Annotated in this window: 64 protein-coding genes and 1 pseudogene (1 of these 65 running past the window's edge); 54 read left to right on the top strand and 11 right to left on the bottom strand. The window is 41.8% G+C overall.

Features of this window, described 5'->3' with window-relative positions:
* Positions 1-783, bottom strand: partial view of a carbohydrate ABC transporter permease gene (locus A5883_RS11055; protein WP_016610005.1) — the 5' portion only. The gene continues 90 nt to the left of window position 1, outside the view; only the first 783 of its 873 coding nucleotides appear in the window; it begins with the start codon at positions 781-783; its stop codon lies off the left edge, out of view.
* Between the two features lie 92 nt (positions 784-875).
* Positions 876-2135, bottom strand: a complete 1260-nt coding sequence (locus A5883_RS11050; protein ID WP_086338564.1) for an ABC transporter substrate-binding protein — start codon at positions 2133-2135, stop codon at positions 876-878.
* A 406-nt stretch (positions 2136-2541) separates the two neighbouring features.
* Between A5883_RS11050 and A5883_RS11045 the strand changes: the two genes are divergently transcribed.
* The 3 genes from A5883_RS11045 to A5883_RS11035 all read left to right on the top strand — a co-directional run bounded on the left by A5883_RS11045 (position 2542) and on the right by A5883_RS11035 (position 4489).
* Entirely contained in the window at positions 2542-2790 is a 249-nt protein-coding gene (locus A5883_RS11045) for a GlsB/YeaQ/YmgE family stress response membrane protein (protein WP_005225422.1), read from the top strand.
* 185 nt (positions 2791-2975) lie between these two features.
* Positions 2976-3377 (top strand): Ohr family peroxiredoxin, encoded by a 402-nt coding sequence (locus A5883_RS11040; RefSeq protein WP_005225423.1) that lies wholly within the window; start codon positions 2976-2978, stop codon positions 3375-3377.
* A gap of 77 nt (positions 3378-3454) precedes the next feature.
* A complete protein-coding gene (locus A5883_RS11035; RefSeq protein WP_086338563.1) occupies positions 3455-4489 on the top strand; it encodes a hypothetical protein in 1035 nt (344 codons plus the stop codon).
* Between the two features lie 60 nt (positions 4490-4549).
* On the opposite strand, the gene A5883_RS11030 is transcribed toward A5883_RS11035, so the two are convergent.
* On the bottom strand, positions 4550-4894 hold the full coding sequence (locus tag A5883_RS11030; protein ID WP_005225425.1) for a peptidase: 345 nt from the start codon (positions 4892-4894) through the stop codon (positions 4550-4552).
* A gap of 292 nt (positions 4895-5186) precedes the next feature.
* On the opposite strand from A5883_RS11030, the gene pepA reads away from it, so the two are divergent.
* The 4 genes from pepA (at position 5187) to ytpR (ending at position 8390) form a co-directional block, all read left to right on the top strand.
* Positions 5187-6263: a glutamyl aminopeptidase gene (gene pepA / locus A5883_RS11020; RefSeq protein ID WP_086338736.1), complete on the top strand. Its 1077-nt coding sequence runs from the start codon at positions 5187-5189 to the stop codon at positions 6261-6263.
* Positions 6264-6396: 133 nt separating this feature from the next.
* A complete protein-coding gene (locus A5883_RS11015) occupies positions 6397-6717 on the top strand; it encodes a thioredoxin family protein (RefSeq protein WP_034857755.1) in 321 nt (106 codons plus the stop codon).
* Between the two features lie 12 nt (positions 6718-6729).
* Positions 6730-7191 carry a universal stress protein gene (locus A5883_RS11010; protein WP_005225429.1) on the top strand — a complete coding sequence of 154 codons (462 nt, stop codon included), beginning with the start codon at positions 6730-6732 and terminating at the stop codon, positions 7189-7191.
* A 584-nt stretch (positions 7192-7775) separates the two neighbouring features.
* On the top strand, positions 7776-8390 hold the full coding sequence (gene ytpR, locus A5883_RS11000) for a YtpR family tRNA-binding protein (protein ID WP_086338562.1): 615 nt from the start codon (positions 7776-7778) through the stop codon (positions 8388-8390).
* Between the two features lie 68 nt (positions 8391-8458).
* Here the strand turns inward: ytpR and A5883_RS10995 are convergent, their stop codons facing one another.
* Positions 8459-9763, bottom strand: a complete 1305-nt coding sequence (locus A5883_RS10995) for a S1C family serine protease (RefSeq protein ID WP_010747716.1) — start codon at positions 9761-9763, stop codon at positions 8459-8461.
* A gap of 373 nt (positions 9764-10136) precedes the next feature.
* Here A5883_RS10995 and rlmH point away from each other — a divergent pair, with 373 nt between their 5' ends.
* The 8 genes from rlmH (at position 10137) to A5883_RS10955 (ending at position 15163) form a co-directional block, all read left to right on the top strand.
* Positions 10137-10616 (top strand): 23S rRNA (pseudouridine(1915)-N(3))-methyltransferase RlmH, encoded by a 480-nt coding sequence (rlmH, locus tag A5883_RS10985; RefSeq protein WP_008379108.1) that lies wholly within the window; start codon positions 10137-10139, stop codon positions 10614-10616.
* A 43-nt stretch (positions 10617-10659) separates the two neighbouring features.
* On the top strand, positions 10660-11520 hold the full coding sequence (locus tag A5883_RS10980) for an LEM-3-like GIY-YIG domain-containing protein (protein WP_086338560.1): 861 nt from the start codon (positions 10660-10662) through the stop codon (positions 11518-11520).
* A gap of 187 nt (positions 11521-11707) precedes the next feature.
* Complete coding sequence (gene truA, locus A5883_RS10975; protein ID WP_086338559.1) at positions 11708-12445, top strand: tRNA pseudouridine(38-40) synthase TruA; 738 nt, start codon at positions 11708-11710, stop codon at positions 12443-12445.
* A gap of 42 nt (positions 12446-12487) precedes the next feature.
* Positions 12488-13246, top strand: a complete 759-nt coding sequence (map, locus tag A5883_RS10970; protein WP_086338558.1) for a type I methionyl aminopeptidase — start codon at positions 12488-12490, stop codon at positions 13244-13246.
* A 592-nt stretch (positions 13247-13838) separates the two neighbouring features.
* Positions 13839-13937 (top strand): type I toxin-antitoxin system Fst family toxin, encoded by a 99-nt coding sequence (locus tag A5883_RS18995; RefSeq protein ID WP_115233064.1) that lies wholly within the window; start codon positions 13839-13841, stop codon positions 13935-13937.
* Between the two features lie 173 nt (positions 13938-14110).
* Positions 14111-14269, top strand: coding sequence for a PTS glucose transporter subunit IIA (locus A5883_RS19815; RefSeq protein WP_441316250.1), 159 nt, complete (start codon positions 14111-14113; stop codon positions 14267-14269).
* A 286-nt stretch (positions 14270-14555) separates the two neighbouring features.
* The gene (locus A5883_RS10960) at positions 14556-14819 is read left to right on the top strand and encodes an AbrB/MazE/SpoVT family DNA-binding domain-containing protein (protein ID WP_086316420.1); all 264 of its coding nucleotides are present in this window, start codon (positions 14556-14558) and stop codon (positions 14817-14819) included.
* Positions 14813-15163 carry a type II toxin-antitoxin system PemK/MazF family toxin gene (locus A5883_RS10955; RefSeq protein WP_016610020.1) on the top strand — a complete coding sequence of 117 codons (351 nt, stop codon included), beginning with the start codon at positions 14813-14815 and terminating at the stop codon, positions 15161-15163. The genes A5883_RS10960 and A5883_RS10955 overlap by 7 nt, the downstream gene beginning before the upstream one ends.
* 315 nt (positions 15164-15478) lie before the next feature.
* Here the strand turns inward: A5883_RS10955 and A5883_RS10950 are convergent, their stop codons facing one another.
* On the bottom strand, positions 15479-15886 hold the full coding sequence (locus A5883_RS10950; RefSeq protein WP_376706897.1) for an Lrp/AsnC family transcriptional regulator: 408 nt from the start codon (positions 15884-15886) through the stop codon (positions 15479-15481).
* A gap of 120 nt (positions 15887-16006) precedes the next feature.
* Between A5883_RS10950 and A5883_RS10945 the strand changes: the two genes are divergently transcribed.
* From A5883_RS10945 to A5883_RS10850, 18 genes are all read left to right on the top strand, one after another.
* On the top strand, positions 16007-16552 hold the full coding sequence (locus A5883_RS10945) for a cysteine hydrolase family protein (protein WP_035006689.1): 546 nt from the start codon (positions 16007-16009) through the stop codon (positions 16550-16552).
* 325 nt (positions 16553-16877) lie between these two features.
* Positions 16878-17801: a peptide-methionine (S)-S-oxide reductase MsrA gene (gene msrA, locus A5883_RS10935; RefSeq protein WP_086338557.1), complete on the top strand. Its 924-nt coding sequence runs from the start codon at positions 16878-16880 to the stop codon at positions 17799-17801.
* A gap of 349 nt (positions 17802-18150) precedes the next feature.
* On the top strand, positions 18151-19512 hold the full coding sequence (locus A5883_RS10930; RefSeq protein WP_005225442.1) for a hypothetical protein: 1362 nt from the start codon (positions 18151-18153) through the stop codon (positions 19510-19512).
* 16 nt (positions 19513-19528) lie between these two features.
* Positions 19529-20752 carry an amidohydrolase family protein gene (locus tag A5883_RS10925; RefSeq protein ID WP_086338556.1) on the top strand — a complete coding sequence of 408 codons (1224 nt, stop codon included), beginning with the start codon at positions 19529-19531 and terminating at the stop codon, positions 20750-20752.
* A gap of 583 nt (positions 20753-21335) precedes the next feature.
* A complete protein-coding gene (locus A5883_RS10920; RefSeq protein ID WP_086338555.1) occupies positions 21336-24320 on the top strand; it encodes a WxL domain-containing protein in 2985 nt (994 codons plus the stop codon).
* A 168-nt stretch (positions 24321-24488) separates the two neighbouring features.
* Complete coding sequence (locus A5883_RS10915) at positions 24489-27563, top strand: WxL domain-containing protein (RefSeq protein WP_086338554.1); 3075 nt, start codon at positions 24489-24491, stop codon at positions 27561-27563.
* A 9-nt stretch (positions 27564-27572) separates the two neighbouring features.
* Complete coding sequence (locus A5883_RS19195; RefSeq protein WP_156235561.1) at positions 27573-27749, top strand: hypothetical protein; 177 nt, start codon at positions 27573-27575, stop codon at positions 27747-27749.
* 279 nt (positions 27750-28028) lie between these two features.
* The gene (locus A5883_RS10910; RefSeq protein ID WP_008379091.1) at positions 28029-28436 is read left to right on the top strand and encodes a helix-turn-helix domain-containing protein; all 408 of its coding nucleotides are present in this window, start codon (positions 28029-28031) and stop codon (positions 28434-28436) included.
* 322 nt (positions 28437-28758) lie between these two features.
* Positions 28759-29337 carry an LOG family protein gene (locus A5883_RS10905; protein ID WP_086338553.1) on the top strand — a complete coding sequence of 193 codons (579 nt, stop codon included), beginning with the start codon at positions 28759-28761 and terminating at the stop codon, positions 29335-29337.
* Positions 29334-29774, top strand: a complete 441-nt coding sequence (locus A5883_RS10900; protein WP_086338552.1) for a nucleoside 2-deoxyribosyltransferase — start codon at positions 29334-29336, stop codon at positions 29772-29774. Before A5883_RS10905 ends, A5883_RS10900 begins: the two co-directional genes overlap by 4 nt.
* 15 nt (positions 29775-29789) lie before the next feature.
* Complete coding sequence (locus tag A5883_RS10895; RefSeq protein WP_005225447.1) at positions 29790-30512, top strand: deoxynucleoside kinase; 723 nt, start codon at positions 29790-29792, stop codon at positions 30510-30512.
* Between the two features lie 66 nt (positions 30513-30578).
* Positions 30579-31430: a helix-turn-helix domain-containing protein gene (locus A5883_RS10890; RefSeq protein ID WP_176323980.1), complete on the top strand. Its 852-nt coding sequence runs from the start codon at positions 30579-30581 to the stop codon at positions 31428-31430.
* A gap of 202 nt (positions 31431-31632) precedes the next feature.
* Positions 31633-32571 carry an FAD:protein FMN transferase gene (locus A5883_RS10885; protein ID WP_086338550.1) on the top strand — a complete coding sequence of 313 codons (939 nt, stop codon included), beginning with the start codon at positions 31633-31635 and terminating at the stop codon, positions 32569-32571.
* 24 nt (positions 32572-32595) lie between these two features.
* A complete protein-coding gene (locus A5883_RS10880; protein WP_086338549.1) occupies positions 32596-33201 on the top strand; it encodes an NADPH-dependent FMN reductase in 606 nt (201 codons plus the stop codon).
* Positions 33202-33227: 26 nt separating this feature from the next.
* A complete protein-coding gene (locus A5883_RS10875) occupies positions 33228-34448 on the top strand; it encodes an NAD(P)H-dependent oxidoreductase (RefSeq protein WP_176323979.1) in 1221 nt (406 codons plus the stop codon).
* 261 nt (positions 34449-34709) lie between these two features.
* A complete protein-coding gene (locus tag A5883_RS10865) occupies positions 34710-35759 on the top strand; it encodes an FUSC family protein (protein ID WP_086338546.1) in 1050 nt (349 codons plus the stop codon).
* Positions 35760-35964: 205 nt separating this feature from the next.
* On the top strand, positions 35965-36336 hold the full coding sequence (locus tag A5883_RS10860; protein ID WP_086338545.1) for a hypothetical protein: 372 nt from the start codon (positions 35965-35967) through the stop codon (positions 36334-36336).
* A 747-nt stretch (positions 36337-37083) separates the two neighbouring features.
* Positions 37084-37563: a YopX family protein gene (locus tag A5883_RS10850; RefSeq protein WP_254907840.1), complete on the top strand. Its 480-nt coding sequence runs from the start codon at positions 37084-37086 to the stop codon at positions 37561-37563.
* A gap of 193 nt (positions 37564-37756) precedes the next feature.
* Here the strand turns inward: A5883_RS10850 and A5883_RS10845 are convergent, their stop codons facing one another.
* Complete coding sequence (locus A5883_RS10845) at positions 37757-37888, bottom strand: hypothetical protein (RefSeq protein ID WP_254907839.1); 132 nt, start codon at positions 37886-37888, stop codon at positions 37757-37759.
* Positions 37889-38163: 275 nt separating this feature from the next.
* Positions 38164-38328, bottom strand: coding sequence for a hypothetical protein (locus tag A5883_RS19190; protein WP_176323978.1), 165 nt, complete (start codon positions 38326-38328; stop codon positions 38164-38166).
* 470 nt (positions 38329-38798) lie between these two features.
* Between A5883_RS19190 and A5883_RS10835 the strand changes: the two genes are divergently transcribed.
* From A5883_RS10835 to A5883_RS10750, 20 genes and pseudogenes are all read left to right on the top strand, one after another.
* Positions 38799-39356, top strand: a complete 558-nt coding sequence (locus A5883_RS10835) for a hypothetical protein (protein ID WP_141108402.1) — start codon at positions 38799-38801, stop codon at positions 39354-39356.
* A gap of 170 nt (positions 39357-39526) precedes the next feature.
* The gene (locus A5883_RS19185) at positions 39527-39676 is read left to right on the top strand and encodes a hypothetical protein (protein ID WP_176323977.1); all 150 of its coding nucleotides are present in this window, start codon (positions 39527-39529) and stop codon (positions 39674-39676) included.
* A gap of 3 nt (positions 39677-39679) precedes the next feature.
* Positions 39680-39901, top strand: coding sequence for a hypothetical protein (locus A5883_RS10830; RefSeq protein ID WP_086338541.1), 222 nt, complete (start codon positions 39680-39682; stop codon positions 39899-39901).
* Positions 39894-40259: a hypothetical protein gene (locus tag A5883_RS10825; RefSeq protein WP_086338540.1), complete on the top strand. Its 366-nt coding sequence runs from the start codon at positions 39894-39896 to the stop codon at positions 40257-40259. Before A5883_RS10830 ends, A5883_RS10825 begins: the two co-directional genes overlap by 8 nt.
* 45 nt (positions 40260-40304) lie before the next feature.
* On the top strand, positions 40305-40547 hold the full coding sequence (locus tag A5883_RS10820; RefSeq protein ID WP_086338539.1) for a hypothetical protein: 243 nt from the start codon (positions 40305-40307) through the stop codon (positions 40545-40547).
* Positions 40548-40568: 21 nt separating this feature from the next.
* On the top strand, positions 40569-41012 hold the full coding sequence (locus tag A5883_RS10815) for a hypothetical protein (protein ID WP_141108401.1): 444 nt from the start codon (positions 40569-40571) through the stop codon (positions 41010-41012).
* Positions 41013-41105: 93 nt separating this feature from the next.
* Positions 41106-42248: a LysM peptidoglycan-binding domain-containing protein gene (locus A5883_RS19810; RefSeq protein WP_086338537.1), complete on the top strand. Its 1143-nt coding sequence runs from the start codon at positions 41106-41108 to the stop codon at positions 42246-42248.
* 183 nt (positions 42249-42431) lie between these two features.
* Positions 42432-47675, top strand: coding sequence for a VaFE repeat-containing surface-anchored protein (locus tag A5883_RS19170; RefSeq protein WP_176323976.1), 5244 nt, complete (start codon positions 42432-42434; stop codon positions 47673-47675).
* Between the two features lie 63 nt (positions 47676-47738).
* Positions 47739-48221 (top strand): hypothetical protein, encoded by a 483-nt coding sequence (locus A5883_RS10800; protein ID WP_086338536.1) that lies wholly within the window; start codon positions 47739-47741, stop codon positions 48219-48221.
* A 140-nt stretch (positions 48222-48361) separates the two neighbouring features.
* Entirely contained in the window at positions 48362-49276 is a 915-nt protein-coding gene (locus A5883_RS10795; protein WP_086338535.1) for an LPXTG cell wall anchor domain-containing protein, read from the top strand.
* A gap of 2 nt (positions 49277-49278) precedes the next feature.
* Complete coding sequence (locus A5883_RS10790; protein WP_086338534.1) at positions 49279-49626, top strand: DUF961 family protein; 348 nt, start codon at positions 49279-49281, stop codon at positions 49624-49626.
* Positions 49626-50057, top strand: coding sequence for a DUF961 family protein (locus A5883_RS10785; protein WP_086338533.1), 432 nt, complete (start codon positions 49626-49628; stop codon positions 50055-50057). The genes A5883_RS10790 and A5883_RS10785 overlap by 1 nt, the downstream gene beginning before the upstream one ends.
* A gap of 90 nt (positions 50058-50147) precedes the next feature.
* Positions 50148-50243, top strand: a pseudogene (locus A5883_RS19695) (helix-turn-helix domain-containing protein); the annotation flags it as partial.
* A gap of 63 nt (positions 50244-50306) precedes the next feature.
* Entirely contained in the window at positions 50307-50477 is a 171-nt protein-coding gene (locus A5883_RS19460) for a hypothetical protein (RefSeq protein WP_254907838.1), read from the top strand.
* Between the two features lie 13 nt (positions 50478-50490).
* A complete protein-coding gene (locus tag A5883_RS10775) occupies positions 50491-51810 on the top strand; it encodes an FtsK/SpoIIIE domain-containing protein (protein WP_086338532.1) in 1320 nt (439 codons plus the stop codon).
* On the top strand, positions 51807-52223 hold the full coding sequence (locus tag A5883_RS10770) for a hypothetical protein (RefSeq protein ID WP_086338531.1): 417 nt from the start codon (positions 51807-51809) through the stop codon (positions 52221-52223). The genes A5883_RS10775 and A5883_RS10770 overlap by 4 nt, the downstream gene beginning before the upstream one ends.
* 301 nt (positions 52224-52524) lie before the next feature.
* The gene (locus A5883_RS10765; RefSeq protein ID WP_086338530.1) at positions 52525-53715 is read left to right on the top strand and encodes a replication initiation factor domain-containing protein; all 1191 of its coding nucleotides are present in this window, start codon (positions 52525-52527) and stop codon (positions 53713-53715) included.
* 44 nt (positions 53716-53759) lie between these two features.
* Complete coding sequence (locus tag A5883_RS10760; RefSeq protein WP_086338529.1) at positions 53760-54107, top strand: HepT-like ribonuclease domain-containing protein; 348 nt, start codon at positions 53760-53762, stop codon at positions 54105-54107.
* Entirely contained in the window at positions 54100-54615 is a 516-nt protein-coding gene (locus tag A5883_RS10755) for a hypothetical protein (protein ID WP_086338528.1), read from the top strand. The genes A5883_RS10760 and A5883_RS10755 overlap by 8 nt, the downstream gene beginning before the upstream one ends.
* A gap of 127 nt (positions 54616-54742) precedes the next feature.
* The gene (locus A5883_RS10750; RefSeq protein ID WP_086338527.1) at positions 54743-54946 is read left to right on the top strand and encodes a hypothetical protein; all 204 of its coding nucleotides are present in this window, start codon (positions 54743-54745) and stop codon (positions 54944-54946) included.
* Positions 54947-55151: 205 nt separating this feature from the next.
* Here the strand turns inward: A5883_RS10750 and A5883_RS10745 are convergent, their stop codons facing one another.
* Genes A5883_RS10745 through A5883_RS19165 form a run of 4 tightly spaced genes read right to left on the bottom strand, consistent with a single transcriptional unit; the run spans position 55152 to position 56850 of the window.
* Positions 55152-55700 (bottom strand): hypothetical protein, encoded by a 549-nt coding sequence (locus A5883_RS10745; RefSeq protein ID WP_086338526.1) that lies wholly within the window; start codon positions 55698-55700, stop codon positions 55152-55154.
* A gap of 55 nt (positions 55701-55755) precedes the next feature.
* A complete protein-coding gene (locus tag A5883_RS10740; RefSeq protein ID WP_254907837.1) occupies positions 55756-56046 on the bottom strand; it encodes a hypothetical protein in 291 nt (96 codons plus the stop codon).
* Positions 56047-56094: 48 nt separating this feature from the next.
* Positions 56095-56445 carry a hypothetical protein gene (locus tag A5883_RS10735; protein ID WP_086338525.1) on the bottom strand — a complete coding sequence of 117 codons (351 nt, stop codon included), beginning with the start codon at positions 56443-56445 and terminating at the stop codon, positions 56095-56097.
* A gap of 57 nt (positions 56446-56502) precedes the next feature.
* The gene (locus A5883_RS19165; RefSeq protein ID WP_176323936.1) at positions 56503-56850 is read right to left on the bottom strand and encodes a hypothetical protein; all 348 of its coding nucleotides are present in this window, start codon (positions 56848-56850) and stop codon (positions 56503-56505) included.
* Positions 56851-57460: 610 nt separating this feature from the next.
* Between A5883_RS19165 and A5883_RS19160 the strand changes: the two genes are divergently transcribed.
* Positions 57461-57671: hypothetical protein (locus tag A5883_RS19160; RefSeq protein WP_176323975.1), on the top strand; the 211-nt coding region annotated here is incomplete at its 3' end.

Here is a 57671-nt window from a genome sequence, read left to right as displayed (position 1 = left end):
ATAGCCGACCCGCATTTTGTCAAACCCAGTCGTATAGATATATTGCACGATCAACATGTTGTCGGTTCCTGGACCACCATTGGTCAGCGATTGCACGAGGGCGAACTCTTTCATAGCGCCGATCGAAGCCAATAAGATGACCATAAAGGAAGTCGGCCGCAGCATAGGCAAGGTGATGTAGCGCAATTTGTGCCCAAAGCTGGCGCCGTCGATCTCGGCAGCTTCATACAACGAGCGGGGGATATTTTTCAAAGCTGCAGTAAATTGCAGCATGTTAAAGGCAGTCCCACCCCAGATGGCAGCCAAAATAATGACAGAAAAGGCAGCATTCGAGTCGGTAAACCATGGGACAGTTGGTTGTCCTGCTTGCTCTAGAATAAAGTTGATAAAGCCAAAGTTTTCACCAAACAGCCATTTCCAGATAACCCCAGCGATGATCCCAGAGATGGTCCATGGTAAGAAAAAAATGATCTTTGCGAAAAATTTGCCTTTCGCCAGCTGACTATTCAACATCAAAGCGACGGCGAGAGAAACGACATAGATACTTGGGACTAGAATGATCACATAACGAAATGTACGAAATAGTGCTTTATAGAAGCTGGCGTCTTGAAACAATTCTTGATAATTCGCCAAGCCGATAAAATTGGCTGTCGCAAAGCCTTTATAGTCGGTTAACGAGTAATAAAGTCCTAAGAGTGCTGGAATCAAAAAGAAGATAATGAACAAAATGATGCTTGCGCCAGTGAATAGCAACGGCCATTTGTTTTTTTGTAAAGTACTCACAGAAAATTCCTCCTCCGACGATCGTATCAGCAACAAAGAACCCGCAGTCTGCAAAAAGCCAGACTATGGGTTCTTTGTGGTTGAACGTCTGTTTATTTCTTCAAAAACCCATCATTGTAATCCTTGATCGTCTTGTCGATTGCCTCATCTAATGTAATTTCATCATTTAATACTTGCACGATGGCATCACGGTAAGCCCCTGTCAATCCAGTGTAGCCTTTCATACTCATCGTCACTTGATCGGTGGTTTGCTTGCTGCTGATTGGTTGAGCAGCGGCTGCGATCTCTTGGTTGTAGATTTCATAAGCATCCTGGCCTTGTTCATAGTCGACCGTCAAATCTTCCACCGCAGGTAAGTAACCAGCATAGGTACAAAGCTGTTTGTAATTTTCTTCTTCGTACAACCATTTGATGAATTTTTCGCCTTCTTCACTGTTTTTACTATTGTTGAAGCCAGTGATGAAGTTGCCGCCCATATTGACCGCGCGGGTCTCTTCATAAGGAGAATAGGTGGATTGCCAGTTAAAGTTGCTGATGTTGGTAGAAAAATCAACGATCTGCCAGCTGCCAGAAAAGTAAGCTGGAACACGGCCGCTCTTGAACATAGCAGAAGCATCTTCTCCAGAGGTCCAAACCGATTTTGGCATCACTTCGTCATTGTTCAAATCAACAAATTTTTGCAAAGCCGTTTTCGTAGCATCATCGGTCGTGTAAGAATCACCGCTGTCATCTAAAAAGAAATCTTGTCCCCCGTATTGATAGGTGAAAGCCCGTAAACGGTGATCCGACGCGTCCATGATCATACCGTATTTGGCATCGGTTTTTTCAACGACTTCATTGATCGCGGTTAAAAATTCATCCCAAGTCCAAATGTCCTCTTCCGAAGTGGGGTAGGTCACACCAGCTTCGTCAAACAAATCCGTATTGATAAACAACCCAGTGGCAGTGACATCAGAAGGAAGTGCTTTGACGACATCTGCTTCATCTTTGATCGTCATCGATTCCAATGTTTTTGCCTCACTGGCGATGTCTGATAGATCCATCAGATAGTCATTCCAGTCAGGTTGAACGGTAGAAACCCGCACGACCTCTGGCGCATCATCCGCTTGAACAGCTTTGGTGATCTTTGTCAGCAAGTCCGCATAAGGCACATCGGTGACTTCGACAGTCACACCAGTTTCTTCCTTGTATTTTTCCGCCATTTTCGAATAAGCGCCGCCTTCACTGGTATCTCCAGAAACGAACATACGGATCTGCTTGTTCTCGCTGGCACTGTCACCACTGCCGCAGCCAGCGACCCCTAACATCACTGCCGCCAAAGACAAAATTGAATACCCTATTTTTTTGTTCATTTTGTTCCTCTCCTTTATTGAATGATTTTTGTTCAAAAAAACGTTTCCAATCGAAAACGATCGAAACGTCCCCCAATGAAAAATAGCTGAAGTACTGAAATGATAGCAGTCCTAGGACTGATCGAGGAGTGAAAAGTGCCAATTATCTGACAAAATAAGAGTGGTTCTCCCTCAGTTTAGCGGATAAGATGCAAAATACAAAATAAAACGATTTCAAAAAATGCACCAATACTAAAAAAAACGAATTAAAGCTCTTACAACGATAATTAGGAAGTACTGATAAACGTTAATATAACAAGGTTTGAATTTTTTTTTTGCAAATTGAGTGCAAATCTTTTGTCTAAAACGGGGATTAAGCGTAACATAATATGTGTAATAACTACTTAAAAGAAAGAAGGAGAAAAATATGCATTGGTTATGGGTATTAATCGTAGGAGCTATTATCGGTTTGATCGCCGGAGCTATCACAAATAAAGGTGGATCAATGGGTTGGATCGCCAACATCGTTGCAGGTTTAGTAGGTTCAGCTATTGGACAAGCGATCTTAGGTTCTTGGGGTCCATCACTTGCTGGAATGGCAATCGTCCCATCAATTATTGGTGCGGTTATTGTAGTTGCTGTTGTTTCATTCTTCTTAGGACGTTCAAACGGCTAGTCCATTCAGCAATTGTTTTCATTCATTTATTTCGGGTAGCAATTACCTCGAATAGACAGGCAAATCCAGAGTTTCTGGGTTTGCCTTTTTTTGTTTTTTAAAAGGATGCATAAGCAATCCCTTTGTCAGATTAGAAAATTGTCGTTACACTTGAAGTAGGTCAAAAAAAGAAAGGAAGAGGTTCAATGAAAAAGCAATATGAAACAGCGATGATCAATCGAGGCGGACGTGTCGGAGAGGTCGAAGCACCAAACGGTAGTTTTCACCTGAAAATCGACAAGCCAGGTCTTCATAGTGAAGGGACCAATCCAGAGCAATTATTTGCCGCAGGCTATGCTTCATGCTTCAACGGTGCCGTACAGCATATGCTGAAAGAGCATAACATCGAATCCGAATCCGAAGTTAAAGCAAGAGTGTCTTTGTATCAGCATGAGGACGGCAGTTACCAAATCGGCGTGATTTTAGAAGTATCGTTACCGGGCGTTGAAAAAGCCGAGGCAGAGAAAATCGCAGAAGAAGCCCACGATTTTTGTCCGTATTCTCGGGCCACTCGCGGCAACATTGATGTCGAAGTACAAGTAGTCTAAGCATTATTACGAATAGACAAACAATAAGCGGCTGGTAAATCAGCCGACAAGAGGGAATTCATCAAGGAGGCCAATCAATGAGACAAACAGAGAGCTTGCTGCTTTTGGGCGTGTTTGCGGTTGGCCTTTTTGTGGTGTACTGGCTGAAAAAGCACCGACAGGCGCGCCACAACCAAGCACTGGCAGCTCAACTGAAGCGTTATCCCAGCGTGCGGCAGGCGTGGCTGGCAGCCGGGGCAAAAAGGGAAGCAGTCCTTTTGGTTCCCGGTTTAAAAGAAGCCACTGCCGCAGTGGCAACGACGGCAACGGCGAAAGCAGAAACGAGGCTGCACAAGCATGCGGATCAATGTCAGGCAATGACCCCACAAGGGTTGGCCGTTTCAGAGGACTATTTGTTCCTCTCAGCGTATTGTTCGCAGCAGGAACATCACTCACAGCTTTATATAATAGAAAGAACGAGCGGGCGGCATCTGAAAACGGTGGTTCTGCCAAAACGCCCTCATGTCGGTGGCCTAGTCTTTGATCGAGCAACGCAAATGCTGTGGCTAACCATTACAGGGAAAGGAATGGGGCGCGTGGCGTGTGTTTCTCTACAAGCACTGCTGGAAGATGATTCCTTGGCAACCAATCAGCCTATCGCTTATCAGCAAGTCATCGAATTGGCAGGCATCACTCACAGCTCCTATTTGGCAGCCGATAGCGGTGAACTTGTTTCAGGGACCTTTGCCTTGAAACAAGGGGGCGTGGTGGCGAATTATCCGCTGCCTGTTCTTTCAGACAGCGGTCGCAAAGCGTCTCCTCGCATCAAGCCGCGTAAGAGAAGGGTCACCACCACGAAAGTCCAAAGTATCGCCTTTACCACTGAATACATGTTGCTGGCACGTTCTTTTGGACCAGGGTCGGCGGAGTTATGGGTCTTTTCAAAGGATGCAACGGTGCTGACCCGCAAACATGCGTTGCGGCGCATCAAGTTTCCCCATTACCTTGAACAGATCGTGGTAGAAAAAGGACAGCTGTACTGCTTGTTTGAAAGTGGGGCATGGGCGTATCGGCAAAAAGGCGGCAGCATCGATGAAGTCGTGGTATTGGATCTTGCGACCTTGCTCCAGTAAAAGCACTGCTTAAAAAGAAAAAAGACCAGCCTCTTAAGAAGCTGGTCGTAAGTGCAGTGATTAGTCCACGATTGCTCGTTGGATATCTAAGACGGTGCCTGTATGAGCATCTGCCAAAAATTCATAGGTGACAAGCTGCCCGTCTTCGGTGCGGGTGATGCCGCCAGTATATCCTTGGGAAGTGATCGCAAATTTGCGCAAAGGTTGTTTTTCGAAATTGATCCAAGAACCTTCGATCGGTCCTTCTTTGATAAACGCCGCTTTTATATTGTCTAAGACATCATCGGCATTCATGGCTTGCCTTTTCTTCAACCAGATCGTTGAAAAAATCCCTCCTGCAAAGCCAAGACCTAAACCGATGGTCAGTCCATTTTTAAAATAATGCAATGGATGCTCATTCTCCATCTAATGTCCCTCCTAAAGTAAGTTTTCCCGAATGTTTTGATCTCGGTGAAAGCACAGGTTCTCTTAACAATAGTTTACCATAGTTTAGAAATATTCTATAAGAAAAATAACCAACAATAGAAATTTGCGCTATAATAAAGAATATCAGTAGGAATAAGGAGGAAGAGAGCACATCCGTTGTTTCACCCAAAAATTGCTGGAAAACACAGCAACAGCAAGCGTTGCTTTTTCAAAAAAAGCAGCTTTGTTTCTTTAGGGCAACAAACAACCGATACGTGTTTCTCGAATGATCATGGAAGAAAAAACATTTCAACGCATCAAAGAACTAACGGAGTTACAAGGAACCAGTGGGTTTGAACACGACGTGCGGGCGTATATGCGTGAAGCGATGACCCCCTTGGTGGATGAGATCCATCAAGACGGCTTAGGCGGCATCTTCGGTTTGCGTCACCACCAAGAAGCAGATGCACCACGAGTGATGGTAGCTGCTCACATGGATGAAGTTGGTTTCTTATTGACGACGATCACCGATCGCGGCTTATTCAAAGTCACTCCTTTGGGCGGATGGAACCCTTATGTGGTTTCTGCTCAACGCTTTACATTGAAAACAGCGAAAGGCGATTATCCATGTGTTTCTTCTTCAGTACCGCCACATTTGTTGCGAGGAAGCAGCGGCCAAAAAAATGTCGAAGTCACAGATATTTTGTTTGATGCTGGGTTTGAATCAAAAGAAGAAGCAGAAAGCTTTGGTGTACGTCCTGGCGATACGATCGTCCCACAAGTGGAAACCATCAAAACAGCCAATGGGAAAAACATCATCTCGAAAGCTTGGGACAACCGTTACGGCTGTGCAGTCGTATTAGAAGCACTTGAAGCCTTGAAAGAGGAAACGTTAGGCCATACGCTGATTGCTGGTGCCAATGTTCAAGAAGAAGTCGGCTTACGAGGTTCTCGTCCGTCTGTGACGAAATTCAAACCCGACTTGTTCTTTGCGGTCGATTGCTCGCCAGCAGATGACACAGTCACCAAAAATGGTACCTTTGGTCATCTAGGGGCAGGGACTTTGATGCGAATCTATGATCCAGGCATGATCATGTTGCCACGGATGAAAGAATTCTTGTTGGATACAGCAGAAAGCAACAACATTCCGTACCAATACTTTGTTTCCAAAGGCGGTACCGATGCTGGTGCGGCACACATGGCAAATGAAGGGATCCCAAGTTCAGTCATCGGTGTTCCTGGACGGTACATCCATACCCACCAAACCCTATTCAGTATCGCTGATTTTGAAGCGGCACGGGAAATGGTGATTCAAGTCTTGAAAGGATTGGATCGTTCCACTGTAGATACGATCTTGGCAGGACAATAAGCGAGAACGAACGAAAGCAAAGAGACAGCCATCCGTTGTCTCTTTTTTTCTGCAGGGCTTTGCAAGATCAGCATGTCAGTTGGTAGTCCCTGAAAGAAAGGTGTATACTGAAAGAAAAGAAAGTGGTGAGCATTTGATTATTCCAAAAGATTTAGCAGAGTTAGCAACATATGTGGAGAAAGGCAAAAATGTCTTCTTTTTCACCGCCGATTGGTGTGGCGATTGCCGCTACATCAAACCGCAATTGCCTGAGATCGAAGCGGACTTTCCAGAGCTTCAATTTATCGAAGTCGACCGTGATGAATATATGGATGTAGCGGTTGAATGGAACATTTTTGGTATTCCTAGCCTCGTCGTTATCGAAGACGGCAAGGAGCTGGGACGGTTAGTCAACAAGGATCGCAAAACCAAAGAAGAGATCGAAGCCTTTTTAACCAGCGTACAATCAGCATAGGAGGGGAAAAAGATGGAAGCACAAAGATATCAAAACATTTTAGTAGGGATCGACGGTTCAGATCAAGCGATGTCTGCCTTCAAAAAAGCAGTGGAAGTCGCTCGTCGAAATCAAGGGAAGGTCTATGCCGCAACGATCATCGATCAGCAAGTGCCGACCATGATGGGCTATGCACCTTTGGATAGTTCGATCTTGGAACAAGAAAAAGATACGGCGAAAAATCTGATCGACGACTGCAAAGCTTACGCAAAATCAGTGGATTTTGATCTAGTAGAAGGCATCGTCGCTTACGGCTCCATCAAAGATGCCCTTGCCACTCAATTACCAGACCAATACGACATCGATTTGATCATGGTGGGGCAATCTGGGCTGAACGCCGTGGAACGCTTCATGATGGGGAGTGTCGCCAGCTTCGTTATCCGTGAAGCCCGGTGCGACGTGCTGATCGTATCGCCTGAAGAAACCAAAGCGTAAGGTGTAAGGTCTTTTTTGAAAAAATAAGCTTGTCGTTGCCGAGTTCTTTTCCTTAAAGAAGATGGCAGCAAAAGAAGACAAGGGTTAAAAGAAAGTTCCTGAGAACCAGCGATGTTTCACTCGTTAGCAAAGCATTGTCTTTCGCTGATGAGCTGCAGCTGGTTCTTAGGTTTTTTTGTGCTCGTTTTGAGGGAAGACATCTGTCGCTGTTGTCTTGTTTCGTAGGTAATAGTGCCAAACAGAAGTTTTTAGAACCAGCGTTTATCGGCTCGTTAGCAAAGCAGCGTCTTAGCTAATAAGCCGCAGCTGGTTCTTAGTTTTTTCCTGTATCCGTTTTTTGGGAAACTTATTGTTGTTGCCTTCTTTCGTAGAAAGTAGTTCTACCAGCAAGTTCTTGAGAAGCCGCGGGTTCTGCTCCTTCGTCAATTTTCAAACTAAGCCAGCCAGCAGAAGTTGGTTCTCAGGCGTTTTTTGTCTTTGAAAATAAGTAGAATTTCAGGGAAAACAAAGAAATTCCATGACGGATGCCGAAAAATTTGTTAAGATTATGGGCGGAATGTGTAAGTACCTAAGGAGGAAAAAACGTGATTTTTGCTTATAACAAAGAATATGTCAGTGATACACTGCTTGCCATCACAGCAGATGATAAAGGATTAGAACAAACCGTCGAACGCAACGGTAATGTTGCCCAAATCAAAAATGAAGAAGGCACGATCGTCGGCTGGAACTTTTTTGCGATCTCAGAAGTGATGACGATCGAAGGCCGTGGCCAAGTGACGTTGACGAAAGAACAAATCCAACAATTGAACACCATGATCAAAGAAGCAGGATTCAGCGAAGAACTGCCAGCAGATACAGAACCAAAAATCGTCGTTGGCTATGTGAAGTCTTGTGTGGAACATCCAGACAGCGACCATTTGTCTATCACGGAAACAGAAGTTGGAGAGGGGGAAGTCTTGCAAATCGTCTGTGGTGCTGCCAATATCCGTAAAGGCTTGAAAGTCGTTGTCGCAAAACCTGGGGCAATGATGCCAGATGGCTTGATGATTTGGCCAGGGACGCTTCGTGGCGTAGAAAGCTTCGGAATGATCTGCTCTGCTAAAGAACTACATTTAGAAGGTGCACCAATGAAAAAAGGCATCCTTGAGCTGCCTCAAGATGCCGTTGTAGGTGAAGCTTTTCCAGTCGGTAAAGCCTAAAAAAATGAACTGCCGCTTCCTGTTTTTGCGGCAGTTCATTTTTTGATTGTTTCGATTGGTTTTGATGATTAGTTGCTGCTGTCTGTTGATTGTTCGTTGATCGACGTATCAACGGAAAGTTTTACTTCTGCTGTTTTTTCTTCATCGCCACGATAGAAGGTTACAGTGATCGTGTCACCGACTTTGTGTTTGTACAACGCAGATTGCAGATCCGTTGTTGTGCTGACTTCTGTGTCATCGATCTTCGTGATAACGTCATATTGTTGCAATCCTGCTTGTTCTGCTGGTGTTGCATTGTTGACTGAGTAGATCACAACGCCAGAAGTTACGGATGAAGGAACTTTCAAGATTTGTTCTTGTTGTTGTGATGTGATGGAACCTAAATCGATCGTTTGGATACCTAGTGCAGGGCGAACCACTTTGCCATCTGCTTCTAGTTGATTGATGATTTCAACGACATCGTTACTTGGGATCGCAAAGCCCATCCCTTCGACACTAACACCTGAAGCAGAGCCAGAGGTGCTGGCGATTTTACTTGAGTTGATCCCAATCACTTGGCCATCAACGTTGATCAGTGGACCACCTGAGTTCCCTGGGTTGATCGCAGCATCCGTTTGGATCGCATTGATACTGATCGTACCACCAGATTCGTTTTGGCTTGTTACTTGACGATTCAAGGAAGAAACGATCCCTTGTGTCACAGAGTTTGCGTAGTCAGAGCCTAGAGGAGAGCCGATCGCGATGGCTGGTTCGCCGACTTTCAAGGCACTTGAATCACCAAATGTTGCGGCAGTCGTCACATGCTCTGAAGAGATTTTCAATACAGCTAAGTCTGTGTAAGCGTCAGTACCGACCAATTCAGCTTTGACTTTCGTACCGTCTGCTAAGACAACTTCCAAACCGTCTTGACCTTCTACGACGTGGTTGTTGGTTACGACATAGGCATCGTCGCCATCGATTTTGTAGATAACACCACTCCCTTCAGAAGAAGCTTCTAAAGCACTGTCGTCATCGCTTTGGCTATCGCCTTCACTTTGTCCGCCTTGCTGACCAAAGAGGCTGTTCCAATCGTTGCTTTGACTTTGTTGTAGATTAATGATGGAAACGACAGAATCTTGTACTTTTTCAACTGCCTCAGTGACATCGCTAGTCACATCAAGTTTTACATTGGATACTTGGGTTTGTCCGTTAGAATCTTGGACCCCGCTGTTGGTCGTGGTTTCTGGTGTTGAAGTCAAAGAGGAACCCATTGCCAGATACAGACCGCCGAAGGTCAATAAACCGCCGACCATACCGCCTAAAATCCCAATACCTAATCGTTTTAATAAACCAGGAGAAGTTTTCTTGCCTGGTGTGACATATTTTCTTGCCATTACTATTTCCCCCTTAATGAATAATTCGTTATAATCAGTATATTCCTTCTATCTGAGATTAGTCTACTAAGAGATTTTGAAAAAAATATGAAGAAGTTGCGTAAGAATCTGTTTCAAACGATGAAATTTTCTTCGCAAAACCCGTTCATTTTTGAATAAAAATAGCAGGCAAAACTGGGGAGAAGCGAAGGTCTGTTTATCCACAGTGTGTGGACAAACTTGAAAGCTTTGGTTGGGTGGGTGAAGAAACCCTTCAAGTGTCGCAGTTTCATAGATGAGATAGAAGAATTTCAAAGAAAGTCAAAGTGTGTAAAAGGTTGTGGATAGCATTGTCCACATGTTCATAAAATAAGGGGATAACGAGGAGGAATCTATGAAAATCAAAATCGTCACAGTAGGAAAACTAAAAGAAAAGTACCTCGTTCAAGGAATCAACGAGTATGCCAAACGATTGGGGGCATACGCAAAGCTTGAGTTTGTCGAAGTACCAGATGAAAAAGCACCAGAAACCTTGAGTGAAGCCCAAATGCTGCAGATCAAAGAAAAAGAAGGGCAGCGCATTTTAGCCAAAATCAAAGACACCGAATATGTCTTTGCCTTAGCGATCGAAGGCACTAACCCCACCAGCGAAGCCTTCGCCAAACAAATCGATCAACTCGGCATCCAAGGAAAAAGCCAACTGACCTTCGTCATCGGCGGCTCCCTAGGATTGAGTCAAGAAGTCATGACCCGCAGTGATGCCAAAATCTCCTTTGGCAAAATGACCTACCCGCACCAACTCATGAAACTGATCTTATTGGAGCAAATCTATCGTGCGTATCGAATCAATACGGGGGCGCCGTATCATAAGTAAAACGAATTAGTAAGGATAATCTATCAATAAAAGGAAAGAAAAAATGAAGGAAATTAATCAGTTTTCAGCTTCTACGCTCGCAACATTACAAAAAGATGAGAAGCATCTATATTATGTATATTGTTTAGTTGATCCTAGAAACAACCAGCCTTTTTATATTGGGAAAGGAAAAGGGAATCGTATTTTTGCCCATCGGCAAGCTGCTTTAAATAGGATGAAACAAGCAAATTTAGTTGGAGAAAATGAAACAGCAATTACTTTAAAAATTAAAACGATTCAAGAAATTATTGAATCAAATTTACAAGTATTAAGTTATATCCTAAGTTATGGGTTATCTGAAAATGAGGCATATGCAAGCGAAAATGTTATGATCAATTATGCACAGCTGGTACAGGGGCTTTCACTGACAAATTTGGTGAAAGGACATGGTTCTAAAGTAATGCTCGTTGAGGAAATCGAAGAGCGTTTTGGCTTCCAACCAATGTCTATCAGTGAAATAGCAACGGATGACTTGATATTAGCAGTAAAAGTAAGAGATGCTTTTTCTTTGAGTAAAGATGAATCTAAAGAATACCCTATCGATGAAGAATATCGGGATATTTCAAATCTAAAGTCGCGAACTTTAGGGAACTGGGTTATTGGGCGCAATAAAATTCAACACATCCGTTATATCATCGCTATTAACACAGGAGCAGAAAATGCTATTGTGGCAGCTTATAAAGTATCTGAGCAGTTTTCAGAATCAAAGAAACTAGAAAACGGCCTAACGCGATATGCGTTCCGTGCACTATCAACCAGAGAAGAAACACTGAAGGAACTCAATTTAGTAAAGCGTTCATTGCCAGAAGTTAAATTTGGAAGCGGCAGTGCGATCGCTTATATAAACACAAAACAAGCGAGATAACGTCATATTGTTCTTTTAAGAACTTTTAGGTTGACGAAACGTTTATAAATAATAGAAATAGTATGAAAAATAGAAAAATTTTTGTGTACTGTTTCTTGTATCAATGCACTTGTATATTTTTTTAAAGTCACTTTAAACAACAATCACAACTATCCACCGATAGTATCGGTAAAAAGGAGCAACAACCATGCGAAATATCAAATTAACGATTGAATATGACGGCAAGCGCTACTTAGGGTGGCAACGACTAGGAGATTCTGAAAAAACGATCCAAGAAAAAGTTGAAGGGGTCATCAAATTATTGACGGGAGAAGAAATTGAGATCGTCGGTTCTGGTAGAACCGATGCGGGCACGCATGCTCGAGGACAAGTGGCGAATTTCAAGACGACCCATCAAATGAGTTTGCCAGAGATGCAGCAGTTCTTTAACCGCTATTTGCCGCAAGACATCGTCGTCAACAAGATTGAAGAGGTGCCTGAGCGCTTCCATGCACGCTATCACGCCAAAGGCAAGCAATACAGCTATTATGTTTGGAACAACGCGATCCCATCGGTCTTTGTTCGCAATACTAGTTTTCATTGCCCTCAGCCCCTTGATTTGGAAAAAATGCAGCAAGCGGCTGAGAAGTTGATCGGCACCCATGATTTTATCGGCTTTTCTGCATTGAAAAAATCAAAAAAATCAACGGTGCGCACGATCGATGAAATCACCATCACACCAGAAGGCGACCTATTGCGGTTTACCTTCAAAGGCAACGGCTTTTTGCATAAAATGGTCCGAATCTTGACAGGCACACTGATTGCCATTGGCGATGGCACACTGCCACCAGAAGTGATCGATCAAGTGTTAGCCGATAAAGTACGACAAGCAGCTGGTGAAACAGTGCCTTCTCATGGCTTATTTCTAGATGAGGTGTATTATTAAAAGAAACAGGGTAATGGCTATTTAAGGAAAGGAGATCATCTATTGATCACATTAAAATCCCCACGAGAGATTGAACAAATGAAAACTTCTGGTCGTATCTTGGCAAGTATTCACGAACAGCTACGAGAGAAAATCGTTCCCGGTATCACCACGAACCAAATCAACGCCTTTGTCCATCAACAGATAGAAGCTGCAGGGGCAACAGCCGCGCAAATCGGGTTTGAAGGCTATGAATTTGCGACGTGTATCAGTGTCAATGAAGAGATTTGTCATGGTTTCCCTTCAGAATATATTTTAAAATCAGGCGATGTCGTCAAAGTCGATTTTTGTGTCGATTACAAAGGGGCAATCTCTGACAGCTGTTGGACGTATGCGGTAGGAGAGATTTCACCAGAACATCAAGCACTGATGGAAGTCACGAAAGAAGCCTTGATGAGAGGCATCGAGCAAGCACAGGTCGGCAACCGAGTTGGCGATATTGGTTATGCGATCCAAAGCTTCGCTGAAGAAAAAGGGTATGGTGTCGTGCGGGACTTTATTGCTCACGGCATTGGCCCAACCATTCATGAAGAACCATTCTTTCCTCATTTCGGGTTACCTGGCAAAGGAATTCGGTTGAAAGAAGGTATGACGATCACCATCGAACCGATGATCACGACAGGCACTTGGCGCATGAAGATGGACCCGAACGGCTGGACAGCACGCACCATTGACGGCAGCTACTGTGCCCAATATGAACACTCGATCGCTATCACCAAAGAAGGTCCTGTCATCATGACATTGCAAAAGGAAGAAGCGTGAACATCACTTAATGTCTTTGAAAAATAACTGTGTGTAATTTCCCTAACATGTATACTTTCTACATCTCTTAAAAGGGCGTACCTACTGATGGTACGCCCTTTCGAACTGTGCTTTTTTCATAAAGACTCACAAAAGAACTCAGAAATCAGTTTATTCATATCGGTATTTTTGATGGAGTCATTCAAATAGCATATCGTGTGCTCAGTTGTTTTGGAGTGATTTAATCAAACTAAAGAACGATCTTTTTTCTACCTAAAATGAAAATAGGATTGAAGAGTCAATTCTGATTTATCAGCCCGATAAAATAAAGAGCGAAACTAATTAAACCAATGAATTTCAAATCATTCATACAATGGACTAGAAGCTTAAAAGTGTTTGAGATTTTTTCCCTTCATTCTTTCTATAGAAGACTATTTTATAGTGTGAGGACAGAGTTGACGTTAGATATTTAAGACCAGCTACTAGATAAAAAATAGGTAATTTATTCAATTAATAGATTACACTTTTATTTTTGAAAACTGTCTAAATGATGCTGAAGATTTGATATAATAAAAAAGGCAACTTGCCCCCTGGGGGGGTGTTTGTAGTGTATATGAGTTTTCTATCGTTGGTTGTCGCACCAATTATTGTTGGTATAGTCATCGAACTATTTTCTCACTGGTTGGATGAGAAAGACAAAGACGACAACTAAGCAAGTTGCTATCCAACTCACATGCTAGCAGTCGCAACTAGCATAAAAAAAGGCGCTCCCTTTCGTCGCGGTTAGGGAGCGCCTTTGTGCTGTAGTGCTATAAATTTTCTATCGTTTCGCAAGGTTATTATACCACAGAAAAAAATAAAAAACTACCCGTGATATCCACTTGAATAGATAAAGTAAACGACCCAGTATTTTCTGATAAAGCCATGGGTGACGGTTTTGCAGGTATTCCTATTGAAGAAATTATTGGCTTCCTGATTAGTGGGAAAGTTAACTATTTTTTCGAACTAGCTATGCTATCGAATATAGAACACATGAGGGAATAAGTAAGGGAGGGACAGCAATCCCTGTTGTTTACTACTTACTTGCATCCAAATATTGTTAATACCTAAAGAGCGTATCAACGTGGTTATAATCAAATCGTTTATGTCAGTCATTGTCCTGCAATTTGACATTTCGGCATACTACAAATTTTTATTAGCACAGCAGAGTCCACTTTTGAGAACGATTCTTTTTAATGGAATTTAGGTGAATTGACCAAAAAGGATAATTATGTATATACTCCGTCGCGATATATGTTATACTATGTATATACAGAAAGAGGTGTCGCGCATGGAAATGTTACCTATAAAAAAATGGGGCAATAGTAACGGACTTAGATTGCCAAAGTACATTATGGAGTATCTTGGCATTCATACAGATGACAAAGTGAAGATAATACAAGAAGAAGTAAACGGGCATAAACGGCTAATCATCGAAGCGGCAAATTTAGAAAACGAGTTAACGATTGAAGAGTTATTTGAAAATTACACTGCTGAGAAAAATCATGTGGAAATTCAACATTTAGGTGAAGCAGTAGGGAATGAAAAATGGTAAGAAAACCTAGACAAGGGGATATTTTGTTATTGGATACAGCTCCTCGTGCTGGACATGAACAAACGGGAAAAAGGCCCTATATTGTTTTAAGTCATGACATGATTGCAGATTATAGTAACGTTGCCACCGTTGCTCCGATTTCTAGTACAAGTAGAAACTATCCGTTATATGTAAGTATTGATCCAGACTATGGAATGAAGACAACAGGAAAAGTATTGTTGGATCAATTAACGACAATTGATTATGAAGCCAGAGCATGTGTTTTTTTGGAAAAAGCGCATGAGCACTTGGTTGATGAGTTATTGATGAAAGTTAGAACAGTATTTCAAAAAGTAAGTAAATAAAAACAGCATGCTCATCTTATCGATGTTGACCATGCTGTTTTCTTTTATTCTATAAACGCTTTGTCTCGTAACATTATACGCCGTACAATCTTTGAGATACTAGCTCTATTCCCGTGATCCTGAACGATACTTTTATAAACAAGGCAACGGGGGGCGCTTTTGTGTCTGCACTAGCAATCTTAATATTTTATGCTTGGCGATATTTGAATTCGGCACGCTGCTGCTGGGCATCATTGCGAAAATTTCGACGATCAAGACTTTGATGAATATATCAAGGAATCTAATGAATGTAGGACTAGCCCACAGACGCTAACATCAATCATCCCCGTGATTGAGTTTGTCAGCCACAAAGGTTTCTACACTATACCTGCCCCACTTTGAGAGACTCTCTATAAATAAAGGGAAGGTTACATCTGTAAAATGACTGACCAAGAGATAACAAGCTTGACCTGAAACTTTATGAAAGACTTCAATTTCTTTGTATTGATTCACGAAGGCTTCAAAAGCTGTATAGCGATTTGAATCCATAAAAAACCGGATGTATTGCGTACTTGGGTAGTTTACTACAATACTAAATCGCTGAATGATTCCCTCATCTTGCAACTTCAAGATCCGATTGCCCACGGCTTGTCCCGTCAGGTGGACCATTTCGCCGATTTCTTTGTTCGATAATTTGCTGTTTTGTTTCAGGATAGCTAGGATTTGTTCATCGATGATGTCCATAAGGGTTCCTCCTTTCATAATGAAAGTAAATTGACTTTATCTTTTTCAAGAGACGCTTTGTTGTAGGGTCATATGTATTTATACTGGATTATAACAAATAAGAAAAGAAATGGTGATTCTATGAAAAAAGCTTTAGTAATTATTGATGTCCAAAATGACTATTTTAAAGAAGGAAGAATGGCCCTTCATTCCCCTGAACAGGCGCTTGCAAACATAAATAAACTAGAAGCGTCTTTTATCGAAAAGCAACTCCCGATCATCTATATCCAACACATCAACGATCAAGAAGCAGCTGATTTTTTTGAACGAGGGACCAAAGGTGTACTGCTGCATGAACAGTTAAAAACAACGCATTCTTCTATTATTATTGAAAAGCACTTTCCTAACTCCTTCATTGAAACAAATTTAAAAGAAACGTTAGACTCTTTAGGTGTCCAACAAGTTATCATCACTGGGATGATGACGCATATGTGCATCGACTCAACCACAAGAGCTAGCAAAGAACTCGGTTATCAGCCCATACTGATTTCTGATGCTACGGCAACGAAAGCATTAACATTTGAAGCACACGAAATTCCTGCCGAAGCTGTTCAACGAGCGTTTTTATCGGCGTTGGAAACCTTCTCTACGGTGATGAAAACCGATGACTATTTAAACGGATTGTAGAAAAATTGCGTATTTACTAACAAAGGCAAACGTTCATTTGCATTGAGTGGTTCTTGATCACTCTTTGAAATTGGCAATCCTATCTCATTCCGCTTCAATGTTTCTAAAAAAATGGATGCCCAGTTGCGTACACACCAATTATACTGAGCTGATCCCTCAGAGGATGCATGCGAACCAATTACGCACCAACCCATACAAAAGCCAAAAACGTTCGAGGATTTCTCCCGAACGTTTTTTGGGCATCAAATTGGGCGAATCGGCGAAACTATGGTACAGTGCAACCAAACAAGGAGCGAGAGCCGCTCCTTCATGAGACAAAGGGGCAATGATGATGAAGCAAACAACGATGGCGTGGCTGTCAGAAATCTATAATTTGATCTTGCATCCTGGCACGAGACAGTGGGAACGAGAACAACTGGTGCAAGCAAAAAATACACTGGAAACTCAGATGGCGACCAAACAAAAAGCAGGCAAACACGAAAAGGAATCGTCAAATAGCCTTGAAGACCAACAGACCAGACGGGTTTTGGAAAAACTAGAAGCGTCGTTGCGTCCGTTGGCACTGAGAAACAATCTGACCCCGAATGTCGCAGAGTTTTATCAAACAATCAGCCAGTCAGCACCGACAAAGGCAATGAATGAAGAAACAAGCAAAGTCCAACCAGCAGAAGTTTCCGTGGAGCCGAACGAAACAGGTGGAAAAGCACAAGAAGTGGCTATTTTTGCTGGCGGCTGTTTTTGGTGTATGGTAGAGCCTTTTGAAGACCAGCCGGGCATTCTTTCCGTCTTGTCGGGGTATACCGGGGGAACAGTCCCGAATCCGACGTATGATCAAGTACTAAGCGGAACAACAGGGCATGTCGAAGCGGTAGAGATCATTTTTGATCCCGAAATCATCACCTATCAGGACTTGTTGCAGTTGTATTGGCAAGTGACAGACCCGACAGATGCTTTCGGACAATTTCAAGATCGCGGCAATTTTTATCGCCCAATCATTTTCTATACGACTGCTGAACAGGAAGTGTTTGCGCAAGGAGCAAAAAAGGAACTAGCCCAATCTGGTTATTATCAGCAACCCATCGTGACCGAGATCCGCAAGGCCACGCAGTTTTGGCCAGCGGAAAACTACCATCAAGCATTTTACAAGAAGCAGCCAAAGCGCTACCAGCGGATCAAGCGAGCGCGCAAACAACTGATGCTTTTTTATCGGCTGAAACGCTGGACAAACCGAGGAAAAAAACGATCATAAACAGAAGATCACTAAAAAAAGCGGGGCTCCGAGAAAAGGGCAAATGGATCAAATGAAGGCTCTTTTCTCCACAAGCCGCGCTTTTTTCTGCGCTTTTAGCCAATTGGATAAAAAACGTAGATTTATTTTAGAATAATGTCCAAAGAAAGCGTTAACAACAAGAATTATAATAGAGAAAGAAAAAGTGGCGAAAAAGGTCGAAAAAGCAGGTGTCTTTTGCTTGATTCCTTTCTTCGAGGAAAGAAGGTGGGAAACACCAGAGAAAAATCAGCGGAAAAATCAATCGGCAACACCCCATAGCAACACAACATTTATTATATGAAGGTTCATATAAGTTAGGAGAAATGTGATGAAAAAAAAGGGAACGTTCGTCTCACTGTTTATGGCTCTCATTCTTTTTATCTTTTCAGAAAGAACAGTGTTTGCGGCAGAAGCGATCAATGAGATCGTTGCACCAACAGGAGTCAAAGCATTTCTAGTACTGATTCCATTAGTGTTAGTGCTGGTTTTGCTCTTTAAAAAAGTAGATATGATCATTGCTGGCTTGATTGCTGGGATCTTGGCGATGATTATTGGCGGGATCAGTTTAGCTGAAGCCAATTCGCAACTGTTGGAAGCTATTCCGACGATGTTGAGTATTACGGTGCCAATCATCAATTCCGCTGTAGCGATGGCGGTCTTCAAAGCGGGTAGTTATACGGCGGCCTTAACCTTAGCCAAAAGAGGGACCAAAGGAAAAGTGGAATATGTGGCTGGTTTTATTGTCATCTTATTGGCAGCAGCGACTTATATGTCTGGGATCGGCGGCGGGAGTGCGATGGTGATCGCACCATTAGCATTTGCGGCAGTTGGGGTGGTCCCCGAATTGATCGCAGCGATGTCGTTAGCGGCAGCGGTCTCCTTTACGACGTCTCCTGCCTCTTTGGAATCTAGTATCGTGTCTGAACTAGGCGGCTTTAGTGTCGCTTCTTACGTCGATCAAATGCGCCCATTTTGGTTGTTATTCGTTGGTTTGGCGATTTTATTGGCATTCTTTGGGACCAAGCGTCGTCATCTGGGCTTTAAAGAATCAGCCAACCAAGAGTATGAAAATAAAAGCAATGGCGAGTTGTTCAAAACGACACTGCCTGCGATCTTCTTGCTTTTTGCGGTCATCTTTGGCCCGTTGATCAATGACCTGATCGGCTTTGTCCTCTTTACACCGCTAGTTTATATGGTGGTCACGTTAGCGTTGATTTTTGTTTGTACCGACTTTTCGATGAATCAATCGGTGGAAGCGATGGTGGACGGATCGACGTATATTTTGACCCGCTTGTTCCAAGTGGGGATCTTTTTAGCCTTCATCAACGTAATTGCTGAAACGGGGACGTTTGCTGTAATTGCCGGTGCGGCACAAAATGCCCCCGCAGCGATCGTCGTTCCCGTGGCGATCTTGACGGGTGTCTTGATTGGGATTCCCGCAGGTGCCTATGTCGGCTCCGTTTTAACACTCGTGCTACCAGTTGCCGTTTCATTAGGCTTCCCAGTCTTAGCTCTTGGCTTTGTAACGATGGGGGTTGGCCTCGGCAGTCAAATGAGTTTTGTCAACATTACGATGCAAGCTTTGTCTTCTGGTTTCCAAATTCCGATTCTGGATGTAGTCAAAGGAAACGTGAAGTGGTTGAGTTTAGCAGCCGTATTATTATTAGTCATCGGTTTAGTGTTTGGCTGATGGATAGGAGGAAAACATGGATTTATTGATCAAGCAAGCACGTCTTGAAGACGATGCAGAATTAGTAGACATTGCAATTTCAGAAGGAAAAATTACCGCAGTTGCTCCCAACATTGAAGAATCAGCAGCAACAACGATTGAGGCGAAAGGCAAAGTGGTGATCCCTGGATTGATCGAAAGCCATATCCACTTAGACAAAGCCTTGATCGCCGATCGTGAGCCCAATAATTCAGGTACATTGCAAGAAGCGATCCAAGTTACGGCAAAGCTGAAACCGACCTTTACCGAAGAAGACATTTATGATCGGGCGAAACGCGCATTAGAAATGCTGATCGTACATGGCACGACTGCTGTGCGCACCCATGCCGAATTTGATCCAGCACAAGGCTTCACAGGGTTTGACACCATCATGCGCTTAAAAGAAGAATACCGCGACTTGATCGATATTCAGGTCGTTGCCTTTCCGCAAGAAGGGATTTTTAAAGCCCCAGGGACGGATAAAATGATGATCGAAGCGATGGAAAAAGGCGCCGATGTCGTTGGCGGCATTCCTTACAATGATGCGCCAGCCAATGAACACATCGACTTGATCTTTGAGATCGCCAAACGATTTGACAAAGACATTGACTTGCATCAAGATTTTGCCGACGAAGCAGACGATACATCGATCGTCTACCTGTGTGAAAAAACCATTGCAGAAGGCTACCAAGGCCGGGTATCAGTAGGACACTTGACTGCGCTGCACGCCATGGAACCAAATCAGCTGGCAGAAGTCATCGATTTGATGGTCAAAGCCCAAATCAATGTGATGCCGTTGCCTGCGACCGACTTGCACTTAGGTGCTAGAAACGATGCCTACAACGTTCGCCGTGCCGTGACGCCGATTCGCAAATTGCGTGATGCTGGTGTGAATATCTGCTTAGGCAGCAACAATATCCGAAACGCCTTTACGCCCTATGGTAATGGGGATTTGATCCAAATCGCTATGTTGGCTGTGCCAGTGGCGCATTTAGGCGGCGCCGATGACCTGCCGACGGTCTTGCCAATGATTACGACCAATACCGCCAAAGCATTAAATATCAAAGACTATGGGATCGCTGTTGGCAATCGCGCAGATTTGATTCTTTTAGATACCCAGAGAAAAGCCGATGTGCTGATCGATATTCCTGAACGTTTGATGGTCATCAAAAATGGCCGCATCACCGTGGAAGTCAAAAAAGAAGTGACGATCCACCGCTAAGCGATTTTTCGCCCCCTATGGTGGTTGTCACAAAAAAAGTGAATCAAGGAAAGAACACGTCCGTCAAAGGCAGCCTGACTGCTTTTTGACGGATGTTTTTTTGTATAGGAGCAACGAGGTCGAAGGGGATGCGCTTTGATTATCTGAAACCGACAGTGGGACGTTTTCGCTTCAATGAACCCTCCTGATCTAGAAGGAGGGAATGCCGACCATGCAAGGATTTCCTTGACTGATGAATATCCTGATTTTTGCTCTGCGGAACTGTCCCTTATACTTAAAGAGACAATCGTGGATTATGACTTGTTTTCAGCAATTATAAATAAGAAAGCGCTGATTTTTTCTTTTAAAACCAAATGTTCGAAGCGACGCCAATGCGTAGTTTCTTTGACGCTTTACCTAAGAAACACACTGTTTTGCTTTAAGGGAAGCAAGAGAGAAAAGACTTGCTGCTTTATGCGCTTCGTTGGCGTGTTGTCTTGTTAGTTTGAACGAATTTCTGGCGCACCAGCCAAACACAACAAACAGAATCAAAGGCGTAAGCCATTAAACTATAGAAAATGAAAGAAAGGAGGGGAGCAGCGTAATGAAAAAGAAGCCGCTAAAATTGCTGCTCCTGGTGATCGGGCTAGCGAGTATTTCGTTGTGTTTTCCCTTCTTGCGAGATGCTTTTATTGCGCCCTTGTATGCGCTGCAAGCAGAAGACGAGCACTCATTAACGGAAGAAATGGCTGATTTGGAAGACGCTGATTTTCAATTTTTAACAAGCAGCAAGCAAGGCTATTTAGGGGAGGAAATCCCTATCGAAATCGTGGCGCAGCAGCCAGTAACTGAAGCGGCTGTGGTTTTGCCCCCAGAAGCAGCGATCGAGCCCTCCTTGTTTCCCGAAGGAATGACGGCTGAACAGGTGGAAGCTGACCAGTGGCGTCTGCTTAGCGAACCCCCTCAAAGCAATTGGCTCTTGCCGTTAACTTTTGCAGAAGGAAGCCACGAAGTCATGGTAGGAGAAGAACGGCTGGCACTAGAGAGCCAAGGTTCACCAGAGGAAAGTGGGGAAGAAACCGAAGAAAGCAAGGGAGAGGGAGTAGAACCCGAGAATGAAGAGCAAAAAGGAAAAAACGCGCATCAAACAGAGCCAGGAGGAGCATTTCCCTATGATGCCGATGATCCAGGCAATCTCTACCTGTTAGAAGTCACGGAGGAGTCAAGCCGAGAGGTCACTAATTGGCAAGAGCTTCTCTTAGCTATCCAAACCCGAACGGTTAATTATATCGCTTTGACCGAGAGCTTTGACTCTCCTGATCGCCCTGCAGAAGGATTGAGTAACGTTGAAATGATTGATTGGTTTGGGGATCAAAACCCCAATGGAGAAGCTTCTTACCTTTATCTCAATTCAGCCGAGATTTCGCGCCCTTTAATTATCGACGGACGAGGACATACAATCGATTTTCGGTCAGTATCGGTTGGTTTTAATGACATGACCGTCAATCCAGATACCCCTTGGGACATTACCCTCCAGAATATTGAGCTGTATAGTGGAAATGACTTTGGACCTATACAATATAACGACTTAGAAACGGACAATCAGGCGGCGGCAACGATACGGTACCATAATGTCAATCATGTCGGCAATCAATTGTTTCATGGGTTTCAATCGACAGCTATTTTATCAGGAAGTGTTTCTTCTATTCAAAAGGATTCTTATGATGCAGCTCTTGGGCGTGGTGAATGGCGCGTTAATGCTACCGATCAAGCGAATTTTGAAGTCGGTTATTTGGACGTTCTTGACGGCGCTAAAGTTCACCTTTCAACAATCGATTCAGGAAATATTTGGTTTCCTCATAGTTCAAATCCAACATTTACGATTGGAGACGATGCGGAGGTTACGATCATTGCAAATGGTACAGGACAAGGTGAAGCGTGGGGAGCAAATATATTCTTTAGATATAGTCCTATCTTAACCGTAGGTAAAGGTGCGACCCTTGATTTGGCACCTAAAAGCAATTCTCCTGCTATTTCAACTAGTGGTTTGCTGCCAGCTCAGACTACTCAGATCAATCTATTGGAGGAAAGCACATTAAAAATCTTCAATTCTGGACGTACTAGTCATAGTAACAATGATTGGACCAATATTATTTCTATGCCACCTGGTCCTGGCAGTAGTATTCATCTCAGAAAAGGGAGTACGCTTGCTATCGAAGCAGTCAATCAACTTCGTTCTGATAGCCATATTATTTATTTTCCTGTATCCGGACATATTACTATTGATAAAGATGCTACCTTTGATATTCGTTCCGATAGCAGGACACTGGCGCATAGTTTGATCTCATTCGGGCACTTTAATTCAACTGTCACTATTAATGATGCTGCAAGAGTGAATTTAGAGAAAATTGGTCCTGATACAGGGAACTCTTCCTTGATCCGTAATGCAGCAATAACTGTAAACAATCAGTCGATCAAGCGGTGGAATCTTAGAACCCGAATAGAAGAACCTGATTTTGAATGGGATAATATTGTGCGGTTGTTTGCTCGTGTTAATGATGCAGGAGTACCGAATAGAGGCGATATCTCGGTTAGCGCATTAGATCCCACTATAGAAGCAGAGGCCTTAGATAGATTTTCGGCAAGAGTGCAACGGCTCTTATTCGAAAAGATTTCTCCTATCGAAGTAACGCTGGATCCTCTGTCTAATAATCGCTCTCAACGAAATTCCTATACGATCACAGGAGAAACGGATCCGGGTGCTTACGTACGTTTTAGCAGAGACTTCAGCATGCCAGAACCAGTGATCGGCCCCATTGAAACGGGAGGCGGCGATACAGAATGGTTCCATGTCAATGCCAGAGTAGATGGCACGTTTGAATTTGATCTCTCCCAATTTGACGACTTCGACTATTTCCGTGGGCAAGAAGTTGTAACGGCAAAGGTATTTTTAAATGGACGACGCGATGAGACCTCCATTATCGTTGAAGGCATCAATCCTCGAGATCCTCTGAATCCTGATGTAGATGTTGATCCAGAAAATCGCCCGACGCTTCCTGAAAACCAAGGGTTGATCGGTATCGACTTTATCTCGCAATTTGATTTCGGGCACGTGCCGATTCGTTCGAGTCAAGCCTATTATCCAGCACTGCCACAAAAGCTGCGGGACGCAGAGGATGATTCGGCTGGTGGAGAACGCCCAAATTATGTTCAAATCTCGGATCAGCGGGAGGAGCCCACCGGCTGGACACTGAGCGCGCGGATGGATGAAGCAGGGTTTGTCAGTGAGGAAGGCCATCAGCTGCGGGGAGTCCAGCTTTTACTCACTAACATTCGCATGGCAACGACAGGTTCGAATACCTCCCGTGCCCCAACCTACTGGGAAAGCCGTGAATTAAATACGGGCAGACAAATCTTGGCAAAAGCAGATGAGGGGCAAGGCAGCGGAACATGGGTCCAACGTTTTGGTGATCGAGAAACGATGGATCAAAGCGTGATGCTGGAAGTTCCTGTCAACGCTGCGCCGCAAGCAACAAGCTATACGGGCATCATTCATTGGGAATTAAGCTTTGTCCCAGAGCTGGACTGAGTATTCTAAAGAAGGAAACCTTATATTGACTTCGAGTATTGAGCAGGCTGTGCGTGCTAGTTGCTTTGCAGGCATACTTGATTGCTGTACAAGCCAAACGCAATTAATCGAATCAAAGGCATAAGCCATAAATCCATAGAAAATGGAAGAAAGGAGGAGATCAACAAAATGAAAAAGAAGCCGCTAAAATTGCTGCTCCTAGTGATTGGGCTAGTGAGTATTCCGTTGAGTTTTCCCTTCTTACGAGATACTTTTATTGCGCCATTGTATGCGCTGCAGGAGCAAGAACGAGAAGAGGATGAGCTTTCTTCAGCGGAAGAAATGGCTGATTTAACAGACGTTGATTTTCAATTTTTAACAAGCAACAAGCAAGGCTATTTAGGGGAGAAAATCCCCATCGAAATCATGGCACATCAGCCAGTAACCGAAGTGGCGGTGGTTCTGCCGCCAGAGGCAGTGATCGAGACCTCCTTGTTTCCCGAAGGAATGACGATTGAACAGATGGAAGCCGACCAGTGGCAGCTGCTTAGCGAAACACCTCAGAGCAATTGGCTTTTGCCGATAACCTTTGAAGAAGAAGGAACCTACGAAGTCATGGTAGGAGAAGAACGGATAGAGATAGAAATCCAAGGTTCACCAGCAGAAGGTGAGGAAGGTCAGGAAGAAGCGCCAGAAAGTGATCGAGAGGAAACAGAACCTGAAAACGAAGAGCAGCCAGAAACAAACGATCCTGACCAAACAGAGCAAACGAGTCAACCGCTTCCCTATGATGCCGATGATCCGGGCAATCTGTATTTATTAGGGGATGATGTTCGGACGATAGAGGTAGATAATTGGGTGGATTTTATGATTGCTATACAGGATGTTAGATATAATCATATCCTCTTGGTAGATGATTTTGAATCTCCTGATCGCCCGATGGAGGGATTGCCTGGAGCAGGAACGTCGACGAGTTCACATTTTACTTTACGTGACTGGGGGGGATTGTGGATGCACCCTGCCAATACGGTTATGAATGAAAGTGGAGGAGTTGCCTACCTAGATAATAGGAGACCAGACATTTCTCGAACGTTAATCATCGATGGACAAGGAAAACATAAAATTGATTTTCGAGCCGTGTCGGTATGTTTTTGGAGCTCAACGGTCAATGATGAAGAAAATATACCGTGGGATATTACACTCCAAAATATTGAAATTTATAGTGGGAATTATTTTGGGCCCATTCAATACAATGATTTAGATGATGCTGATCAAAGAAACGCAACGATGCGTTACCATAATGTCACACAGGTCGGTAATCAATTGTTTCATGGGTATCATGCTACAGCTAGTTTATCGGGGCATGTTTCTTCTGTACAAATGAATCCTTATGATGCAGGATTCGGACGCGGTAATTGGAACATTCATGGTCTTACTGAAGCAAATTTTGAAGTCGGTTATTTGGAGGTTCTTGAGGGGGCTAAAGTTCATCTTTCAACAATCAATGCAGGAAATATTTGGTTTCGCTATAGCTCAAATCCAACGTTTACGATCGGAGACGATGCGGAGGTTACGATCATTGCAAATGGTACAGGACAAGGTGAAGCATGGGGAGCAAATATATTCTTTAGATATAATTCTAATCTAACTGTAGGCAAAGGGGCGACCCTTAACTTGAACCCTAAAAGCAATTTTCCTGCTATTGTAACCAATGGCTGGGCTCCGGCTCAGACGGCTCATATCACTCTATTAGAGGAGAGTACATTAAATATCTACAATTCTGGACGTAATACTGCTGCTAACAATGATACGACCAATATCATTTCTATGCCACTTGGTCATGGTAGTAGTATTAATCTCAGAAAGGGGAGTACGCTTGATATCGAAGCAGTCAATCAAAATAACTCTGCTAGCCATGTTATTTTTTTTCATGCATCTGGACAAATTAATATTGATGAAGATGCTACCCTAGATATTAAGTCAGACAGTCTCTCAGCAAGTCAAAGCTTAATTATGTTTTCGACCAATAATAATACGAATAACTCAACGATCAATATAGATGATGCTGCAAGGGTAAATTTACAAAAGACTAGATCAATCACCTCAAGTACGGCACACGTGATTCGAAATGCAAGACTAAATGTAAGTAATCAGTCGATTAAGCAATGGATCCCTGGAAATACAAACGAGAATCCTAATTTTGATTGGGAGAATATATTGAGGTTGAACGCGAATATTAATGCAACAGGAATACCGACTAATACGGTTAGCGCATTAGATTCCAATATAGCAGAACATGCCAGAGCGAACTTTACGCCAAGAGCGCAACGTCTCTTATTTGAGAATATTCCTCCTGTCGAGATCGCGCTTGATCCTTTGACCAATGATCGCTCTCAACGCAATTCCTATACGATCACGGGAGAAACCAGTCCCGGCGCTTACGTTCGTTTCAGTAGGGATCTGAGTTTGCCAGAACCAACCTTAGATACTGTTGTAAATGGTGAGGGCGAAACAGAAAGGTTCCATGTCATTGCCGAAGCAGATGGCTCCTTTGAATTTGATCTCTCCCAATTTGATGACTTTGATTATTTCCGCGGGCAAGAAGTTGTAACGGCGACGGCATTTTTAAATGGACGACGCGATGAGACCTCCGTCATCGTAGACGGTGTCGATCCTCGAGATCCTCTGAATCCTGATGTAGATGTTGATCCAGACAATCGTCCGACTCTTCCTGAAAACCAAGGGTTGATCAGTATCGACTTTATCTCGCAATTTGATTTCGGACACGTGCCGATTCGTTCGAGTCAAGCCTATTATCCAGCACTGCCGCAAAAGCTGCGCAATGCAGAGAATGATCCTGCTGGTGAAGAACGTCCAAATTATGTTCAAATTTCGGATCGGCGTGAGGAGTCCACCGGCTGGACACTGAGCGCACGGCTAGATGAAGCAGGGTTTGTCAGTGAGGAAGGCCATCAGCTGCGGGGAGTCCAGCTCTTACTCAACAACATCCGCATGGCAACGACAAGTTCGAATACCTCCAGCGCCCCAACCTACTGGGAAAGTCGTGAATTAAATACAGGCAGACAAATCTTGGCAAAAGCAGAAGAGGGACAAGGCAGCGGGACTTGGATCCAACGTTTTGGTGATGGAGAAACAATGGATCAAAGTGTGATGCTGGAAGTTCCTGTCAGTGCTACACCGCAAGCAACAAGCTATACGGGCATTATCCATTGGGAATTAAGCTTTGTCCCAGAGATGGACTGAGCCGCCCCAATGTTTCTCAGTAATCGAAAAAAGGAAGAAAATGGAGCCAGCAGCTGCAGAGAAAATCTGCAGCTGTTTTTTTATCTGCAAGCAGCCATCGATGATGAAGCAACCGATAGCGCTCTTTATGCTTTGGCGAATCTTCTTTGCTTAGAGAATGAGGGGATCATTCATTGCGTTTACTAGAGCAGATAATGCTTTTTATTCCTTCATGTTGAAGGGAAAGAAGTAGTTCGGAAAAATTTTGTCGCGAAAGATGTAGTCGTTCGCCAAATGTTTTCTTAAAAATAAGAAGATCATTTTCTAGTCATTTGTTCATTTTTCATCTATGATAGAAAGAAAACCGCTATCACGGAGAGTTCGTTTAAGAAAATCCTGTCAAAACTGTTTGACAATGCCGAAATATCAATGGATTTGAGCAGCAATCACAGCAGGTCTGCGTTAAGGTAGGAGAAGGAGGCCAAGATGACGATTGGGGAAGCACTAAAGAACCATCGAGTCACACAGCAAATGAGCCAAGAAGAAGTAGCAACAAAAATTTTAGTGACCCGCACATCGATCTCAAATTGGGAAACCGGCAAGACGGTCCCAGACAGTTTGAATTTATTAAAACTGAGTACCCTTTATGGGTGCAGTGTCGATGAGCTATTAAAAAAGGAGCGAGCAGGAATGAAAAAGAACTTTCGTACGATGACCTATGGTGCTGGATTGAAAGATGGAACGATGCGTTTGAAAATCGAGACCGATGCCAGCAAGTTTTTCCCACGAGGGGTTGAAGTCAAAGCATCCGTCGATTTAGAAACAGGAGAAGTGACCTTTTTTGTCGAGCAAGAGGATTTGGAAAAACTGAAAGCAGCTACTGAAGAAAAATAATTTTTTTATACAGTTTTTTGCTAAATTTTGCTTGGACAAGAGAAAAAAAGTGATGGATAAAAAAACACGAACCCAGCTGCGTCGTGTTTTTTTATGTGGGATGAAAGAGGGCTGAGACAATCGATGAAAGCTGATTCTACTTTTCCTTTTCTGCTATTTTCATGGTTTGTAACGTTTAAGGAAACACGAAAAGATGCTAACGGCTATATACAATATATGGTGAATAGAACGGATTTTTTTCGAATGGAACACAATATGTAGTATTTACTTTTTTAAGAGATTGTGTAAAATAGCAGATGTAGTGAAGAAGGAGCTGTTGTTTTTGAGAGTAACTGTATGTTGCTGCACCCGTTTAGAAAATGAGGAAAAGTTGGCAAAGACCGCTCGTGCCATCGGCAATGCCTTGGCAAAAAATCACATCGAGTTGGTTTATTGCGGCCCTTTGGCTGGCTTGATGAGGGAGATCGTGAAAGGGGTCTTTGAGAAAGAAGGCGCAGTGATAGGGATCTATCCATCAGGTTCCTTTGCAGAAGAATTGCCGCCAATCGTCACTGGATCAAGCACGTATACTGAGTTCTATACGGATACGAGGGAGGAACAAACGCAACAATTGCTGGAAATGAGCGATGCCTACCTTGTATTACCTGGTGGATTTGGTACACTAGAGGAGTTGTCAGCAGTATGCTCTTTTACGACTCTTGGGCCATTGTCAGGCAAGCCGATCGGTGTATTGATGACCGAAGGCTTAAATGATGGACTGAAGCCGCTGCTAAAAATGTTTGAAGCTTCTAGCTTTGCTTGGGCTGAGCTGTCCGAAACGCTTTTTTTCCTATCTGACGTTGAGTCGTTGATCCAACGATTGGCTGCGATGGGGTCAGGAAAGGAGTGCTTGGCAGGATGAAGCATGTCTATTTAGCGGGACCGTTTTTTTCAAACGAACAAGTCGCCCGACTCAAACAGGTAGAACGCAGTTTAGCTGAAAACCTGCAGCCCTTGGCGGTCTATTCGCCGCGCTTGTACCAAGAAGGTTCATCTGAACCCAATACACCAGAATGGGCGAGAGAAATTTTCGAAAAAGACATGCTGGAATTGACACGAGCCGACGTCGTCGTTGCCGTTTTGGATGACCAGGAAGGGATCACCGATCCGGGAACAGCCTTTGAAATCGGCGCAGCACACGTACGAAATAAACCAGTAATCGCTTTTCAGGAAAAAGCCGCGGCGGTCAATCTAATGTTGACGGAGTCGGTGCAAGCGTATTTGACTGATCTGGCGGCACGAACAGCGTATGATTTTGAAGCGATGGCGCACCGAGCATTTGTCGGTGACTATATTTAATAAAGGATGATGAATGTGTTATTAATCGCAGGAACGATCGGGGCAGGAAAAAGCAGTTTGACTGATTTTTTATCGAAGGAAATGGCGTCGAAGCCTTTCTATGAAAACGTGGAGGACAACGATGTTCTGCCATTGTTTTATTCCAATCCAGAGCGATACGCCTTTTTATTGCAGATTTTTTTCTTAAACAAAAGCTTTTTAGGGATGCGGGAAGCTTTGTCCAATGATGACAATGTCATTGACCGCTCCATCTATGAGGATAGCTTGATGTTTCATCTAAATGCGGATCTAGGTCGAATCGCACCGATGGAAGTCGAACAATACGATAACCTGTTGAACACAATGTTGCGGGAATTGGAAGAATCAGCGCCATTGAAACATCCAGATCTAATGGTTCATATTAAGGTTTCCTTGGATACAATGATTGAACGGATCAACAAACGTGGTCGTTCCTATGAACAAATTGCCAACGATCCGACATTGTACGACTATTACAAAGAATTAAATCAGCGATACGATGAATGGTATGAAAACTTTGACGTTTGTCCGAAAATGCAAATTGATGGGGATCAATTGGACTTTGTTGCCAATGAAGACAACCTCATGGTGATCCTCGAGATGATCCAAGAAAAATTGGCGGAAGTCCGTCAGACCCATGGCAAAGGCCACTATTGTACGGACAAAGCCATCGCAAAAGGTGATTTTTCTAAGAAAAACGCAGCATCTGTGACAAGCTGACCCAGCAGTTGAGGACGGCTTACGAAAAAAACAAGTGTCTTATCGACAATGGGAGGGAGCAAGGCGATGAATGTTGAACGATTTATTGAAGCGAGGAAACAGGCGGGCTTCTCGCAGCAAGAACTTTCGGAAGGAATCTGTACGCAAGCCACTTTGAGTAAATTTGAAAACAACGGGCAGGCACCGTCCCTCAAAATTTTGATCAAATTGTGTAATCGGATCGGCTTGCCATTGGTCGACTTGTTTTCTTCCATGAATGTCGCAACGACCAAAATCAAAGAAGAATTGGCAAAAGCCGAATTCTACTTGATCACGAGCGAGTATGAACAGTTGGCTGCATTGTTAAGTCAAATCGAAGTGAAGCTGATCGATGAACCAGCATTAAAAGCGCAATATGATTATTTAAAAGGCTTTGAAATGATTTTTAATGGAGCTGCGATTACCGATGTCTTGTTTCAATTCGATCAGTTATTGATGAATGAAACGGCGGAGGAATTGTTTGATCTCTTAGCGTATACTGGGATCGGTTTGGTGTATGCCAGAGAAGAAGAATGGGCAAAGGCTGAGTTTTATGTGATGAAGGTCTTTGAGAAAATTTATACCTATCCGATCAAAACGATCGAAGACACGTGGCGGGTGTTGAACATCGTCTTTCATTGCGGCGTCTTTTACGCCAAAGTCGATGATTTGGAAACTAGTGATACGTTGTTGAATTATGTGTTGGCGATTTGTTCCGACAATCATTTGACCTACTACTTGGCTCGCGCGGCAGCCCAATTGACCGAAAATGCCATTCGCGAACAACAGCCGAAAGAAACGATTTTGGAAATGTTACACGATGCACGAGCGTATGCCAAAATCAATAAAAATGTAAAATTATTGGCGCATTTAAAAGCGGTCGAAGAAACGATTGATTAAAAATATATTTTCGACAAAAAAGTTTTGTTGCGCAAATGCTTGATAACTAGCAGTCCTTTCGACGAAGGGACTGCTTTTTTTGAATTTCCTTTATATAAAAAAATATATAATCGTGTTGACAAAAAAATATATCGGGAGTATTCTTTAATTGTGAAAAAACTAACATAATTTAAGGTATATCGTTTTTAGGAGAAGGGATTTTATGAAGGCAGCAGTAAGAGAAGCCGCTCGCACGATTCAGCGGATGGGCACGTCCATTGAGTTAAAAGTCGCTCATACAAAACCAGAAAGTGTACTGGACGAGCTGGAGACCCAGCTGAAAGGATACGACCATCGCTTTAGTGCTAATGATCCGCGATCGGAATTGAATCAGCTGAATCAGTTGGCAGGACAAAAGGGGCTTGTGCTTGATCCAGAATTGTACCAGCTGATCGAAATCGGCAAACACCATAGCTGTGCTCCCCACAGTCAGCTGAATATTGCCATCGGTCCACTGGTCCAAGCATGGCGCATCGGGTTTGAAGATGCCCGCATCGTATCAGAGACGCAGGTCAAAGAGTTGCTTGCGTTAACAGACCCGCAACAGATCCAATTGGCAGCAGGCAAGGTTTTTTTGAAAAAAGCTGGAATGAGGATCGACCTCGGAGCATTAGCAAAAGGCTACATCGCTGATAAGTTACGCACCCATTGCCAAGCCCGTGGAGCAGCGTATGGATTGATCAACTTAGGCGGAAATATTGTCTGTTTCGGCGCTGCACCAAATCATTCGGACGGGCATTGGCGGATCGGGATACGAGATCCCAAAGGCGGTCGGGCAGACACCTTGGGCATTCTGCCAATCAAGGACCAAACCGTCGTCACTTCGGGGATCTATGAGCGGGTCTTGACCACCGCTGAAGGAACGTATCATCATTTGATTGATCCTCAGAGTGGCTTTCCCATCGAATGTGGGTATTTGAGCATCACGATCGTTGCAGCGACATCGTTACTGGGGGAAATCTGGACTTCGCGCTTGTTTGGCAAGCCCATTCCAGTTGTTTTACAAGAGATTCAGCAGCAGCCAGAAATCGAAGGAATCATCGTAACCAAAGAAAATGAAGTCATTGCCTCTAAAGGCATTCAGGCAAGACTTTTAAGATAGCCCAACCAGAAAGGAAGAGACAGGATGAAATTTATCGGATTCGTAGGAACCAATGCCACTCGTTCCACCAATCGCACGTTGTTGCAATTTATGAAAAAAATGTTTGCCAATGAGGCAGAGATCGAACTAGTCGAGATCAAAGATCTTCCAATGTTCAACAAACCAGAATCAAAGGAGTTGCCCGTACAAGTAACCCAGCTTGCCGAAAAAATCATGGCAGCAGACGGTGTGATCATAAGCACACCAGAATACGATCATGCCGTACCCGCAGCGTTGATCAATGCCCTGAACTGGTTGTCCTATGGAATTTTCCCGTTTGTTGACAAGCCAGTGATGATCACTGGTGCTTCTTATGGGACATTAGGTTCTTCTCGTGCCCAAGCCCATCTAAGACAGATTCTGGACTCTCCAGAGTTAAAAGCACGGATCATGCCTAGCTCTGAATTTCTATTAGGTCATTCGCTGCAAGCGTTTGACGAGCAAGGCAACTTGATCGATGAAGAGCAGACCCAAAAACTGCAAGGACTGTTCAACGATTTTCTTTTATTTGTAAAAATTACCAGCCAGTTGCAGCACGCCCATGCCGCCAATCAAAAAGAAGCTGCTGAATTTTCATGGGAAACCATCTAATCGCAAAAGATAGGAGCGTAAAGACAATGAAATTGATCGGAATCGTCGGATCAGCCGCTGAAGTCTCCACCAATCGTCAGCTGCTGAACTTTATCAAAAAGCAATACAAAAAGGAATTCACGTTAGAACTTGTAGAGATCAAAGACTTTCCTCTCTTTAATCAAGAGGAAGATCAAACCCAAAGCCCAGCCATCCAGCGTTTAAATCGGCAATTGCTGATGGCAGACGGTGTGATCATTGCTACACCAGAGCACAACCATACCGTGACGGCAGGACTGAAAAGCTTGCTAGAATGGCTTTCATTCAAAATCCATCCTCTGGAAAACAAACCAGTAATGATCGTGGGTGCCTCTTACTATGATCAAGGAACTTCAAGGGCCCAGCTGCATCTGCGCCAGATTTTGGACGCACCGGGAGTCAATGCTTTAGTGATGCCAGGGAATGAGTTTTTGTTAGGCAAAGCCAAAGAAGCTTTTGATGAAGCCGGTGATTTGATCGATGCCCGAACGGTTGCTTTTTTAGATGCGACGATCAACAGCTTCTTGCAATTTATCAAAGTCGTTTCTGCCTTAGCGGGTCCCAAACAATTGCCGCCCGAAGACCTCTACGCCACAGGGAAAATCGCAACCACCGTGGAAGGGGTGGATATGTATGATGATCAATGGCTGGAAAAAGCCGCTGAAGCAGTCGGTGCTGTTTCTGGCAATACCTACGTCAAACTAAATCGCGGCTTGCTGACAGTTGATCAGATCAATTACTTCTTAGATTCGATGCCGATGGAATTGACATTTGCCGACAGCAATAACCAATTCTTGTATTACAATCTGCGGGAAGAAGCCCAAAATATGCTGGCAGCACGTGTGCCAGGACAAGTCGGCAATCCATTAGCAAAATGCCATCCTGAAAAATCTTTCAAAAATGTTGAGTGGGTGATCCAACAGCTGCGCAGTGGGGCAACCGACGCGGTTCGGGTCCATGTGCCGAAACAGGTGCCAGAAAAATACATCGTCCACAATTATCAAGCGATGCACGATGAAAACGGAGAATATGCGGGGATCAACGAATACATCCTTGATTTCAAGCCAATCATCGAATGGTATTTGCAACAAACCGGCCAAAAACTTGTCGGCAATGAAGACGCCATTTCCAGTGCTTCTGTGCACCAAGAACCGACCGATGCGATCACAAGTGCCAGTACTCATGACGCACCTGCAGCAGATGCGGTCACCAGCGCTTCAGTGAAATAAGGGTTGTCTAAAGGGAGAGAAGGAATCGCTAGAAGCATTCGCTTGCAATCAGTTGCCAAGCGAATGCTTCTCTTTTTGCTGCTTTTTCATAAATAAACGGTTTTCTATGAGCGATTGAGTTGATCAAGGACATCGTTGCGAGAATTTCACAAAGTTTCTGAAAAAAATTTGCATATTCATCTTTTGCTTCGTATACTAGTTTAGGACGTTGCTTATAAAACGGCTGTATCATCGTACATATTTTTTGATAGGAGGAATTGCATGAAAGACAAACGAAAAGTCTTGCGTCCGTTAGGATCAGGGTTTGCGATGGCGGTTCCTTTGTTTATAGGGATCCTCGTTCAGGACCCTTTGATAAGTTCTGTGGGGGCGATGGGGGCTTTTTCCTACTTGGCTTTTCAACATCGGTCCCTTTTTTATAATCTGCGCGCCATTTTGACCCACGGCGCTGCGCTGCTGCTGGCATTTATTTTAGGCGCTGGGACAGCACTGATTCCTTGGAGCGCGCCTTTTATCATCGGTGCGTTATCGTTTTCTGCGTTTTTGTTGTCAAAAGTGATGCGGATCCCCAAGCCCGATTATTTCTTCGTGTTGATGCTTTATGCCACCGGCTTTAATTTTCACGCAGCGCACCTTGGAGAGATCTTGCACCACAGTTCCTATTTGCTTTATGGCATCGCAGGCTCACTGCTTGCTGGACTGGTGATTTCGTTGGCTGAACAGCTGCCGCTGAAAGAAGAAAAAACGGCCTTTCAACAACTGAGCTTGCACGAGAAATATTCGCTAGCATTATCTCAGCAACCAGAAATGGTCATCAAGGCGCTGCACTTTTCTTTGATATTGTTTATTGCGACCTACATTGCCTACCTGCTGCGAGACAGCAACGGCTATTGGATCTTGATTTCTGCTGCTGCCGTCTTGGCAGGAGAACATATGGAAAAAATCAAAAATCGCACGATCGGCAGGGTACTGGGAGGAATCGTGGGGCTGCTGCTGGGTTTCTTATTGATGTCCTTGCATATGCCCCTTGAAGCAATCGCAGTGGTATTGATCATTCTAAACATATTGACGGAGTTTTTTATGCCAGTCAATTATACCGTTGCTAATTTTTTTACCAATCCGCAAGTTCTGCTGTTAATGACCATCGGTACTAGTTTTACGCCGCTGAAATTGATCCCATTGCATTTTTCAGGGGCATTGATCGGCAGCGTGCTGGCAATGCTGTTGATCTTTCTAATGGATTGGGCAGTAAAGCAAATGGAGCAAGCACTGGGAAATAAACCAGAAGACACGACGGATCAAACACAATAGAATGCACCATCATCGATAAGCAAGAGCAGCAGCTCTTGCTTTTTTTGCCTTTGATCCTCTATCTAAACGTTATCTCCATCGGATAGGAAAATTAAGGGAAATATGAAATAATCGAGCAAAGGTTCCTAGGCGATTTATACTCTATAGTGCAGAGGTTAGTAAAAGACCAAAGCACCATAGAGTATTTTTTACGTGGAGGTAGTCAATGAAATTATTTCAATGGCTAATCGAAACGGTAGCTGTTCAACAAAACGGCGTAAATAAGATGCATGTATTTCAAGTGACGACATTCGAACAATCGAAAGAAAAAGCAATGGATATTGCTCGAATGAAGATGAAGCGAAAGTTGAAACGAGAAAAAGTCGCTTATTTACGAATTACGATTTGTTGGATCCAATTAACGGAAGTAGTTCAACGTACGAAGTACGAAGAATACAAACAGCTTGCCCGATCGAGAAAGTCACAGAAAGTCATTGCTCAACTCCTGGAACTCCCTTTTTGGGAACTGAATGAATATGAACGACGGTTTCGAAAAGAACGACGATTACAACGTAAACGTCAAGCCAATTCAAATTAGCGTTCTTTTTGAGGCGGCGGGATGACATTCAGGGTAAAAGATACTTACCTCATTTACTAAATCATAAATAATAAATCGCTAGGTACAATCATAATAAAAATAATAATACTAACTAAAATCCTAGCAGGAGTTAGTCCGATGAAGCTATAGGTGGAAAAAGGCCTATAGTGCTCCTTAATCAAAAGGGCACAGCGACACCTGGTATATGTTTAGTGCATATATCGTCCGCTGCGGCGTCGAAAATCCAGGTCATGGAGTTTCGGGGATCTCGTGGGGAATGCTTACACGGTCAACACGTCAGTTATGAGGGGCGTAGTAACGGTCAGGGTAGGTGGATCGGCCATATTCTTGTTTGGGGAAATGGTACCAGCAAGAAGATGGGGTTATCTCTACGGAAATAGGGAATCTTTTCTGAGGAGGTAATCGGACGATGCGGGATCCGTACGCTCTTTTTTAGGAAAGAGAGGATTCTTAAAAATGCGGAGTCAAACGATATGCTACCAGTGTGTCCATTTCCCCGGCTAAACAAGACTACGAAGAACGAGGCTTTGTCAAAGAAAACAAAGGCTTTTTTTATTTTATTCGTTGAGTGATCGATAAACAATTGATCATTGACCGAATAGAATAAAAAATGTTCTATTCTTAACAGGGTATTCACCCTGATCCCGACTTATCTCGAAAGAAATACGAAGATTCATTATTAATTTTAATTTCAACGTCTTCGTATTTCGGGGTTTGAAGAAAGAGTTGATTGCTACAAAAATAAGAATAAAATCAATCAAACTTCTAGTATTTACGGAAGTTTTTTATTTTGCAAAAGGAAGGAATGAGTGTTCTATGGTACCAAAATTTAGAGCTTTTTTAAAACGTGGTGGTGAAATGGCAAAAGTGATCGAACTAAATTTCGAGGGAAGTTGGACTTGTTGTGAACCATATGTGGCAGTAGAGGGTACATGTGATTTGATTCCTCTAAGGGAATGTGAATTGATGTGGTCATCCGGTCTTAAAGATAGAAACGACGTAGAAATTTTTGAAGGTGATATTTGTTTAGATGTTTACAATGATGTATATGGAATAGTAATTTTTACAAATGGTTGTTTCATATGTGAGTGGGAATATCATTTTGAGGATTTGTTTGAAGTGATCGAGGATGTTCAAGTGGTTGGTAATATTTGTGAGGATCCAGAGTTATTAGAATTGGTGGATCGGGTGAAAATGGAAAAGTAAAAGAAGACTAGGGAAATTTGTTGTACGAATCGAGAGGAAAAAGATGTTTTCTTCTTGATTGATACAATGAATTGTTGTATCAAAACAAGCCTAATTAGAGAATCCTAACCAGGTTTGTTTTTGTTAGAAAGCAATAGCACTTATAGATTCTATTGCTTCTAACAACAGTTCGAATATTGCTTCAGGAAGAATTTCAAAAAAAGAAAGAAACAATAGTGTCACTGAAAAATAAGAACAGGAAAAGAGCTGTTCCTATTTTATGCTTCCAAGCAAATTCGGCTATCATGATCATTCGTATCATGATAGTTTCGATCACTTCAATCATTTTGTTCACCTCCTAGCTCATTCAAGCTTTACTTGAATAGTTTGAGAAAGTTGATGAACTAGAAGGGACAAAATGAATGAAGTAATCGGTAAAATTATAGCATATTGTTAAAATTTGTTGTACGAATCAAGAGGAAAAAAGATGTTTTCTTCTTGATTGATACAATGAATGATTGTATCAAAACAAGCCTAACTAGAGAATTCTAATTAGACTTGTTTCTTGTTAGAAAGTAATAGTGGTCACGGTTTCTATTATTTTCTAACAATTAGAAAGAATTAGAATAAATCTCTAATTCCTTCTAAAAAGCCTAGGAAAGCATATTTGAAGATACTGTATAGGATAATACCTCCAGTAATAAGCTTGTGTTCCCAGGCAATTTTTAGTATCGCATAAACGATTAAAAAAGGTAGTTTTACGATACGTTTGATCACTTCAATCATTTTGTTCACCTCCTTATCAATTCAAACTTTGTTTGACTATTTTGCGAAAGTTGATTAATGAAAGGTAACAAAATGAATGAAGGATCAGATAAATTTTCGTATAGAAACAAAGAAATTTCAAAAAAACTCCAAGAACAAGTAAACAATCAAAGAAAGGATGGAAAAGAAATGTACGACAATCAAAAGCAGTTCTATTCAAGCGAACAACAATTGATTCAATATATGCGGCGTACGAACCGAAAAGAACTTTCTTTTGAAGATTGTTTGTATTTGTTCAAAACAGAAAAGGAGCGAAAGACTTTTTACAGTCAGTTAAAAGATTTTTCTTTGTTGAAACGAATTGATCGAAGGCGAGGAGGGAAAAACAAAATTTACTTTGTTTTGAAAAAGACATGATACAGGCACAAGAAAAATCCAAGTTGTCTATTCGGACAGCTTTTTTAGTTAGAAGAGGAAGTGAGGGAAAGGATGTGAAAAAGTATTGTTTAACAGATCAATATGTGTTATTTGCTGGTGAGCCTTTTTATCGTATTCAAGCGTTGATCGATTTCGGAGATGTGCGAAAAGGCGATTATGGAGGGTTTGTTCAACATTTGTCGAATTTAAGTCAATATGGCGATTGTTGGATATATAATAGTGCGCTAGTTGGGGGTAACGCGTATGTTCATCAAAATGCGAAAGTGCGAGAACAGGCATGGGTAATAGGAAATGCGGAAATTAATTATGAAGCAACGATCAGAGGAAAGGCAGTAGTGACAGATGGTGCTTATGTTTCAGGGAAAGCAATTGTTCAAGATGGTGCGTTGGTTTGTGAGCATGCCCGTGTAACAGATGAAGCGATTGTTGGTAATGGCACGGTATTAGCAGGGAGTGCTTGGGTGTATCGATGGTCTTTTCTGATGCAAAAAGAAATATATGCTGGTCAACAGCGAATTAGTGAGGAAGATCCATTAACTCGAGAAAAGAATAAATTTTATCGTTTGCATCAAGAAAAAATCGAGTTTAAAAAAAGTTTCATGTGGGTATAATTGTTATAAATGAATACTTGGTAGGTTGAATGGTGCGAGTATAGAACTTCCTTTATGAATGACTATGAGAATAGATAAACTCCAACGAGGCTTTCGAACACATTTTCATACTCGTACCATTCAGCCTACCAGGAAGAAAAAAGAACAGTTGGTTTGTTAGGAGGGAAGAAATGAGAGAAATCGCATATGTGTTCGTACTAGGGTGTACGTGTTTGTTGGTATGGGGTGTATTTCATTTGTTGGACCTGTTAGTCAATTGGTTGGTATCGAAGGTTTGGTTAGTGTTGGAAAAACGCCATTTATCAAGAAGGAGGGATTGAAAAATGAACCAAGAAATCAATGGTTGTGTACAAGTGGAAAAACAAGGGAATCATGTATCGATCATATCCGAAGAGTTAGACGGATGCGATATTCTGGGTATTATGCTTTTCAGCGTGGTTTCAATTGCTAAAGATGAAGGAATCGATCTGAGACAAATTCGCCATATCATCGATGGTCTCGATCAGCACTTGGAATTTGAGGAGTGTGAACAAAAACATGATTAAAGAACCTCTAGACGCACAAGAAAAATACCAGTTAAAGAAGCTGGCAAGAAAAGAATTAGCTGAATTAACCGACGAAGAATACCATCCGAATTGGTTCAATGATCCGCAAGCAATCAAACGACGTGATCAGTTACTCGTGATTTTAGGTACGCCGATCGATCCGGTTCGAAAGGTTGGAGAAACAAAAGAGGCGTTTCATCAACGAGCATGTCAGTATTTTTTCGATGTACGCCCAGGATTAGAAGAACAAGTCGTTTCCGACTTGCTTGCAGGACAGACACTCAAGCAGGTATCTGAAGCCTATCAAGTCCCTTTATCGAGACTGAGGTATCTACGAAAAAAGTATCATTTGTTGTAAAAGCAGATGACAAAAGAAACATACAGTGAAAGGAAGTGCGTTTCTTTGGTTCGATCCACCGAAGGTGTCGCAAGAAATGAGAATGAGGGAATGTATCACCCAAAAGGCAGATATTCGAGCAATGCGACACAGAAGAATAAAAAACAAATACTCCAGGAAGTTAGTTATATTACATTAGCAGAATGGTTGAATTATTTTGTTCAAACAGAATGTTCGTCACAAGCAACGATTTCGGAGGTGATTCAAAACCTAAGTCAACGATCAGGAATCGCTTTTACTTACTATTAAAAAACGAAGGTGAAAAAAACAATGAAAAATTGGAGGTGGGATCAGCTGAGGCGGTATGGATTAGTTATTTTACTAAGTATGTTTGTCTTATTCTATGGCTGTTGGTTGGCACAACGCCAACAAATCAAGCAACAGTTCGTTCAAGTAGAGCAACGTATGGCATACTGTCAAGAAGCAGCGAAGCAGTCAAAAATCAATGAAACAACGATCGAGGAGTTGGTGCAATGGCATGATGAAATGAGAACTCTTTATTATGAGTTGAATACTTCTTCCCATTTCTTCCAGGTGTTTACAGAAAAACAAGATCAAAAACGATTTGAGAAAAACATACGAGCTTTTTTCACGTATACAAATACGTACCAACAGTCATTGGTATATGAAGTGAAAAAAGCGATAGGCATGAAAGAAGGATTTCTTTCGTTGGGGGAATATCAATTCTATTCTTTTCTTAAAGAATACGAGTAATGAAAAGAATGAGTAATATAATCCTTACAATCTATTTACAATAAAACAAACTTATTACAGAATAACAATAAAGAATAAAGGAGAGAAATAACGATGAAAAAAACAGTGTTAGGAAGTCTTATTTTAGGAGCTGCATTAGGCGTGGTGTTTTTCACTAGCGGGAATGAAGCCCAGGCGTCAGAAGTAGATGGTGTGTGGACCCCACGTACGGTGGAACAAATCAAAGCAGATATAAACAAAGCCAAAGACAACAAGTATACGATTGTCTGGGGTGATACCCTAAGCGGCATTAGCCAAGCAACGAATATCACGGTACAAAAACTAGCGGATATAAATAAGATTGCGAATGTGGATCTGATCTACGCAGGCAATACGCTCGTCTTTGACGGCAATGTCGTGACAGCTAAGAACGATAAGGGAGAAACCGTGGCACAGTCAGTGGTCACCCCACAAGATAAGAATGATGCCAATAAACCCGTAGGCAAACAAGAAGCTGCAAAATCAGCGACTTCGTCTCAAACGAAAGGAAAAGAAGATTCAGGAAAATCAACGGCTTCAAAACAAGCAGCTGAAAAGAAAGCAAGTGCACAAGGACAATCTTCCGTAGGAGAATACGGTCAACTTGAAGGCTTTTATTCAAAAGAATACGTAGAAGATGGGACAAAATATGTAGAAGCTGGACCATTTAAGACAGGAAAAGACTTTCTAAAATGGTTTGACGCAACATATCCTGGAAAAGGAGGTGCAGGGTTCTTCGCTTTATCGGGTGAATTTGATGAAACAGTTGGAGATTATAATAATTTAGTCGCCAAAAAAGCGATTGAATATGTAGGAGATTCAAGTACACCAACTGAAAGTACAGAAACACCTGCTCAACCAGCCCAACCAACAACGCCAAGTCAACCAGCAGAAAACAAGCCAGCTGAAAGTAAACCAACAGAACAACCAAGCACTCCGGCTGAGAAACCAAGTACAGGTGAAAACCAAGGAGGAACAACTACACCTTCTGAAACACCAAAACCAGAAAAAGATATGACACCTATTAATATGGGAAATAGCGGAAGAGTGTTTGATTCAGAAGCAGCGGCTTCGGAGTATGGTTATGCAGAGATTAATAATGAAAATAGTCCATGGTATGATATGAGGTTTGGAGCTAATGAGTTACTAGATTCAAATTATAATAATACTGGTAAATGGACAGTTGACTTTTTAGAAAATGGATTTGCTGATGAATAAAAAGATTTATTTTAAAAGGCTAGAGTTTTTCTAGTCTTTTTTGATTGGAGTGAAATACAATGAGAAAACTTCCACGGGTAAGATCACCAGATCAACCAAAATAAAACCAAGCATTCACGTCGTTATCAATTTTCGGTAACGGCGATTTATTATACAAAATTTTTCAGAAAGGAATGAATTCTTGTGTCACAAAGAACAAGAAAGAATTGGTTAAAAGCCGTTGCGGTTCTGGCATTTTCTCAGTTCTGCTTTTTGACCGGGACGTTTCAAGCACAAGCGGAAGAAACAACACCCAGTCAACCAGCAGTAGAAACAACGGTACCAGCTCCCGTTGAAGCCGCTGAAGTTCAACCGGTAGAAGAAGCAGTCCCAGCTGTAGAAACACCAGCTGAGCTTATGCCAGAGACTGATGCACCGGCAACCAACTCAAAAGCAGCCCTTGATCAAACGATCGGGGAAGCACAAAACCCAGGAGACAGCCCAGCGGGACAACCGGTAGAAGCAGAAACAGACATTTCACAGGAACCTTCAGAAGAAAGCACGTTGAATACGACACCTTCTTCTGAGTCGGCAGAAACAACAGAACCAACGGATGCACCAGAGGTACCGACGACAGAAGATCAACCAGCACCTGAGTCGCCTGCCTCGACAGAATCTTCTGTAGAAAAAGCAACAGATACCCCCGCTACGGATACAGAAAAACCAGCGGAACAGCCAGTAGACACTAAGGACACGGAAGAAAAGACCGAAGACTCTGTAGTCGTTTCTAACACGAAAGAAACGACGTTATCGGAGAAAGAAGTAGAAGAAACGTTCGTTGTCACGCAACCTCGGTCTGCTCGTGTTCGTCGTGCGGCAGTCTCTACACGTGCCGCAAATGATAATATTGTTCATGAAAATTTAGTCGGTCAAGGGATTAACTGGGCAACGGTGGATGATCCAGGACGTAAAGGATTTACCTTTGATGCGATTCCTATGTTTACGGTCAACGGGCAAGCCGCATTTTGTATTCAACCAGGAGTTGATTTTGATGGAAATGGGCAAGTCCATTCTACTGAGGCGTTGGATACGTATTTGAAAGATGCCTCTAAGCGTCATAAGATTACATTGATTTCTTATTTTGGCTATGTCAATAATCCGGATAAATCGAAAGAACAATATTTTACGACGCAATTAATGATTGGAGAAGTATTAGGGCGTAAAGTCACTTGGACATATGCTCCTCTGAATTACAATGCACGTAAAGCTGCGATAAATAAATTAGTAACTAATTTTAATAATAAAGCCTCTTTTAACAATCAAACAAAGACGGTAAAAGTTGGCGAAACGATCAAAGTGACTGATACAACAGGTTTTTTATCTCGAGTAAAAGAGGTTGATGCACCAAAAGGGATTACCGCAAAAATTCAAGGAAATCAATTGGTAATCACTGTGACAAAAGATGCACCGGAAAAAGTACAAATTAAATTGAATCAAATTAAAGTAGCTGGTGCACCAATGGTGTATAAGAAACCAGGCTCACAAACAATAGGGGTATTGAATCCTATAGAGCCAGGGCGTTCTGTTTTAAACCTAAATGTTCTCAAACAAGGCAACCTTGAAATTTTAAAGATTGATGCAGATACTAAGAAGCCTTTAGCGAATGCAGAAATCAAAGTCACAATCAATGGGAAAGATCAAACTGTCAAAACGAATGAGAAAGGGATTGCGACGGTTAAGAATTTGACCCATGGCACCAAAGGAACCGTTGTTGAAATCAAAGCCCCAACCGGCTATATTTTAAACAAAACAAGCAAAGATTTTACGATTGAAGCCAACAAAACCATCAAAGTGACCCTTGAAAACAAGGCCCAACAAGGAACCATTACCATCGATAAGTCAGGGGTAGAATTTGGTAAAACCATGCCAAATGATCGCTATGCATTGGCAGGAAATGTATTTGAGGTATTCGCAGGATCAACCGCAAGTGGAAAGCCAGTAGATACGATTACAACAGATGTGAAAGGAAAAGCCAAAACCAAGGCGTTACCATTAGGGACGTACGCAGTCAAAGAAAAAACTGCTTCCGCAGGTTATGTGTTAAATCCAACCGTGTATGTTGTGAAGCTTTCGTATGCTGGTCAAAACGTTGCGATCACAAATGCGGATCAAAAAATTGAAAACAAAGAACAAAAAGGGATTGCGCGCATCTTCAAAGAAGATGTAGAAACAGGAAACAACGCACAAGGTGCTGCGACCTTAGAAGGCGCAGTCTATGGACTGTATCAAGCAGACGGAAAGAAAATCAAATCTGTTACGCTAAAAAATATCAATGGAAAAGTCCAAGCCGAAGTCAAAGACTTAAAACTTGGAGCGTATTACTTCTTAGAAGAAAAAGCGCCAGTCGGATACAATCTCAATACGAATAAGATCCACTTTGAGTTAGTCTATGGTGGCCAAGACAAAGAAACCGTCACAAAAGAAATCACCGCCAAAGATCAAGTAATCAAAGGAACGATTGAAGGGGTCAAGGTCGGTAATAAAGACTTTGTGGATACGAAAGATCCTGACAAGAAACCGAAGTTAGAAGGCATTGAAATTTCTTTGACCTCAAAAACAACCGGGAAAGTTGTCAAAGCAGTCTTAACGGACAAAGATGGCTACTTTACCTTCGGTAAAAACGCCGTTGTTTATGACACCTATATCGTTTCTGAAACGAAAGGCAAGGAAGGCTACAAATTGTTTGAACCGTTTGAAGTCACGATTTCCGAACAAGGTCAAACCTTCCGTTATGTGTTAGAAGATCAGATCATTGAACAAGCAGTCAAAATTGTCAAAGTCGATGCAGAAACAGGCAAAGTCATTCCACTTGCCAATACAGAATTCAAGATCTTTGATACCCTAGCCAACAAGTATGTCACGTTTGCCATTCCAAATGATACCGAAGTCACTGATATTTTCCGAACAAATGACAAAGGCTATCTTGTTACGAACGGTACGTTTACCTATGGAAACAATCGGTACCGTATCGAAGAAATCAATGCTCCGAAGAATTATGTTTTAAACAAAACACCGTTGGTGTTCTCGATTACCGATGACACAGAACCAATCAAAGTGATCAATTTTGCGAACCGCCAAGCACGCAAGAACGTGAAATTGTTCAAGTATGAAGAATGGAACCAAAAGAAAACCCCACTTGCCGGTGTGACGTTTACGTTGTACAACCAAGCAGGCCAAACCCTTGGAGAATACACCACGGATAAAAATGGGGAACTTCTTGTCAAAGGGTTAGTTGCTGGGGCTTACTATTTCTTGGAAAAAGCACCATTAGAAAGCTTCCAACCAAATACAGACAAACAAGCATTCACGGTTGCTTTCAAACAAAATGCACCCGATGATGGCGAAACGCTGCTTGTTTCTGTACGCAACTATTTGATTCCACCAACATTGGAAACACAAGCGTCAAATAAAGAAGATGGGGAAAAAGTCATTGATCCACTTGAAAAAGTGGTAATCAAAGACAGTGTTTCTTATACCAATTTGTTTGTCGGTAAAGAATACACCATTTCAGGGGTATTGATGAACAAGGCAACGAATACGCCAATCTTACAAGATGGTAAAGAAATCAGAAAAACGTTGACCTTTATTGCAGACAAAGCCAATGGCACAAAAGACCTGGAATTTGTGGTCAATGCCAGCGTCTTGAAAGGTCAAACGATCGTTGTCTTCGAAAAACTTTTCCGTGATGGCATTGAAGTTGCAGCACACGAAGATATTACCGATGAAAATCAAAGTGTCCGGGTAAACAATCCAACGGTTCATACCACAGCTGTCTTTGAAGATGGGTTGACGGTCGCAGATCCAACGGGACTGTTTACCTTGAATGATACCGTTGAAGTCAAAGAGATCCTTCCAGGAAAAGCTTATTTGATCAAAGGAATCTTAATAGACAAAGCAACCAGTGAACCGTTGCTTGTGCATGGAAATACGGTAGAAACTAGTGTTGGCTTTATTGCCAAAGCAGAAAATGAAACAGTGATCGTACCATTTACTTTTGATTTAACCGACTTAAATGGTCGTGAAATCGTCGTATTTGAAAGTCTTTTCAGAAATGACGAAGAGCTGGCAAATCACAAAGACATCAATGATAAAGGTCAAACGGTACGTATTACAAATCCAGAAATCGGCACCAAAGCAACAGACAAAGAAACAGGATTACAAGTGATTGATCCATTGGCTGTTGTAACGATTACCGATGCAGTTGCCTATCATGATTTGATTGTAGGAAAGACGTATACAGTCAATGGAATCTTGATGGACAAAGCAACCGAACAACCAGTGTTAGTAGACGACAAAGAAATCACAAGTACCTTAACCTTTGTGGCAGAAACAACGGACGGTACAGTAAATCTAGACTTTGTGTTGGACGCACGTGCATTACGTGGAAAAGAAGTCGTTGTCTTTGAAGATCTCTTCAGAGACGGTGTATTATTAGCCTCTCATGCGGATATTACGGATGAAGGGCAAACGGTACGGGTAACGAATCCAGGTGTTCGCACCACCGCTACACACAAAACAACTGGCTTAAAAGAAGTGAATCCATTAACGAAAGTCACCATTACAGACGCTGTGAAATACCACGACTTAATCGTTGGAAAAACATATACAGTAAACGGTATTCTAATGGACAAAGCAACAGAAAAACCAGTGCTAGTAGACGGCAAAGAGGTCACAAATACGTTAACGTTTGTGGCAGAACGTACCGATGGTACAGTACACTTAGACTTTATCCTAGATGCCCGTGCATTACGTGGAAAAGAAGTGGTCGTCTTTGAAGATCTCTTTAGAGACGGTGTGTTATTAGCAACGCATGCGGACATTACCGACAAAGACCAAACCATTACAATCGTCAATCCAACGATTACCACCAAAGCTACGAATAAAAATGGCGGAAAAGAGATCTTGGCATTGCCAAATCAAACCGTGCTTGAATGGGTTAAAGTAGACGGTCTAGCAATTGGTCAAATCTACAAGTTGATCGTTCAAGGCTACTTAACCCCAGACGGTACACCATTTGAAGGCACCCATGCGGAAAAAATCTTTACGGCAGACAAAGAAACCATGGAATTCTTGTTTGAGTTCTTGGTAGACGGTCGAAACTTAGCTGGGAAAGGGTTAAGTTTTGCGGAATGGCTCCAAGCCAAAACAGAAGACGAGAAAGAATCGTTTGAAGAAGTCGCAAAACATAATGTGGATCTCACAAACAAAGACCAAACGGTCCAATTTGTGGAAGCACCAAAACCACCACAACCAGTGAAAGCAGCTTCTGTAGTGCCGATGTTGCCAAAAACAGGTTCAGAAGATAATAGTATCTGGCTCATTATCGGCCTAATCTTTGTCCTTGCGGCAGGATTGATTGGTTACGACTTATACAAAGTCAAAGACTAAAAAGGACGAACAAGCGGTTAGACAACTAGCCGCTTGTTTGGTTTTTTAGAAAAGGTGAAGCATATGAAAAAGAAACAGATTTGTTTTTGTCTGTTTGTAATTGTTTCAATGGTTCTTCTCGTTTATTCAGTTGTTGATCAGTACAAGAAAGAATTACCTAAGGGATTAATGGAATTTTCTTGGCAACGGTCTGTGTGTTTTGATTATCCATTTTTTCTTTTCTTTTTTGGTTTTTTACCAGTGTCTTTTGCTGTGGTGGGAAAAGATTTTCGAAGAAGAGAAGAAAGAAAAAGCCACTCTATGTTTTTTCGAGTGAAAGAATGGTTTTATAAGGTGGTTTTTCCTTTTGGGCTGTTGTTGTTCGGTTTATCTTTTTCGTTCTTTTCCGATAGTTGTGTGAATGAAAAAATCGTTTTTTTTCATGGAAGCAAGTGGTGTATTTTAGTTTCGTGTTCATTTTACATGTTGGTTTTTGTTATTGTTTATGGGTTGGTTATTTTTCTGAGTAAAAGAGAGGTGAAAATTTTTGTTAATGAGATTAGATAAGTTTTTTGTTGAAGAAATGCAACTGAATGGCTATGACGTAACCTTTTTAGAATTATAACAAATTTATCGGGATAGTCGTGAACGAAATCGAGAAGTTTTAGAGAAAAGAAAAAGAGTAAACGAAAGGAGAAAAAAAGAAATTGAAGAAATATTTGCTGATTTCTCTATTTAGTACGTTATTTTTGACAAGTGGTGTGATTGCGTTTGCAGAGGAAGAAACACCAACGTCACCATCGGTGACAGAAGAAACGGAGACTCCAGTTCCAGTACCAGAAGTATCGGATACCGGAGAAAGTCGACCAACGGTTCCAGTAGATCCTGGGACAAGTGGAACAGAAGTTCCAGTACCAACAACGCCAGAAGAGCCAGATGTTCCTGTCACACCACCAAGTGGAGACAGTGAAGAACCAGGAACAACACCAATAGATCCTGGGATAACTACACCAGAAACACCAGGTACGACACCAGAACAACCAGGAACGACGGATCCTTCTGAAGGGACAACCGGTTCATCAAGTACGGATCAACCGACCACACCTTCTACTAGTGAAGAGCCAAAAGAAGAACCAAGCCAACCGGCAGAAAAACTAAAAGAAGACAAAGAAACCAAACCGAAAGAAGATAAACCAGTCGCTCCGGCAAAAGAAGTCACGGTATCGGTTACGCCAGTTGGTGAAATCACAACGGATAGTTCCAAAGGAACCAGCGTACCGATTGTCACGAGTGATGTAAAAGAATTAACTCATATTCCAACACCTGCTACGCCGCTAAAAGCTGCTAGTGGACAAACGATTGTCGGGGTAAAAGATGGTGTTCCATTGGTACAAGACAGTCAAGGAAATTTAGTGGAGGATCAATCAATCCCTGTGAAGAAACTTCCTAGTGGAAATATTGAAGTCAAAACAGCGGATGGAAAGACCAAAGTCTTACCAAAAACCGGGGAAGAAATTCATGCAGCACTTTCTATTCTAGGTGTGATTGTGACAAGTATTGCTGGGTTCTTTGGTTATAAAAGAAAGAAAAAGAATTTCGAAGAAATGGAAGGAGAAAATTAATTATGGGTTTACGTTATGTAGCAATTGATCAAATAGAAGTTTTAGGAAAAGTATGGAATCAAACGCACGATCGCTCAGACGGTCCTAGAAATAATCGAGGCGTTCGGCGAATTGAAACAGAAATTTTTCAAATGAATTCTGAAAAAATGGGGATGATCGAGGTGCGCGTTCCTATTGGTGCGGCACCAAAAGCAATGCGTTACAATGCGGAGGTATTATTAGTAAATCCGCGAGTATCGTTTAATCCAACTTCACAAAATTTAGGACGAAATGGAGAAACGAATCGAATTATTAATGATAATTTCTATTTGTTAGCGGATCGTGTAGAAGTAAAAGGAGGACAACAATAATGGCGTTAGAATTTGATCAAGGATTGGTACCAGGATTACTAAAGGAAACCTTAGGGGAAGTCTTTTTTGTAAAAACAAAACGAGTTCGGATGGATTATGAAGGAGATGAAAACACGGGTGAAATCAAAGAACGCCCGGTTGAATGTTCAAGTGCCGCACAAGAAACGATTTTTATTGTGAATTTTCCTCCGGAAGTAGTAATTGAAGGCTTGAAAAACGGGGATGTCATTGAATTAGAAAATGTAGAATTTCGTTTTTGGTCCTCAATTGATCGTCAAGCGACGAATCCTTTTGTAAATAGTGATATTAAGGTCACAGCGACAGGTTATAAGAAAACCGGGAAAAACGTCTTTCAGTCACCGACGGTGGCAGCACCGGCACATGAGAAAGCCCCTTCGCAACTTGGAAAAGAAGGATCAAAGAAAGAGTAGTCGTATGACTGCTCTTTTTTACTAATTTGAGGTGTTTTCTTATGATAGAAAATTTTGGTAATAATCTTGCTAGATTAAGAAAAAAAAGGTATTACACAGAAGGAACTCGCTAATAGATTAGACATCAATGTACAAAGTATTTCTAATATTGAAAAAGGTAAAAGTTATCCTACTTTCAATAATTTAGAAAAAATTGCATCTTTCTTTGAAGCTTCACCTGTTGAATTATTTGGAACGGAAAAAGAAATCATGATTTCTGATGTTCCAACAATTTTAGAAAAAATAGATAAGTCAGATGAATTGTTACGAACGGTATTCAAAGCAGGAAAAATACTGAAAGAATTTCAAGAGCCGATACAAAAGCTGGTGGAAAATTTAGTATTCATTGAGAAAAACAAAGAATTAATACAAAGAAAATAAAGGTGGTGATTGGTTGTTTCAGTATAAAGGGGTACGAATTTACGGTAGGCATAAATACGCTTCTCAACGATTTATTTTTTATTTGATGTTGCCGGTTCTTTTGTTGATGGCAGGAATGTTTGTTTTTTGTTCATCGGTTTTGTTGCAGTGGTCTTGGTGGGCAATTGGTGGTTATGTGGTGGTTAGTTTCCTATTAGCGGGGGCGTTTGCTTATGTTTGTTTGTATTTCTTTTGTTACAACGTATACCAGCGTTTGGTACATAAAGGAAAACTAGCGGATATGATCCAAAGCCGTCGCTTAGTTATTGAAAAAACACAAAAAAACGGCCACCGAAAGGTGGTCTATTACCCGAAAATCTTTTATTACTACAAAGACGGGTTGATTTATGTGCGTTTGCCGTTGGATTTAGGACCTTTTCACGAACGGTTCAATAATTTAGCAGGTGAATTAGAAGAAGCATTTTTCTGTGATCTTGTGGAAGAACAACGAGAAAAGAACTATGTGTGTTATACGTTTATGTATGATGTAGAAAAAAATCGGATCAATATTCGAGATGTTGTGGTTAAAAACGGGGTAATCACCTTAATGAAAAATGTCAAATGGGCATTTGATAAAGTGCCTCATGGATTAGTGGTTGGAGCTACAGGGGGCGGGAAAACCTATTTTTTGATGACGTTGATCTATGCCTTATTGCCTGTTTCAACCATCGATATTTGCGATCCGAAATGTTCGGATTTGGCGAGATTAGAAGCTCTGCCGATTTTTGAAGGCCATGTGTTTTATGGTGAATCTATTGTTTCTTGTTTGGCAAATGTTGCTAAACAAACAAAAAAACGTTATGAAACATTGAGAAATTCTGCAGAATTTGAATTAGGGTATGATTATACCCATTTTGGGTTGAAACCACATTTTTTAGTGGTTGATGAATGGGCGGCGTATTATGCTTCGTTAGAACAATCAAAGAAAAAAGAGGCAATGAAATATTTGAATCAAATTGTTTTAATGGGTCGTCAATGTGGGGTGTTTTTGTTAATAGGAACACAACGACCGGATACGAAGTATTTAGAAGGGGCAATTCGAGACAATTTTGGGTTGCGTGTCACCTTAGGAAAAGTATCGAAAGCCGGTTATAAAATGATGTATGAGAACACATTGAAATCATTGTTTAATAAACCGATTCGGGGGCGTGGCTATATCGATCCAGGGACCGAACAGGTCCGTGAATTTTACGCACCTTATGTAGATGTAACGGAATTTAATTTTTTTACCGAATTTCGTCAATTATCCGATCAATTAATGGCTTTGCGCTTTGAAGGAGGTGAAAAGGAATGAAAGAAATATCCGCAAAGTATCGACGACGTATTACAATGAATGATTTGAACTTGACCGCTTTGTTTGGGGACTGTTTTGTTTTGGAAGAAATCAAACCCGTTTATCGATATGAGCGATTGGATGATGGGTTTGGCAATTCTAGGAAAGTGCCGACGAATGAAGTGATTGGTTATGCTTGTATAGCAACGGTTCTTGAAGGGCCCTATGAGGGCTTTTTACTACAGATAAAGATTGAAAACCCTATTGTGCCCGAATTGCCGGAAAGGACGGCAGAATGCCCATTTTTTTATGGTCGGTTCATAAATCTCTCTTATTCTTTTGTCAAATACTATTCAAAACAAGAGTTGTATTTGAAAGCAGAGGATATGATTTTGTGTTCAACTTTGCCTTCAGATCGAATAATCCCCTGTTAGAATATGGGGGTCCTATGCTCCGCGCATATCACCAGAGTTGTACACCAGCGCGAAAGGCGGGAGCGTGCGTAGGCACGCTAGCAGTTGCGCCTAGCCTTGAGCGTGCAGTGTGCAAAAATGGTGGCGTGCGCGGAGCGCACGCCTAAAACCCCCATATTCTAACAGGGGGGTTGTAAAAACTTACAACTTGCTGTCTGAGGGCGGTTGAACGCCGGTATCATAGCATTTTCGAAAAAATATTTTGTCACATTACATTTGTTATCTTAATAATTGGTGTGACAAACAAGAAAGAAGGGGTTTTATGTCGCCGGAACATCTAAAAAGTGTGCGTTTAAGTCGGAACTTGAGCCAAAAGATCGTAGCACATACATTAGGGATTGATCGGACGCTTTTATCTAAGATAGAAAACGGGCAACGGAGTTGCTCGGAAGAACTGGAACAACAATTGTTAGCTTTCTATTCGAATTTTACTGTTGCGAATACAAGGTTAGAAGTGAAATTTGATTATGTTCGCATTCGAATACCAACGAATGATCCAAAAAAGGTAGTAGAAAAAGTATTAGGGTTGGACTTTGATTCATTCTATTACGCGGATACCAGGTTGTTTGGCTATATTGAAATGTATCAAAAAGGCATGATTCGGGTAATGAATTCAAAAAAAGGTGATGAGCGAGGGTGTTTGATTGAATTATCGGGTCAAGGCTGTCGGCATTACGAAAGTGTCTTAGATGAACGAAGCGATTCGTGGAAAGCTTTCTTTACTCGTTGTAAGGAATATGGTGGTGTGCCTCGTCGGTTAGATATAGCTATCGATGATCTCGAAGAGATCTTTTCGCTTCATGAATTGGCACGAAAATTAAATCAGAATGAATTTGTTTCGGAGTTTCAGACGTGGCGATCACAAGAAGAGAAAAGCATGTTAGAAGATGAAAGTGGCGGGTTATCGATTTATCTAGGCAGTCCGCAAAGCCTGATGCATTTTTGTTTTTATCAAAAAAATTACGAGATTGCGAAAAAAGAAAAGATTCCATTGGAAGACGTAGAAATAAAAAACCGATATGAAATTCGCATGAAGAACAAAAAAGCAGAACGTTTTTTGGATCATTATTTAGAGGCAAGAGATTTTTCCTCATTAGTTGTCGGGATTTTAGCAAATCAGTTAACGGTTTTAGAAAAGCCAAAAACGTGTGAAAAAGATAATCAATTATGGGAACCTTGGGCGAGATTGATTCAAGGGGTAGAAAAAGTGCCGTTGACGTTGAAGCCGGAAAAACCAAATTATAACCGCAAATTAGTGTATTTGAAAACACAAGCGGCACGATCGATGAAAATTGTTAAAATTGTAGACGAGGTGTTAGGTCTCAATCGATTAGGCGAAATTTTAGGTACGACTGAGTTGCGCGAACGAGATGAAAAGATTATCGAGGATGAGGTTCAATCGGTTTGCGAGTATGTTCGAGAAAATCCGCAAGCCATTGATTATTTATTGTAAGAGAAAGGAAGTGAACAACAATTGAAGAACAAGATGTTTATTATGTGAACGAAGTGATTGGTTGTTGTCAAGAAATTCAACGAACAATCGAGCGTTTTGGTGATAATCCGTTGTTGTTTCAAGAAGACGAAGATTATCAACGATCTGTTCGCATGTGTTGTATTGAGATTGGGGAAATATTCGCGTATCGTCTAAGCGATAGTTTTCGATATTCGTTGACAGAATGTAATTGGCAACAAATTATTCGAATGAGGCATTATCTGGTTCATAAGGAAAATAGACGTGGCTATAGACGAATGGACATTTGGCGGTTTATCCATCAAGATGTACCGGATTTACAAAAAGCATTAGAAGAAAAAATGAGAAAGGAGGGTGAAAGGAACTTTGTTTGATTTTGTGGTAAGGCAATTTATGACAGTAAACCTTCTTTGGTTTTTGTGTTGTTTATTCGGATTAATTTTCTTGGCTGTTTGTAGTTGGTTGTTTTTCACTGAAATGCTTAGTTCATTTGAAAAGGGACCTGTTTTTTGTTTTTTTGTTAGCTTTGTTTTGTTTGTAGGTTATGTAGCTTTTATGGTGCATGCGTTAGTTGTGGTTTATAACGAAAGAATGGCTTATGAAACAGAAATCAAACAAGCGTTAGTAGCTGAAAATTACGTGTTAGAAGAAAACGAAGCGAAAGAGTTATTGGCAAGTACAATTGTTTTACACATAGAGAAAAACAAGGATATTCAATTTGAGGTACAAACAAAAATCAACGGGCAAGAGAAAGAGTATTTAGAAGGAACATGGACAAATGGGCAAGTCAAACAAATCGAGTACAAGGATCCTGAGTATGTTTGTTACCGGGAATTGTTTCAAGAGTTGGAAAAAAGCAAGCTTTCTTTTTTATTCTGTTAAGGCAAAGAAGAATGGCTTAAAAGGAATTACAAAAGACAACCGTGTATTTGTCGTAAAGCAGTTAGAAAACTTAGAAACAGTGATTGATGTGCAATGATCAAGCAATGAAAAAAGGAGTGAGGAAAAGATGTTGCGATTTTTACTGACATGTGCCTGGGAGTTTTTAAAACTGCTGGCGATTTTAGGCGTGGTTTATGTGGTGGTGATTTTGTTATTATCGGGTCAAGGGATGCCTTCTCCCAGTCAGTTAATTACCAGTGTGTTGGATTTTGTGGCAGAACAAGTCCAAGTAGTGATTCATTGGTTTCAAGCAAGGCTAGGATTTCGATGAAAACAAATACGAGAGAATGATGGTTGCTTGCAAGAAATGTTTTTACTTGGAATAGATAAAGAAACGGTTCAATAATGGGAGGAAGGAACGAAAGTTCCACCTATAGAAGTATGTATGTTGTTATCGAAAAAGACAGGTGTTTCTTTAGAGGATTTTTTGTATGGAAAAGATCGTTTAGGCTGATCAAGCCTATCTAAGTAAAAATTTAGTCAACTTGATAGGCTTGATACAATGTATGAAATTCATTGGTTAGCTGTTTGAGTAATTGTTGTTGTAAAAAGCCATTGTTTTGAATTTGTAATTCAGGGTAGCCATCAATGGCTTGATTTTGTTCGTTGTAACGTGTGATTGCACGGTGGTATTCTCGATCTAGAAGATAAAAGGCATCTTGGCCGAATTGTTCGACGGTACAAAGCTTTTGGTTTTTTAGTTGATCAGTGTAGATATTCGCAAAGTGTTCTGCGGACATCAGATTCGTTTCATGGGGCGCAAAAAGATGTTCTTTTTTAAGAATATTTTGTGTCAAGCATTGAGAGAGATAGCGATAATCCGGCTCTCTTTGGTAAGTTACTTCAAATTGATCATACAACAAGGTGATTTTTTGTTTTTCAGCGTTTAGGTATTGGCGCTCTTTTGGGTAAAAGGTATCAATGGCATACATTTTTTTGATGGCGCCTTCGAACAATTCCATGTAATGAGAAACAAATTCTTCTTTTTCAATGGGTTCTCCAAAAGGAGTAAGATCTGTAAACATGAGGCATTTTCCTTTCTCTCAAGGGAAGAAAGCTTCCCTTGAGTATGTGATTGATTTACTTCGTCATTTTTACGGGCTTAATAACAAGATCTCCGGTTTGTTTGGCAATAAGTGTAGGCAAGATCTTTTGTAACCATGGTTGGTTCGGTACCTGGTCTAGAAAATTACCGATGGTTGTTAGAAGCAAGGTATCGCTCGTATGTTCGACTAAATAAACCGATTGAAACGGGCTTAGACTAGCAACATAATTGACAATGTTTTCATTCGTTTGTTCAAAAGATCCTAAATAGTCGTGCGTATTCCGGTCGTAACAATCGACCATTGAACAGGTTTTTCTTTTTGTCATGGCAAGTACTCCTCGTAAAATTTTTTTGGGGCAAGGGGCTTATGCCCCTTAACAATATCCAGCAAGTTGATCAAAGAAGAATTCAGTGTCAAAAGTAGCTTTCGACTTTGCGGCGGCAGAAACAAATCCCCAAAATTCTTTTTCTAAGCAAGAATAGCTAAAGAAAAAGTAAGGATATTTTTCTTCTAGTTCTTCTTGTGTATCGGCCCAACAGACATTTAGAATGAGATCATTTTGTCCATCAATTTTGGTATAAATGAGTGTAGTAGAAACAACATTTTCTTCAGCTACTGCGTTTAGCCATTGTTCAAAGATTTCTGGACAACCAATTGCCCGAACATCCCAGTTTAGTAATTGTTCTTTTGTTAGTTTGCCAATTAAATTTGTGTTGTTCATCATGTGAAATCTCTCCTTAAAATAATTTTTTATTTTGAACCAAGAGGGAAAAGATCCCTCTTAGTAATAACTGCTTTCATAAACCGATTGTCCATCATAGCGATAAAAGGTGTCCCAACTGCGATTGCCGTAGAGTTCATTTGGATGGTTCGGGTTGATTCGTTTTTGAACAATACTGTCTTTGGTTCGTGCAAGTGGATAATCGATAAATTCATTTGGTATTGGCATTGTTTCGCCACTCATAGAAGTATATGTTTTGACAGTCTGCTTTTTTAATGGTCGAAACCAGACGGTTTTTTCGGTTAGTTTCACGATCTGCCAAAAAGTCACGTTGGTTTGTTCATAGCCCCAGGAGCTATAAAAGATGTCTCCGACTTGATAGGGTGTGTGTGTTGTTTGTGTGTTCATGGTGATTCCTCCTTAAAAAATTATTTTTTTTGATACCTTTGGGATGTGCGCCTTCCCCCCCTCTACCTTTTCGGTGGAGTGAGTTGGCTGGGGTGTTAGGGGCAAAGCCCCTAAGGTCTTGATTGGTGTGACTTCCATAGTTAGCTGTGTGATCAAGAATAGTGATTCTGTTGTCAAAGATCAAAAGTGAAAATTCAGGGTAGATTTTCTTTTCGTGCGTCGGTCGTTTGGCATAACCGGCTCGAAAACATGTTCTGACTGCTGGAAAGGGTCAGCGAAAAAATGGAAAAAATCGTGGGGTTCTATTTTTTCTATTTTTGGTCCAAAATTTTTTTAAAATTTTGGCGCTGATACAGTTTACCCTTGGAAGCAGGCAGGTTATGTTTTAGGTTATACTAGCCAAATGACTGAGGAACGAATTAGAAAATCTTCTGAAATTTCGCTTCTTTGACAACAGAAGCACTTGATCCCATTTACAGCTGGAAAGTCACATCCATTCAGGCGCTTAGGCGTCTGAAACACGGGACAAGCGTTGTTAGAGAAAATACAGGGATTCATAAGAATGCGTAAGATGGTAGACTAGAAGTAGAAAAAAGAGGAGTGAGGAAACATGCGTATAGTAAGTAATCGTCGTTGTTATAACAGCTATCATGTGCCATTTGAGACACTGGCCTATGCCAGCTGGCCGCCAACCTATGTGACGTGTGATTGCGGCAATTTAGCGAAACATATTGTTCGTTTTCGGCTTTTAGAGGGTGGTGCACCGCATTTTCAAGACACGTTTATTTGGAAATGCGAGGAGTGTGGGGCATGTTACCGGC

The sequence above is a fragment of the Enterococcus sp. 5B3_DIV0040 genome (assembly GCF_002140755.1).
GTDB classification, from domain to species: Bacteria; Bacillota; Bacilli; order Lactobacillales; family Enterococcaceae; genus Enterococcus_D; species Enterococcus_D casseliflavus.
The sequence above is the reverse complement of the archived record's forward strand: the minus strand, read 5'-3'. Positions and strand labels throughout refer to the sequence as shown.

Coding starts and splice junctions, on each gene's coding strand:
- A5883_RS10885 (WP_086338550.1), top strand. CDS start 31,633: ATGAAGGCAGCAGTAAGAGAAGCCGCTCGCACGATTCAGCGGATGGGC.
- A5883_RS10800 (WP_086338536.1), top strand. CDS start 47,739: ATGAAAAAGAAACAGATTTGTTTTTGTCTGTTTGTAATTGTTTCAATG.
- A5883_RS10960 (WP_086316420.1), top strand. CDS start 14,556: ATGGAAATGTTACCTATAAAAAAATGGGGCAATAGTAACGGACTTAGA.
- A5883_RS10910 (WP_008379091.1), top strand. CDS start 28,029: ATGACGATTGGGGAAGCACTAAAGAACCATCGAGTCACACAGCAAATG.
- A5883_RS19185 (WP_176323977.1), top strand. CDS start 39,527: ATGAGAGAAATCGCATATGTGTTCGTACTAGGGTGTACGTGTTTGTTG.
- A5883_RS10920 (WP_086338555.1), top strand. CDS start 21,336: ATGAAAAAGAAGCCGCTAAAATTGCTGCTCCTGGTGATCGGGCTAGCG.
- A5883_RS10955 (WP_016610020.1), top strand. CDS start 14,813: ATGGTAAGAAAACCTAGACAAGGGGATATTTTGTTATTGGATACAGCT.
- A5883_RS19165 (WP_176323936.1), bottom strand. CDS start 56,850: ATGAACACACAAACAACACACACACCCTATCAAGTCGGAGACATCTTT.
- A5883_RS10865 (WP_086338546.1), top strand. CDS start 34,710: ATGAAAGACAAACGAAAAGTCTTGCGTCCGTTAGGATCAGGGTTTGCG.
- A5883_RS10745 (WP_086338526.1), bottom strand. CDS start 55,700: ATGTTTACAGATCTTACTCCTTTTGGAGAACCCATTGAAAAAGAAGAA.
- A5883_RS10860 (WP_086338545.1), top strand. CDS start 35,965: ATGAAATTATTTCAATGGCTAATCGAAACGGTAGCTGTTCAACAAAAC.
- A5883_RS10815 (WP_141108401.1), top strand. CDS start 40,569: ATGAAAAATTGGAGGTGGGATCAGCTGAGGCGGTATGGATTAGTTATT.
- A5883_RS11010 (WP_005225429.1), top strand. CDS start 6,730: ATGGAAGCACAAAGATATCAAAACATTTTAGTAGGGATCGACGGTTCA.
- A5883_RS10770 (WP_086338531.1), top strand. CDS start 51,807: ATGAAAGAAATATCCGCAAAGTATCGACGACGTATTACAATGAATGAT.
- A5883_RS10875 (WP_176323979.1), top strand. CDS start 33,228: ATGAAATTGATCGGAATCGTCGGATCAGCCGCTGAAGTCTCCACCAAT.
- A5883_RS10945 (WP_035006689.1), top strand. CDS start 16,007: ATGAAAAAAGCTTTAGTAATTATTGATGTCCAAAATGACTATTTTAAA.
- A5883_RS10765 (WP_086338530.1), top strand. CDS start 52,525: ATGTCGCCGGAACATCTAAAAAGTGTGCGTTTAAGTCGGAACTTGAGC.
- A5883_RS10825 (WP_086338540.1), top strand. CDS start 39,894: ATGATTAAAGAACCTCTAGACGCACAAGAAAAATACCAGTTAAAGAAG.
- A5883_RS10980 (WP_086338560.1), top strand. CDS start 10,660: ATGAAGGAAATTAATCAGTTTTCAGCTTCTACGCTCGCAACATTACAA.
- A5883_RS10845 (WP_254907839.1), bottom strand. CDS start 37,888: ATGATTGAAGTGATCGAAACTATCATGATACGAATGATCATGATAGCC.
- A5883_RS11030 (WP_005225425.1), bottom strand. CDS start 4,894: ATGGAGAATGAGCATCCATTGCATTATTTTAAAAATGGACTGACCATC.
- A5883_RS11035 (WP_086338563.1), top strand. CDS start 3,455: ATGAGACAAACAGAGAGCTTGCTGCTTTTGGGCGTGTTTGCGGTTGGC.
- A5883_RS11040 (WP_005225423.1), top strand. CDS start 2,976: ATGAAAAAGCAATATGAAACAGCGATGATCAATCGAGGCGGACGTGTC.
- A5883_RS10750 (WP_086338527.1), top strand. CDS start 54,743: ATGTTGCGATTTTTACTGACATGTGCCTGGGAGTTTTTAAAACTGCTG.
- A5883_RS19195 (WP_156235561.1), top strand. CDS start 27,573: ATGTTTCTCAGTAATCGAAAAAAGGAAGAAAATGGAGCCAGCAGCTGC.
- A5883_RS10950 (WP_376706897.1), bottom strand. CDS start 15,886: ATGGACATCATCGATGAACAAATCCTAGCTATCCTGAAACAAAACAGC.
- A5883_RS10790 (WP_086338534.1), top strand. CDS start 49,279: ATGGGTTTACGTTATGTAGCAATTGATCAAATAGAAGTTTTAGGAAAA.
- A5883_RS10925 (WP_086338556.1), top strand. CDS start 19,529: ATGGATTTATTGATCAAGCAAGCACGTCTTGAAGACGATGCAGAATTA.
- A5883_RS19460 (WP_254907838.1), top strand. CDS start 50,307: ATGATTTCTGATGTTCCAACAATTTTAGAAAAAATAGATAAGTCAGAT.
- A5883_RS10735 (WP_086338525.1), bottom strand. CDS start 56,445: ATGATGAACAACACAAATTTAATTGGCAAACTAACAAAAGAACAATTA.
- A5883_RS19190 (WP_176323978.1), bottom strand. CDS start 38,328: ATGATTGAAGTGATCAAACGTATCGTAAAACTACCTTTTTTAATCGTT.
- A5883_RS10915 (WP_086338554.1), top strand. CDS start 24,489: ATGAAAAAGAAGCCGCTAAAATTGCTGCTCCTAGTGATTGGGCTAGTG.
- A5883_RS18995 (WP_115233064.1), top strand. CDS start 13,839: ATGAGTTTTCTATCGTTGGTTGTCGCACCAATTATTGTTGGTATAGTC.
- truA (WP_086338559.1), top strand. CDS start 11,708: ATGCGAAATATCAAATTAACGATTGAATATGACGGCAAGCGCTACTTA.
- A5883_RS10900 (WP_086338552.1), top strand. CDS start 29,334: ATGAAGCATGTCTATTTAGCGGGACCGTTTTTTTCAAACGAACAAGTC.
- A5883_RS11045 (WP_005225422.1), top strand. CDS start 2,542: ATGCATTGGTTATGGGTATTAATCGTAGGAGCTATTATCGGTTTGATC.
- A5883_RS10880 (WP_086338549.1), top strand. CDS start 32,596: ATGAAATTTATCGGATTCGTAGGAACCAATGCCACTCGTTCCACCAAT.
- A5883_RS10785 (WP_086338533.1), top strand. CDS start 49,626: ATGGCGTTAGAATTTGATCAAGGATTGGTACCAGGATTACTAAAGGAA.
- A5883_RS10995 (WP_010747716.1), bottom strand. CDS start 9,763: ATGGCAAGAAAATATGTCACACCAGGCAAGAAAACTTCTCCTGGTTTA.
- A5883_RS11050 (WP_086338564.1), bottom strand. CDS start 2,135: ATGAACAAAAAAATAGGGTATTCAATTTTGTCTTTGGCGGCAGTGATG.
- A5883_RS10830 (WP_086338541.1), top strand. CDS start 39,680: ATGAACCAAGAAATCAATGGTTGTGTACAAGTGGAAAAACAAGGGAAT.
- pepA (WP_086338736.1), top strand. CDS start 5,187: ATGGAAGAAAAAACATTTCAACGCATCAAAGAACTAACGGAGTTACAA.
- rlmH (WP_008379108.1), top strand. CDS start 10,137: ATGAAAATCAAAATCGTCACAGTAGGAAAACTAAAAGAAAAGTACCTC.
- A5883_RS19810 (WP_086338537.1), top strand. CDS start 41,106: ATGAAAAAAACAGTGTTAGGAAGTCTTATTTTAGGAGCTGCATTAGGC.
- A5883_RS10890 (WP_176323980.1), top strand. CDS start 30,579: ATGAATGTTGAACGATTTATTGAAGCGAGGAAACAGGCGGGCTTCTCG.
- msrA (WP_086338557.1), top strand. CDS start 16,878: ATGATGATGAAGCAAACAACGATGGCGTGGCTGTCAGAAATCTATAAT.
- A5883_RS10930 (WP_005225442.1), top strand. CDS start 18,151: ATGAAAAAAAAGGGAACGTTCGTCTCACTGTTTATGGCTCTCATTCTT.
- A5883_RS10740 (WP_254907837.1), bottom strand. CDS start 56,046: ATGACAAAAAGAAAAACCTGTTCAATGGTCGATTGTTACGACCGGAAT.